Source organism: Fictibacillus gelatini DSM 15865, assembly GCF_000430745.1.
In the GTDB taxonomy this organism is placed as follows: Bacteria; Bacillota; Bacilli; order Bacillales; family Fictibacillaceae; genus Fictibacillus_A; species Fictibacillus_A gelatini.
This window is the reverse complement of sequence record NZ_KE387229.1, coordinates 57,672-115,342: the sequence shown is the minus strand read 5'-3', so window position 1 is coordinate 115,342 and position 57,671 is coordinate 57,672. Positions and strand designations below refer to the sequence as shown.

General features: G+C 42.2%; 54 protein-coding genes and 2 pseudogenes (2 of these 56 cut by a window edge). 34 read left to right on the top strand and 22 right to left on the bottom strand.

Annotation, left to right across the window (positions count from 1 at the left end):
- On the top strand, positions 1-51 hold the 3' portion of the coding sequence (locus tag H538_RS0118730; protein WP_026678872.1) for a glycine C-acetyltransferase. 1,140 nt of this gene lie to the left of the window's left edge; only the last 51 of its 1,191 coding nucleotides appear in the window; its start codon lies off the left edge, out of view; the stop codon is at positions 49-51.
- 20 nt (positions 52-71) lie between these two features.
- Positions 72-1,034, top strand: a complete 963-nt coding sequence (locus tag H538_RS0118725; RefSeq protein WP_026678871.1) for an L-threonine 3-dehydrogenase — start codon at positions 72-74, stop codon at positions 1,032-1,034.
- Between the two features lie 16 nt (positions 1,035-1,050).
- Here the strand turns inward: H538_RS0118725 and H538_RS0118720 are convergent, their stop codons facing one another.
- Both H538_RS0118720 and H538_RS0118715 read right to left on the bottom strand, forming a co-directional pair.
- Complete coding sequence (locus tag H538_RS0118720) at positions 1,051-1,857, bottom strand: alpha/beta hydrolase family protein (protein WP_026678870.1); 807 nt, start codon at positions 1,855-1,857, stop codon at positions 1,051-1,053.
- A gap of 22 nt (positions 1,858-1,879) precedes the next feature.
- A complete protein-coding gene (locus H538_RS0118715) occupies positions 1,880-2,167 on the bottom strand; it encodes a hypothetical protein (RefSeq protein WP_026678869.1) in 288 nt (95 codons plus the stop codon).
- A gap of 149 nt (positions 2,168-2,316) precedes the next feature.
- Here H538_RS0118715 and H538_RS0118710 point away from each other — a divergent pair, with 149 nt between their 5' ends.
- A complete protein-coding gene (locus H538_RS0118710; protein ID WP_026678868.1) occupies positions 2,317-3,420 on the top strand; it encodes a PRK06851 family protein in 1,104 nt (367 codons plus the stop codon).
- Between the two features lie 67 nt (positions 3,421-3,487).
- Here the strand turns inward: H538_RS0118710 and pdxK are convergent, their stop codons facing one another.
- The 3 genes from pdxK to H538_RS0118695 all read right to left on the bottom strand — a co-directional run bounded on the left by pdxK (position 3,488) and on the right by H538_RS0118695 (position 6,868).
- Positions 3,488-4,312, bottom strand: coding sequence for a pyridoxine/pyridoxal/pyridoxamine kinase (gene pdxK, locus H538_RS0118705; protein ID WP_026678867.1), 825 nt, complete (start codon positions 4,310-4,312; stop codon positions 3,488-3,490).
- Positions 4,313-4,418: 106 nt separating this feature from the next.
- Positions 4,419-6,065, bottom strand: coding sequence for a M20/M25/M40 family metallo-hydrolase (locus H538_RS0118700; RefSeq protein ID WP_035351566.1), 1,647 nt, complete (start codon positions 6,063-6,065; stop codon positions 4,419-4,421).
- A 62-nt stretch (positions 6,066-6,127) separates the two neighbouring features.
- On the bottom strand, positions 6,128-6,868 hold the full coding sequence (locus tag H538_RS0118695; protein ID WP_026678865.1) for an IclR family transcriptional regulator: 741 nt from the start codon (positions 6,866-6,868) through the stop codon (positions 6,128-6,130).
- Positions 6,869-7,089: 221 nt separating this feature from the next.
- Between H538_RS0118695 and H538_RS0118690 the strand changes: the two genes are divergently transcribed.
- The 12 genes from H538_RS0118690 (at position 7,090) to H538_RS24445 (ending at position 18,838) form a co-directional block, all read left to right on the top strand.
- A complete protein-coding gene (locus H538_RS0118690) occupies positions 7,090-7,851 on the top strand; it encodes a dimethylarginine dimethylaminohydrolase family protein (RefSeq protein WP_026678864.1) in 762 nt (253 codons plus the stop codon).
- Positions 7,852-7,874: 23 nt separating this feature from the next.
- Positions 7,875-8,750 carry a dimethylarginine dimethylaminohydrolase family protein gene (locus H538_RS0118685; protein ID WP_026678863.1) on the top strand — a complete coding sequence of 292 codons (876 nt, stop codon included), beginning with the start codon at positions 7,875-7,877 and terminating at the stop codon, positions 8,748-8,750.
- Positions 8,751-8,862: 112 nt separating this feature from the next.
- Positions 8,863-10,206 (top strand): amino acid permease, encoded by a 1,344-nt coding sequence (locus tag H538_RS24450; RefSeq protein ID WP_154658033.1) that lies wholly within the window; start codon positions 8,863-8,865, stop codon positions 10,204-10,206.
- 274 nt (positions 10,207-10,480) lie between these two features.
- A complete protein-coding gene (locus tag H538_RS0118675; RefSeq protein WP_026678862.1) occupies positions 10,481-12,520 on the top strand; it encodes an ABC transporter permease in 2,040 nt (679 codons plus the stop codon).
- Positions 12,517-13,386 carry an ATP-binding cassette domain-containing protein gene (locus H538_RS0118670; RefSeq protein ID WP_026678861.1) on the top strand — a complete coding sequence of 290 codons (870 nt, stop codon included), beginning with the start codon at positions 12,517-12,519 and terminating at the stop codon, positions 13,384-13,386. Before H538_RS0118675 ends, H538_RS0118670 begins: the two co-directional genes overlap by 4 nt.
- Positions 13,379-14,029 (top strand): hypothetical protein, encoded by a 651-nt coding sequence (locus H538_RS0118665; RefSeq protein WP_026678860.1) that lies wholly within the window; start codon positions 13,379-13,381, stop codon positions 14,027-14,029. Before H538_RS0118670 ends, H538_RS0118665 begins: the two co-directional genes overlap by 8 nt.
- A gap of 141 nt (positions 14,030-14,170) precedes the next feature.
- Positions 14,171-14,740 carry a DUF2087 domain-containing protein gene (locus tag H538_RS0118660; protein WP_026678859.1) on the top strand — a complete coding sequence of 190 codons (570 nt, stop codon included), beginning with the start codon at positions 14,171-14,173 and terminating at the stop codon, positions 14,738-14,740.
- 267 nt (positions 14,741-15,007) lie between these two features.
- On the top strand, positions 15,008-15,502 hold the full coding sequence (locus H538_RS0118655) for a Crp/Fnr family transcriptional regulator (protein WP_026678858.1): 495 nt from the start codon (positions 15,008-15,010) through the stop codon (positions 15,500-15,502).
- 212 nt (positions 15,503-15,714) lie between these two features.
- Positions 15,715-16,443, top strand: a complete 729-nt coding sequence (locus H538_RS0118650; RefSeq protein WP_026678857.1) for an amino acid ABC transporter ATP-binding protein — start codon at positions 15,715-15,717, stop codon at positions 16,441-16,443.
- A gap of 22 nt (positions 16,444-16,465) precedes the next feature.
- Positions 16,466-17,266: an ABC transporter substrate-binding protein gene (locus tag H538_RS0118645; RefSeq protein ID WP_026678856.1), complete on the top strand. Its 801-nt coding sequence runs from the start codon at positions 16,466-16,468 to the stop codon at positions 17,264-17,266.
- A gap of 64 nt (positions 17,267-17,330) precedes the next feature.
- Entirely contained in the window at positions 17,331-17,981 is a 651-nt protein-coding gene (locus H538_RS0118640) for an amino acid ABC transporter permease (protein WP_035351561.1), read from the top strand.
- 125 nt (positions 17,982-18,106) lie between these two features.
- Entirely contained in the window at positions 18,107-18,838 is a 732-nt protein-coding gene (locus H538_RS24445; protein WP_051291566.1) for an amino acid ABC transporter permease, read from the top strand.
- Between the two features lie 30 nt (positions 18,839-18,868).
- Here H538_RS24445 and H538_RS0118630 read toward each other — a convergent pair whose 3' ends face one another.
- A complete protein-coding gene (locus tag H538_RS0118630; RefSeq protein WP_026678854.1) occupies positions 18,869-19,561 on the bottom strand; it encodes a queuosine precursor transporter in 693 nt (230 codons plus the stop codon).
- Positions 19,562-20,068: 507 nt separating this feature from the next.
- Between H538_RS0118630 and H538_RS0118625 the strand changes: the two genes are divergently transcribed.
- On the top strand, positions 20,069-20,479 hold the full coding sequence (locus H538_RS0118625; RefSeq protein WP_026678853.1) for a hypothetical protein: 411 nt from the start codon (positions 20,069-20,071) through the stop codon (positions 20,477-20,479).
- 664 nt (positions 20,480-21,143) lie between these two features.
- Here H538_RS0118625 and ald read toward each other — a convergent pair.
- Together ald and H538_RS0118610 are read right to left on the bottom strand one after the other, a co-directional pair.
- Positions 21,144-22,268 (bottom strand): alanine dehydrogenase, encoded by a 1,125-nt coding sequence (gene ald, locus H538_RS0118615; RefSeq protein ID WP_026678851.1) that lies wholly within the window; start codon positions 22,266-22,268, stop codon positions 21,144-21,146.
- Positions 22,269-22,404: 136 nt separating this feature from the next.
- Positions 22,405-23,658 carry a PucR family transcriptional regulator gene (locus H538_RS0118610; RefSeq protein WP_026678850.1) on the bottom strand — a complete coding sequence of 418 codons (1,254 nt, stop codon included), beginning with the start codon at positions 23,656-23,658 and terminating at the stop codon, positions 22,405-22,407.
- A 237-nt stretch (positions 23,659-23,895) separates the two neighbouring features.
- On the opposite strand from H538_RS0118610, the gene brnQ reads away from it, so the two are divergent.
- Positions 23,896-25,230: a branched-chain amino acid transport system II carrier protein gene (brnQ, locus tag H538_RS0118605; RefSeq protein ID WP_026678849.1), complete on the top strand. Its 1,335-nt coding sequence runs from the start codon at positions 23,896-23,898 to the stop codon at positions 25,228-25,230.
- Positions 25,231-25,296: 66 nt separating this feature from the next.
- Here brnQ and H538_RS0118600 read toward each other — a convergent pair whose 3' ends face one another.
- Positions 25,297-25,965, bottom strand: a complete 669-nt coding sequence (locus tag H538_RS0118600) for an MgtC/SapB family protein (protein WP_026678848.1) — start codon at positions 25,963-25,965, stop codon at positions 25,297-25,299.
- 221 nt (positions 25,966-26,186) lie between these two features.
- Between H538_RS0118600 and H538_RS0118595 the strand changes: the two genes are divergently transcribed.
- Together H538_RS0118595 and H538_RS0118590 are read left to right on the top strand one after the other, a co-directional pair.
- Positions 26,187-26,735 (top strand): DUF420 domain-containing protein, encoded by a 549-nt coding sequence (locus H538_RS0118595; RefSeq protein ID WP_026678847.1) that lies wholly within the window; start codon positions 26,187-26,189, stop codon positions 26,733-26,735.
- A 107-nt stretch (positions 26,736-26,842) separates the two neighbouring features.
- Entirely contained in the window at positions 26,843-27,082 is a 240-nt protein-coding gene (locus H538_RS0118590) for a hypothetical protein (RefSeq protein ID WP_026678846.1), read from the top strand.
- Between the two features lie 16 nt (positions 27,083-27,098).
- Here the strand turns inward: H538_RS0118590 and H538_RS0118585 are convergent, their stop codons facing one another.
- Entirely contained in the window at positions 27,099-27,560 is a 462-nt protein-coding gene (locus H538_RS0118585) for an Lrp/AsnC family transcriptional regulator (RefSeq protein ID WP_026678845.1), read from the bottom strand.
- Between the two features lie 138 nt (positions 27,561-27,698).
- On the opposite strand from H538_RS0118585, the gene H538_RS0118580 reads away from it, so the two are divergent.
- Positions 27,699-28,106: a carboxymuconolactone decarboxylase family protein gene (locus H538_RS0118580; protein WP_026678844.1), complete on the top strand. Its 408-nt coding sequence runs from the start codon at positions 27,699-27,701 to the stop codon at positions 28,104-28,106.
- Positions 28,107-28,350: 244 nt separating this feature from the next.
- Here the strand turns inward: H538_RS0118580 and H538_RS24440 are convergent.
- A pseudogene (locus H538_RS24440) lies at positions 28,351-28,972 on the bottom strand (NAD(P)-dependent oxidoreductase).
- 159 nt (positions 28,973-29,131) lie between these two features.
- On the opposite strand from H538_RS24440, the gene H538_RS0118565 reads away from it, so the two are divergent.
- Positions 29,132-29,587, top strand: coding sequence for a GNAT family N-acetyltransferase (locus H538_RS0118565; protein ID WP_026678843.1), 456 nt, complete (start codon positions 29,132-29,134; stop codon positions 29,585-29,587).
- A 74-nt stretch (positions 29,588-29,661) separates the two neighbouring features.
- On the opposite strand, the gene H538_RS0118560 is transcribed toward H538_RS0118565, so the two are convergent.
- Positions 29,662-30,330: a response regulator transcription factor gene (locus H538_RS0118560; RefSeq protein WP_026678842.1), complete on the bottom strand. Its 669-nt coding sequence runs from the start codon at positions 30,328-30,330 to the stop codon at positions 29,662-29,664.
- A gap of 18 nt (positions 30,331-30,348) precedes the next feature.
- Complete coding sequence (locus H538_RS0118555) at positions 30,349-31,683, bottom strand: sensor histidine kinase (protein ID WP_026678841.1); 1,335 nt, start codon at positions 31,681-31,683, stop codon at positions 30,349-30,351.
- A 303-nt stretch (positions 31,684-31,986) separates the two neighbouring features.
- Between H538_RS0118555 and H538_RS24435 the strand changes: the two genes are divergently transcribed.
- The 5 genes from H538_RS24435 to H538_RS24430 all read left to right on the top strand — a co-directional run bounded on the left by H538_RS24435 (position 31,987) and on the right by H538_RS24430 (position 38,102).
- Positions 31,987-32,298, top strand: a complete 312-nt coding sequence (locus H538_RS24435) for a DUF4306 domain-containing protein (protein WP_245595272.1) — start codon at positions 31,987-31,989, stop codon at positions 32,296-32,298.
- 19 nt (positions 32,299-32,317) lie between these two features.
- On the top strand, positions 32,318-32,752 hold the full coding sequence (locus H538_RS0118545; RefSeq protein ID WP_026678840.1) for a hypothetical protein: 435 nt from the start codon (positions 32,318-32,320) through the stop codon (positions 32,750-32,752).
- Positions 32,753-32,834: 82 nt separating this feature from the next.
- Complete coding sequence (locus H538_RS0118540; RefSeq protein WP_051291572.1) at positions 32,835-33,038, top strand: YiaA/YiaB family inner membrane protein; 204 nt, start codon at positions 32,835-32,837, stop codon at positions 33,036-33,038.
- A 260-nt stretch (positions 33,039-33,298) separates the two neighbouring features.
- Complete coding sequence (locus H538_RS0118535) at positions 33,299-33,571, top strand: hypothetical protein (RefSeq protein ID WP_026678838.1); 273 nt, start codon at positions 33,299-33,301, stop codon at positions 33,569-33,571.
- 193 nt (positions 33,572-33,764) lie between these two features.
- Positions 33,765-38,102 (top strand): pullulanase X25 domain-containing protein, encoded by a 4,338-nt coding sequence (locus H538_RS24430; RefSeq protein ID WP_051291564.1) that lies wholly within the window; start codon positions 33,765-33,767, stop codon positions 38,100-38,102.
- A 128-nt stretch (positions 38,103-38,230) separates the two neighbouring features.
- On the opposite strand, the gene H538_RS0118525 is transcribed toward H538_RS24430, so the two are convergent.
- The 3 genes from H538_RS0118525 to H538_RS0118515 are packed head-to-tail and all read right to left on the bottom strand — an operon-like array spanning position 38,231 to position 40,682.
- Positions 38,231-39,619, bottom strand: coding sequence for a hypothetical protein (locus H538_RS0118525; protein WP_026678837.1), 1,389 nt, complete (start codon positions 39,617-39,619; stop codon positions 38,231-38,233).
- A 19-nt stretch (positions 39,620-39,638) separates the two neighbouring features.
- Positions 39,639-40,052: a DUF6114 domain-containing protein gene (locus tag H538_RS24425; protein WP_051291563.1), complete on the bottom strand. Its 414-nt coding sequence runs from the start codon at positions 40,050-40,052 to the stop codon at positions 39,639-39,641.
- A gap of 27 nt (positions 40,053-40,079) precedes the next feature.
- Positions 40,080-40,682, bottom strand: coding sequence for a DUF6230 family protein (locus tag H538_RS0118515; RefSeq protein ID WP_051291562.1), 603 nt, complete (start codon positions 40,680-40,682; stop codon positions 40,080-40,082).
- A gap of 428 nt (positions 40,683-41,110) precedes the next feature.
- On the opposite strand from H538_RS0118515, the gene H538_RS0118510 reads away from it, so the two are divergent.
- From H538_RS0118510 to H538_RS0118470, 8 genes are all read left to right on the top strand, one after another.
- Positions 41,111-41,983: an NAD(P)-dependent oxidoreductase gene (locus H538_RS0118510; RefSeq protein WP_026678835.1), complete on the top strand. Its 873-nt coding sequence runs from the start codon at positions 41,111-41,113 to the stop codon at positions 41,981-41,983.
- 127 nt (positions 41,984-42,110) lie between these two features.
- Positions 42,111-43,451: a glycosyltransferase gene (locus tag H538_RS0118505; protein WP_026678834.1), complete on the top strand. Its 1,341-nt coding sequence runs from the start codon at positions 42,111-42,113 to the stop codon at positions 43,449-43,451.
- Positions 43,444-44,775: a flippase gene (locus H538_RS0118500; protein WP_026678833.1), complete on the top strand. Its 1,332-nt coding sequence runs from the start codon at positions 43,444-43,446 to the stop codon at positions 44,773-44,775. The genes H538_RS0118505 and H538_RS0118500 overlap by 8 nt, the downstream gene beginning before the upstream one ends.
- A 196-nt stretch (positions 44,776-44,971) precedes the next feature.
- Positions 44,972-46,120 carry a glycosyltransferase family 4 protein gene (locus H538_RS0118495; RefSeq protein WP_026678832.1) on the top strand — a complete coding sequence of 383 codons (1,149 nt, stop codon included), beginning with the start codon at positions 44,972-44,974 and terminating at the stop codon, positions 46,118-46,120.
- A 69-nt stretch (positions 46,121-46,189) separates the two neighbouring features.
- Entirely contained in the window at positions 46,190-47,302 is a 1,113-nt protein-coding gene (locus tag H538_RS0118490; protein WP_026678831.1) for a DegT/DnrJ/EryC1/StrS family aminotransferase, read from the top strand.
- Positions 47,303-47,322: 20 nt separating this feature from the next.
- On the top strand, positions 47,323-48,027 hold the full coding sequence (locus H538_RS0118485) for an N-acetyltransferase (RefSeq protein ID WP_081412723.1): 705 nt from the start codon (positions 47,323-47,325) through the stop codon (positions 48,025-48,027).
- A gap of 84 nt (positions 48,028-48,111) precedes the next feature.
- On the top strand, positions 48,112-49,602 hold the full coding sequence (locus tag H538_RS0118475) for an O-antigen ligase family protein (RefSeq protein ID WP_026678829.1): 1,491 nt from the start codon (positions 48,112-48,114) through the stop codon (positions 49,600-49,602).
- Complete coding sequence (locus H538_RS0118470) at positions 49,559-50,287, top strand: Wzz/FepE/Etk N-terminal domain-containing protein (protein WP_154658032.1); 729 nt, start codon at positions 49,559-49,561, stop codon at positions 50,285-50,287. Before H538_RS0118475 ends, H538_RS0118470 begins: the two co-directional genes overlap by 44 nt.
- 473 nt (positions 50,288-50,760) lie before the next feature.
- Here H538_RS0118470 and galU read toward each other — a convergent pair.
- The 6 genes and pseudogenes from galU to H538_RS0118435 form a co-directional block, all read right to left on the bottom strand.
- Positions 50,761-51,636 (bottom strand): annotated as a pseudogene (gene galU / locus H538_RS24420) (UTP--glucose-1-phosphate uridylyltransferase GalU).
- A gap of 44 nt (positions 51,637-51,680) precedes the next feature.
- Positions 51,681-52,781, bottom strand: coding sequence for a glycosyltransferase family 4 protein (locus tag H538_RS24415; protein ID WP_051291560.1), 1,101 nt, complete (start codon positions 52,779-52,781; stop codon positions 51,681-51,683).
- A gap of 33 nt (positions 52,782-52,814) precedes the next feature.
- Complete coding sequence (locus H538_RS24410) at positions 52,815-54,074, bottom strand: glycosyltransferase family 4 protein (RefSeq protein WP_035351557.1); 1,260 nt, start codon at positions 54,072-54,074, stop codon at positions 52,815-52,817.
- Between the two features lie 34 nt (positions 54,075-54,108).
- Positions 54,109-55,434, bottom strand: coding sequence for a nucleotide sugar dehydrogenase (locus tag H538_RS0118450; RefSeq protein ID WP_026678827.1), 1,326 nt, complete (start codon positions 55,432-55,434; stop codon positions 54,109-54,111).
- Positions 55,431-56,465, bottom strand: coding sequence for a Gfo/Idh/MocA family protein (locus tag H538_RS0118445; protein ID WP_035351554.1), 1,035 nt, complete (start codon positions 56,463-56,465; stop codon positions 55,431-55,433). Before H538_RS0118445 ends, H538_RS0118450 begins: the two co-directional genes overlap by 4 nt.
- Before the next feature lie 462 nt (positions 56,466-56,927).
- Positions 56,928-57,671, bottom strand: the end of a protein-coding gene (locus H538_RS0118435) for a hypothetical protein (RefSeq protein ID WP_026678825.1). 852 nt of this gene lie beyond the right edge of the window; 744 of the gene's 1,596 nt are visible here — the last part of the coding sequence; its start codon lies off the right edge, out of view — the gene reads right to left on this strand; it ends in the stop codon at positions 56,928-56,930.

The following is a 57,671-nucleotide window of genomic DNA, read 5'->3' as shown; positions in this document are numbered from 1 at the left end:
CAGGCATTATCGATTTATGAAAAGATCGGAAAAGAAATGGGAATTATTTAGAGACGTTTGGAGGAGCCATTATGAAAAAAATCTTTGTCACCGGAGCGTTAGGCCAAATTGGCTCGGAACTTGTGATGAAATTGCGCGACATTTACGGGTATGACAATGTGATTGCATCAGATATTCGAAAGACAGACAGCGATGTGGTTCATTCAGGTCCATTTGAAATGGTAGACGTCACAGATTCGAAAGCCATTTTTGATATAGCGAAAAAATATGAAGTGGACACGATCATGCATTTAGCGGCATTGCTCTCGGCCACCGCTGAGAAAAAACCGCTTCTTGCCTGGAATTTAAATATGGGCGGCCTCATTAATGCGTTAGAAGTGGCACGGGAATTGAAATGCCAATTCTTTACGCCGAGCTCCATCGGGGCATTCGGTCCAACAACGCCTAAAAACAATACACCGCAAGACACCATTCAACGACCGACAACGATGTATGGTGTTAACAAAGTAGCAGGGGAATTACTGTGTGATTACTATTATGAAAAATTCGGCGTGGACACACGCGGGGTGCGCTTTCCTGGCTTGATCTCCTATGTGGCGCCTCCAGGCGGCGGAACGACGGATTATGCGGTTGAAATTTACTATGAAGCGATTAAAAGTGGCAAATACACCTCTTATATTGCACCGGACACGTATATGGACATGATGTATATGCCGGATGCGTTAAAGGCCATTATTACGTTAATGGAGGCAGATTCTTCAAGATTGAAGCATCGAAATGCCTTTAACATCACAGCCATGAGCTTTGAACCTGAGGAACTTGCCGCGGCCATCCGCAAGCATATTCCAGACTTCACAATTGATTATGACGTTGATCCTGTAAGGCAGGCAATTGCCGAAAGCTGGCCGAATTTTATCGACGCAACGGCGGCAAAAGAAGAGTGGGGCTTTGAAGCTGATTATGATTTAGTGAGAATGACGAAAGATATGCTTGAAAAGTTAAGCCAAAAACTACTTTCTAAAGAAATTCAATAATGTAAAAGAAGACAACTCACGCACTTTGAGTTGTCTTCTTTTTTTCATCCAACAACCACTCTTTTGTTATGTGAAAAAGTTGATCTCTGCTTTCCCGGGATAGAAAAGTATGGTTGGCGCCGTAAATCGTTTTATGTTCGGATTGGCCCATTTTCCGCTTTTCGAATTGCTCTTTATAAAGAAAGCTATAATCGACAGGAATGACATCATCTTCATCTCCGTGAGCGATGAGTACATCCCCTTTAAATTGTTGCGCTTCTTGTAAAGGGTGAAAAGCTGATAAAGAATGGAAATAACCATAAGAAAATGGATAGCCTAAATAATCGACAGGTTGAAAGCGGGATTGCCCATATGCCCTCTTGCCTACAATTCGGACAATATCCGTAAAAGGAAAGGCGACCGCTGACCATAAAATCAGCCGTTGAATCCGAGAATCCCGGGCAGCTGTGAGCAACGCGACAGCTCCGCCCAGGCTATGGCCCAGCAGCGTGATTCGATCGCAGTCAACCGAATGAATGGTTTCTGCATAATTAAGCACATCCCCCGTTTGCCGGATCAGGCTATCCAGTCCGCCTTCTCCATAATCACCGCTGCTTTCTCCGCAGCCTCCATAATCGAAGCGAAGAACAAAAAAACCTAGTGAAGATAGCTCACGTGCAGCATGGACAAATAATCGGTGCTCTCCGATTCGATTTCCGACAAAGCCATGACAAATAATAACAAGCGGGCCCCGGCCATTTATAAAATGTTGCTGATTCGAGGGATCATGCAACGTTGCAGCAAGTGTAAGCCCATTACTTTGAATCGCCAAATTCTTTTCCAAATCGGTCTCCCCTTCCTTATTGTTAAGTGAGATGGACGCCATCCTGGAATTTTTCTGTAAGTCTTTCAATCGCCTTGATTTCATAATCGTTTCTTGAGTCATACGCATCATCCAGACGGTCGGACAATTTTTGAATTAAATAGTCAGTCTCTTCTCGGCTCAAATGATAAGGCAAATAAGGGTACGGATTGCTTAACTTTTTGAAAAGAGAAAGGATCACTTTTTTGTCATGCTCCAACGTTGTTACGTTTTGTAAGGATGAAAGGTAATTGCAAAGAAAAGAACGCTCCCTTAATGTAATAAAACCCATTAAAATCACCCCTCATTTTTAATTTATACTAATCCTACCACTTTAATCGGAATTAGAAAAGAGAATTTTGAAATTTTTTTAGCCCATTCACGTGAACGCCCATTTGGGCATATGCTGGTTTGTGAAGAATCGTAGAAGGAAGTGAGACGATGGCGGGCAAAATCAAAAATTATTTTGCGGGCGGAAATACGGCCAGAGGATTTTATAATTTGTTTGATTCGAATTTGCAAGGGCTTGAGCGCCTGTTTATTCTAAAAGGCGGTCCAGGGACGGGGAAATCGACGTTAATGAAACATATCGGGGGCGAGTGGAGCGGAAAAGGCTTTGCGATTGAATATGTCCATTGCTCATCGGATAACGAGTCGATTGATGGCGTGATCATCCCGGCATTAAAGGTTGGAATTGTAGACGGCACTGCCCCTCATGTCATTGAACCGAAAGCACCGGGAGCCGTTGAGGAATATGTAAATTTAGGCGAAGCGTGGGATTCAGAAAAGTTAATGAAGCATAAAGATAAGATCCATAAGTGCTGTGGCGAAATAAGCAAGTCTTATGAAAATGCTTATGCCAGGTTTGCAGAAGCATTAAGCATTCATGATGAATGGGAAGAAATATATATTAACAACATCGATTTTTCAAAGCTGAATCAATTGACGGAAAAGCTGACCGACGCTTTATTTGGCAAACATAAGAAAAGTAAAGTGGCGGATAGACGCCATCGGTTTTTAGGAGCGGCAACGCCAAAAGGTGCGGTCGATTTCATCCCGAATTTAACAGAAGATGTTAAGAAAAGGTACTTTTTAAAAGGACGCCCGGGCTCGGGGAAATCAACGATGTTGAAAAAGCTGGCAGAGGAAGCCGAATCGAGAGGATTGGATGTGGAGATTTACCATTGCGGCTTTGACCCTCATAGTCTTGATATGGTAATCGTAAGGGAGCTCGGTTTTGCCATCTTTGACAGCACGGCTCCACATGAATATTTTCCAGATCGATCAACCGATGAGGTGATTGATTTGTATGAAGCAGCTATCGTTCCAGGAACAGATGAGAAATTTGCCGATCAGTTAAAAGAAATTTCAGGAAGGTATTCAGCCAAAATGAAAGAGGCCACCAGCTGGCTGCAAAACGCAAAAGCTTTGCACGATGAATTAGAGTCATTCTATATCAAAGCAATTAATTTTTCTAAAATTGATCAAATCAGAGATGAAATCAATGCCGAGATTGACAGAATGGCAGGAATCGCTTCAACATAAGAAACATTACAAAGGTAGGAGTTTTTTGCCTATAAATAAATGAAGTAGAGCATTCAGCTCTACTTCATTATATTTTTTGCGCCTCTTTTTCGTATTGACGGAAAGCCGCATGATTGGTTGGGCCGACGTATTCATTTAAGCGGAAAGAGTGGCGGATCGCTGCCGTAATGAATTGTTTAGCTGTTTGTATAGCTTCTTTTACCGGTTTTCCTTTTGCCAGCTCGGCCGTAATGGCTGCCGAATACGTACATCCTGCCCCGTGCGTATAGGTGGTATTGATTCGTTCAGATTCTAAAATATCGAATGTCTTTCCATCGTATAGCAAATCGATAGCACCTGCATGTTCTAACTTCGCGCCGCCTTTAATCAAGACGTATTTCGCCCCGAGCTCATGAATTTTGGCTGCTGCATCTTTCATATCGTCTACGGTTTTAATTGGCGCTTTTTTGCTGAGCTGGGCGGCTTCAAATAGATTTGGAGTGACAACGAGCGCCTTTGGCACAAGGACATCACGAAGGCAATCATTCGTTTCCGGATGAAGTGCTTCGTCTTGCCCTTTACATACCATTACTGGGTCGATAACGACGTTTTTCACTTCATGTTCTTCGATTTGTTTAGCGGCAACTTCAATGATATCGATTGCACCGAGCATTCCTGTTTTTAAGGCGTCAACGCCAACGGAAAAAATGGTTTCGAGCTGCGCTTCCAGCGTGCTTGCCGCAATCGGGAAGACATGATGGAACCAATTGTTTTTTGGGTCCATCGCAACAAGTGTTGTAATCGCTGTCATTCCATACACACCGCGTTCTTGGAACGTTTTTAAATCGGCTTGCAGACCGGCGCCTCCGCTTGAATCCGAACCTGCAATCGTTAATGCTTTTGGCATTGTCATAAAGCTTTTTCCCCCTTTTAATTTAGTATTTCTCGTTTTGCGAGCATTTGCTATAAAAATTATATCATATTGTCACAGGAATAATCGTTGGCAAGAACTGTGACAGTCACCCTGCTAAAGAAGATCTTTGATTCGCCGAGAAAAGCTTTTCGATGCAGACAGGCAACAAATCGAGCAATGTTTCAAAGGCGTAGTCTACATTTAACCGTTCATGACGCTGATGGGCATCTCTGCCAACAGGACCGAGATTGAGGACTGGAACGTTGAACTGTTCGAGATCATCAAGCGGCAATGAATAGCCGTTATTCCAGAGCGGCATGTTAGCGACTAGCGGATGCAATGTTTCTGCCGGATGCGCCAGGCCAACATAACTGAGATCGGAAATGCCGCCAAAGTAGTTTTGTTGTTTGAGTGTAACGCCGTGCTTCGCTATCGCATCATCCATCATTTCAGAGGATACCTGTTGAATGAGCGGATGGTTCCTTGAACAAACGGCAGGATAATACGGTGGAGCAAAGAAGAGAACGATCATCGGCGAAAGTTCCTTGCACAATATCGCAAGCTGATCAACCCGCTTAATCGTCGCATCCCGGTCATCTTTGCCGCTTTCATAACCTGAGATCGCATGAATCCGCTCCACTTCCTCTTTTCCATAGTTTTTAACAGCGTAATTTAACAATTCTTCATAGGTTAGCACATTAACGTTTAACTCCGGTGGTGTAAATGCATCCAGCTTAGCGAAACTCTCAGCATGAGCCGCATAAGATGACTTGATTTTTTCCGCAACAGAAAGAGCCGTTTGCCTGAGAGGTTCGACAATTTCCTCCATCGTTTTCTCGAATAAAAACAAGTTGAACAATGTCACCGCACGATGGGGAATTTGGACCGAGTAATCTTCCTTTAAATCGCGCTGGATGAGATTCGTTGGCGGAGGGGTAACATCGCCTTCTACCTTTTCGCAAAAATCGGTATTGAGTTCCAATTCGGCCGTTAGTAAAGACGCCATGAGATTGCCGTTTAATCCGGAAAACGGTTCGCCGACATGCGTTTCTTTTCCATAGCAAAGGAAGCCGGGAAGCACTTTCCCGATGGTCCCGGTATAAATATAATGGTTTTGATCACCGGGATACCGGGTGAACATCGGCTCGGAGTTTAATACCGTTATATACGTAAGATCGTTCTTTTTCGCAAAATCGTTTAGAAAAGGCACGGCGGCTCTCATGCCGATGGAATTGACTTCTTCATCCGGTACGGTTAAAAGCAGAAGGTTTCCATCAAATTTGCCGCTACACGCCTGTTCGATCATTGCCATATGCATGGCGAGCCCGCATTTCATATCCATCGTGCCACGGCCGAATAACCAGTTGCCTTCTTTTATTTCTCGCTGGACATCTGGAGGCAACTCTTCTTTGTTTTTATAAAACAGGTCGGTTAATTCCTTTGGCTTAAAAGCGAGTTCTTTCCACGCACCGTAATCTTCAACATCAACTACGTCAAAATGGCTGATAAGAATAATCGTATCTTTGACATCGGGCCGTTTTTTGACTAATGCCGCAACGAAATAACGGCCGTCACCGGTTGGCACTTTCTGGAGATGCTCTTCATGCTTTTGAAAATAAGGAAGCGCATGAAGCTCATTCACGACAAACCCGGGCAGGTCGATTTCCGCTTGAGAGCCGGTTATGCTAGGAATGCTGACAAGGTCACACAATAAGTCAATTAATTGTTCTTTTTTCGCCCACTTTTTTTCCATTGTGTTCACTCTCCTGTTTTTCTGTATTATGGAATCAGTTTCCGAATAATAGATAAAAAATTTTACGGCGTTTTGCCGACTTGTAGTGATATTTCTTCCGCTGCTTCGATGACTTTATCGATCAAGAACGATAAGCGCTCATCCGTAATGCTGTAGCTAAGAACGCCGATGCTTATAGCTCCCATCACTTTTTGGTCGAAACCGATAATAGGCGCGGCGATCGATGCGGTTCCTTCTGTTTTTTCACCATAGCTAACCGCATAACCTTTCTTTTGAACCTCCGATAGCTGCTCCGTTAATTCTTTCTTTTTTTTCTCGGAAATGAGGAGCTTGTCCATGATTCGTTTAGCGTCTATCGGGTTCATAAAGGCAAGCATCGTTTTATTTGCCGCCCCGATATTCATTGGGATCCGTTCTCCAAGGTTATCGGTCATCCGCACCTTTAGCGGACTGTCAACCCTTTCAATGATAATGGAATTTATCCCGCTCAACATGTTTAAATAGATGCTTTCTTGCACTTCCTGTGCCAGCTTCTCCATAACGGGCCTGGCGACGGACCTGAAGTCCATATTTTCAAGCAGCTTCAAACCGATCTCCATCCATGTTAGCCCAATTTTATATTGCTTCGTTTCGGGGACCTGGGCAACGAGGCCATAGTTTGTTAATGAACGAAGCAAGCGATGGACGGTGCTTAATGGAAGCTCGGCTTGTTCTGCGATTTCCGATATTGACCAATTGGGTTTATGATCGTCGGAAGTAAGAATGTGGATAATTTGCATTGCACGATCAATAGATTGAACCATTTGAAACCCCTTACAGTTTTCTGTCGTTTTGTCTAGTATTACTCATTTTATACCATGAATATGAGAATGATGGCAATAAGGCTAATGATTTTTCCGAAAAAAATAAATTTTCGAACAAATTCTTGACAATCCGGTTTGGGATGTTTTAAATTAAAAATAAATTTTTCATTATTCCGAAAGCGTTTTCATTATATGGAAAGATACAGGGGAGGAATTTTTATATGTTTAAACATGTTATCGTGCGACAACCGGGAAAAAGTTATGTGAATGGACTAACGACGTCGAATTTAGGAAAACCGGATTATGAAAAACTTCTTACACAGCATAAAGCTTATGTTGAGGCGCTAAAAAAATGCGGGGTTGAGGTCACCGAACTTGAAGCAGATGAGAACTATCCTGATTCTACATTTGTAGAGGATACGGCCGTTTTGACCGAGAAGTTTGCTGTCATTACGAATCCAGGAGCCGAAAGCCGCAACGGTGAAATCATTGACATGAAGGAAGTGATTAAAGACTTTTATCAAACGATCGAATCCATCCATTCCCCGGGTACCTTAGATGGAGGAGATGTCCTTCAAGTGGAAAACCATTTTTACATCGGCCTGTCGGATCGAACAAATGAGGAAGGGGCCAACCAGCTAAAACAGATTTTAGAAAAATACGGATATGGTGCAACGATCGTGCCGCTAAAGGAATTTTTCCATTTGAAAACAGGTATCGCTTATTTAGGCAACAATGACCTTGTACTGGCCGGTGAGTTTGTGGATAGCGAGCTTTTCCAATCGTTTAACCGCATTGTCGTAGAAAAAGAAGAGGAATACGCAGCAAACTGCATTCGTGTCAACGATTATGTCATTATTCCTAAAGGCTATGAAAATACGAAGAAAAAAATAGTGGATGCCGGCTATGATGTCATCGAATTAGAAATGTCCGAATTCCAAAAACAGGACGGAGGATTGAGCTGTCTTTCCTTACGATTTTAATACGCTGAAATAGGGGTGACATGATGAAGTACGGATGCCAATCGATGGTCGGGAAATTAGAAAGTGTTTTAATAAAACATCCGAAAAATGCCTTCATCAATCAGGACCATCTTCGTAAACATTGGGAAGAGTATCGCTATGTAAGTTGTCCCGATTATGATAAAGCGTTAGAAGAATATGAGAAGTTTGAACGCCTTTTAAAAGAACATGTTCCAAATGTCCATTACCTTCCGCGATCAGATGAAGCCGGGCTCGATTCCATTTACGCCCATGATTCCGTTAAACTCACGAAACAGGGAGCGATTCTCTTAAAGCCCGGGAAATGGTTGCGCCAGGGAGAACCAGGGGCGACGGAGGCCTATTTTTCGAAAATCGGGATCCCTATTCTTGGAGCGATAACCGGTGAAGGAAGAGTGGAAGGCGGAGATGTCGTCTGGCTTGATGAACGAACACTCGCTGTCGGGCGCGGGTATCGTACAAATGATGAAGGAATCCGTCAATTACGGGAGATAACAAAAGAATTAGTTGATGAGTTTATTGTCGTTCAGCTTCCGCACGGAAACGGACCTGACGAATGTTTGCATTTAATGTCGATCATTAGCCTGGTTGATCGTGATTTAGCTGTCGTCTATTCTGAATTGATGCCCGTTTCATTCAGAGAGCTATTAATGGAAAGAGGAATCAAGCTGATTGAAGTGCCGAAGAACGAATACGATACGTTAGGGTCCAATGTGCTTGCCCTTGCGCCAAGAAAGTGCTTAATGTTAACGGGCAATCGTGAAACGAAAAGCATGCTTGAAGCCGAGGGAGCAGAAGTATTCGAATATGAAGGAGAAGAAATTTCTTTGAAAGGGACAGGCGGCCCCACTTGTTTGACAAGCCCGCTATACCGCTTATAACAGACGGTTCACCTTTAGGCCGAATCTATTTTCCTGAAGGTGGATCCGTATAAATTATTTTATCTGAAGATTCCATCTATTTTTTCTATCCTTTTAAAGAGAGGGTTTTGTAATGGAACAGGAGAAGAATACCCAACTAAAACGGTCAATGAAAAGCAGGCATTTATTCATGTTGTCCCTCGGTGGGGTCATCGGAACAGGCTTATTTCTGAATGCCGGGCTTACCATTAATCAAGCTGGACCGGGCGGAGCGATTGTCGCGTTTTTAGCCGGCGGACTTCTTTTATACTTAGTCATGGTTTGTCTTGGTGAGTTATCGGTCTTCATGCCAGTCACCGGCTCTTTTCAGGAATATGCGACGAGATTCATCGGACCTGGCACTGGATTCATGCTCGGCTGGATGTATTGGATGTGTTCCGCCGTCACAGCCGGTGCAGAGTTTACGGCGGCTGGTGTGCTGATGAAACGGTGGTTTCCCCATACGCCTGTATGGATATGGTGCCTATTTTTTATCGTGTTGCTATTTTCGATCAATGCCTTGACGACGAAAGCGTTTGCCGAAGCGGAATATTGGTTTTCAGGGCTTAAAGTTCTTGCTGTTATTTTATTCATCATTATTGGTGGGGCCGCCGTTTTTGGCTTGATTCACATGGATGGGAAACCTGCTCCGTTTTTCTCTAATTTTACGAGCGGCGGAGGATTGTTTCCTAAAGGGTTTTCGATCGTATTTGTAACGATGATGAGCGTCGTATTTTCCTATCAAGGATCGGAGATTATCGGCATTGCCGCAGGCGAAAGCGATGATCCGGTGAAAAATATTCCGAAAGCGATTCGCAATGTCGTCTTTCGCATCCTCATTTTTTATGTCGCATCGGTTGTGATTCTTTCGGCCTTATTTCCGGCAAAAGACCTTGGCTTACTGAAAAGCCCGTTTGTGACGGTTTTTGACTCGGTAGGCATTCCATATGCGGCAGATATAATGAATGTTGTTATTTTAACAGCTGTACTTTCTGTAGGGAACTCCTGTCTTTATGCATCGACCCGGCTGCTCTGGGCACTGTCGAATAATCAAATGGCACACCCCGCTTTTGGTAAACTGACGAAACGCGGGATTCCACTGAATGCATTGTTCGTTTCCCTTGGGTTTTCGCTTCTTTCGCTACTGACAAGTGTCATTGCGGCAGATACGGTCTTTGTCTTTTTAATGTCCGTCTCAGGGATTGCGATTACAATCACCTGGATGGGAATCGCCCTGTCGCAGTTCAATTTCCGCAGGCAGTATATAAAAGAAGGCGGGAAACTGGAAAACCTGCAATATCGGGCGCCATTGTATCCATTTGTCCCGATCCTTTGCTTGATCATGTGCGCCGTCGTTTTGATCTACCCGCTTTTTGACCCGACGCAGCGCTCAGCCGTACTTTACGGACTTGGCTTTATGCTTTTGTGTTATCTTTAACTATATCCGGTATGGTAGGGTAAATAAAAAAACCTCGACCCTTCCGGATGTAAATAGCAACCTTGATGTAAAGGCAGGAGAACAATAGACTTCTAAGCAAAACAACCTTTTCAGTGAGTGAAAAGGTTGTTTTTTACTGTTGGATTACTAAATATTTTTACTAGAATTGTAAGGGGATTTTTGTCATGTTAAAATAATCTGGGTACATTTGGGAGTTCAAAGCATATTTTCCCTAATTCATTTTATTTTTGAATTTCCATAGGAGGAAATCTTTTTGAAAAGCTTATTTAATACGGTCTACATCACATGGTTACAATTTAAACGGCAGCCTTTGTTCTGGGTACTTCTTATTGGTTTTTTATCTTATGAATATCTTGCACTTACAGATATTCCATCACCTGGAGAAGTATTAACAGCTACCAGTTTTTTAGTGCAAGGAGGAATTCTTGCGTTTTTATTATTTGGCATTTTTGTTGTCCAGATTGAAGATACACATCAACTAGAAGATTTATTTCTTACTATTAAAGATGCGTCTCTAGTAAAATTGCTGGCAAAACTTCTATATGGGATTTTATTAGCTCTTTTTATTAGTTTTCTATTTTATCTTTTTTATGTGATTTACTATCTTTGTCGCGGGTACCCTTTCACTCATTTATTTTTCAGTGCGTTTTTATATTGTTTATTATACTTTGGGTTAACTTTTTTAATCAGCTACTTTATTGGGATGCTATTAGCACTGTTCATTAAAGGGAAAATGGTTTTTCCTGTATCGCTTGTTGTATGGGCATTGATTGGACCTGTCAATTACATTTTTTTAGGAGATCATTTGCAGCGGGTTTCTAAGTGGTTAAATTTAGGGGAACCAAACCCTACGGGATTATATGATCGATTATATGGATTATCGATTGATTGGTTTTATTGGCTTAAACATTTTGAATGGCTTGTTGTGATCAGTATTATTTTTGTTTTTTACTTGAATTACAGGCATCATCTTCTAAACAAAAAAACAACCTTGAGCTGTATTTTTGTATTAATGCTTTCATTTGGTTTGATTTCCTATGGGTTAAGTTTGAAATGGCAATTATATGCCTCCGGGATCAATGCAGATCGTCCACGGGAAGAGGCTGAAGCTCTCTATTATAGCAAGAAGCAGCCAGTTCTTGATCAAAAAAAGATACAAGTTACTACTTATAAAATTGACCTTAAGATCAAGAGATCATTAAGTGCCAGAGTGGAAATGGATGTTCAAAATAAAACTGGCAAAACAATTAAAATCCTCCCATTATCTTTATATCACGGTCTAAAAATAAAACGGGTTGAAGCCAATGGGAAAGCCGTAAAGTTTAGGCAACAAAATGATGCGGTTACCGTTTCTTTGAAAAAAGATTGGAAAAAAGGACAACCCCTTCAATTAATCTTTCAATACGAGGGAAACAGCTCTCCTTTGTTTTATGCTAATCAACGAGCTGTTTATTTGCCTTATTATTTTAACTGGCTGCCTTCTGTAAATGTAAAACCTGCTTTTCAAATGGATCGATATGGACGACTAGTTAGAAATAACCATCAAACCGATAATTTAACCCGTTATGTTTTGTCATATGAAGGGAGAAAACCACTTTATACAAATCTCACTAAAAGAAACAATGGGAAATGGGAAGGAAAATCATTTACCGGTTTAACGCTCCTCTCAGGGGAACTACAATCGAAACGCGTTGGAAGTACAGAATTGATTTTTCCAGGTGATACAAAAGGACTAAATTATAATGAATTCAAATCCGCAACCGAAAATGTTATGAAAGCAACCGCAAATGATTTGAACATTAAAAATGTGGACTATCCAGACAAAATCATGATGATACCGATTCTTTCTATTGCGGACAGCTCAATGGAAGAAGTCATGTGGTATTCTCCTGATACGCTTATTCTTGGGAATCCATCAAATTCCTGGTTAATTGATATTCCAGCCTACTATACGTACTGGATAGTTCCTGCTTTAACATGGAAATATGAAAATATTAAAGTTGAGGATAGAGATTATTTACATGCCTTTGATTTAATGTATTCCTATATTTACAATAAGAAAAATCATATTAAAGATGATGGAGACTTCATAGAGTGGTTCAATAAAGTTCCTGGTAATGGATCAAAACAAGTGGTGCTTCATCAATTGTCTGAGTGGCTAAAAAGCAATAAAGGTATAAAAGAAAAAACTCAATTTTGCAAGCAGTGGTACTACTTATTACACTCAGGAAACGACTCATGGGATCAGTTAGAAAAGCTATTAAATACATACAGGAAAGGTGGAAAACAGTGACGGCTTTAGTAATAGATGATGTTGTAAAGAAGTTTGGAGGAAAATTAGTATTAGACCGTATTTCCCTTCAAATTAAAGGGACGTTTGGACTTCTTGGGCCTAATGGTGCGGGGAAAACTACTCTTATGCGGATGATTTCGACACTCGAGAGTCCTGATCAAGGGAAGATTCAATATGGTGATCTAACCTGGGAAAGGGTTCACGACGTTAAGAAACAATTAGGTTATCTCCCCCAGCATTTTTCTATCTATAAATCACTTAATGTAGAAGAAGTCATGAATCATTTTGCTGTTTTAAAAGGGGTTACAGAAAAGGAGAAGAGAAAGGAAGTAATTAATCGGATATTAGAATCTGTAAATTTAACAGATCAGAAATATAAAAAAGTAAAAAACCTTTCTGGAGGTATGCTTCGTAGATTGGGGATCGCTCAGGCTTTAATCGGGGATCCCAAAATCATCATTGTTGACGAGCCGACAGCGGGCCTGGATATAGAGGAACGTGTTCGCTTTTGCAGACTGTTAAGGAGTTTAGCTGAAGGCCGAATTATAATAATATCGACACACATTGTTGAAGATTTGGAATCTACTTGTGACAATATTGCGATTATTAAAAAAGGGAAAGTCTTACAAACGGGAACAAGAAAAGAACTGGCGGAAATCACAGAAGGGAAAGTTTGGGAAATAGAAATACCTTTTGATACTCCTGTACCAATCGTAGAAGAGAATATTATTTCAACAAAACAACTAAGCAATCGCTACTTAATTCGATTTTTCTCGGAAAGCCGCTTACCTGATGCACGGGAAGTCCAAACGACCCTTGAAGACACATATCTTTATGTGACGAGGAAAAACCTTTCATATGTTTAAAAAGATTGATTTTTCTTTTGAAATTAAAGCGATCGGTTATGCATTTTACTTTTCGTTTTTGCCCTTCCTTTTCTTTGTTTTCCAGTTTTTATTTGGGGAAAAGGAACTTTCTTTTATTCTTTTAAAGCAAATGGAGTTTCTTATTGTTCCTTTTTCCGCTTGGTGGATCATTTTCCTTTACCATGATTATTTTGAAGAAGGGGGATCTGACCTCCTTTATAGTTATCCTCTTAAAGCGGAAGAACATGGGCTCTTGAGAATAGGTGTTTTTTCCGCATTATATGAAATATTGATCGCAATTTGCTGTATGTTCCTTATCGTTCGCTTCCCGGATGCTAATTTTTTTGTTTTATTTATCCAATATGCGGCAGAGTCTTTGCTGTATATATCAATTGGATTTGTCATTATCCTTTTGACGAAAAAAGTAATGGTTCCCATTTTGATGATTGTAGCCTATGTATCGACAGAATTTTTGACTGAAGGGAGTATAATCCCTGTTTTCCATATTATGTCATTCAATACAGAACCGTTGTCCTTTGATCAAATTATCTTTTCCGTCCTTTTAAATGGTTGCATATCCGTTATTTTATTTGTATTTGGACATCTTTATTTGCGGAAGAAAACGAACCTACGTTTGTTTTAGAACCGCAAATATGATATAAAGCAATTTATCGGAAAGAGAGCGAAACGAGATTCGCTCTCTTTTTTGTCTTTACAAAATGGGAAAATTATGGAATTATATAAATAACTAATTAAATGAATATCTAATTAGAAGGAGGCAGTTATGCAGCTTGATCGGTTAGTTCAGTTTCATAAAGCGTTGGGGGACGTGACGCGGATTCGGATATTGGCATTGTTGAAAAACGGTCCCTTGCACGGCCAGGCGCTTGCCGGAAAACTAGGGGTAAAGCCGCCGACCATCACGCATCACATTTCTAAGCTAAGGGATGCCGGTTTAATTTATGAACGAAGAGATAAAAACACGATTTACTTTTACTTGGATGAAAAAAAGCTGAAGCAAAATGCAGAGGCCATTTTAAAGATCGGGGTGGAGGCCGTTATGCCAGTGAACAAAAAAGAAAACGAGAAATATAGTGTGCTTAACAACTTCTTTGCCGCGGACGGTACATTGAAGCAAATCCCTTCCATGCGAAAAAAACGGCTCATTGTGCTTGAGCATATCGTGAAAGGATTGATTCCGGGAAAACAATATGCGGAAAAAGAAATCAATGAATACATTAAACGTTTCCATGAAGACTACGCTACCATTAGAAGAGAATTTATCGCCAACCATTACATGTTCAGGGAAAATGGAATTTACGAGCTTAACCCGCCGGAGTTGTGGGGGAAATAAAGGCAGTGATAGATGAGTACTGCGATTTTTTCTCAAATCTAATTAGATAATTGTCACCAAATAAATGAAGAATAGTTTTTGTAATGAATTCCGATTATTTATAATTATCCTATAAATTGTTTCGCCTCGCAATAATTGTTGTTGTACTCTTTTCCTTTTACCTTTCTTAGGTAATCCACCAGAAAAAGTCTGGTTTCGAACATGATATAATAGAACTAAGGTACGGTGTTTTCCGTTGCCACATAAGTAAAAGAGGGTGGCATAGTTTTGTTTTTGCATAAACGAGAGGTTTTGTTCAGGCAAGGGGAACAAGGACCGCTTTATTTGTTGAAAAGCGGGTTATTAAAAGTTGAGAAAGTACATGAAGATGGCTCGAAGTCATTGCTGAATTTAATCGTCCCGGGGGAAATCATTCCCCATCATTCACTTATTAGCCCGAAAGAATACAACGGTACGGCCGTAGCGCTAATGACATCAGAAGTTGAAATGATTCAGGATGCAGAATGGTATAGCGAATTGGCGGCCAATCCTGAAAAATACAGGGATGTTGCGCTAATTTTGCAAACGAAATTGCGAATGATGCAACAGCGGATTGATCAGCTCACAACCGTTGCACCGATAGACAAAGTTCAGCAATTGCAAAAATGGTTTGAACATTATTTCCCGGGCGTAAAAATTAACGAAGTATTAACCCAGGAAGAGATCGGTCAATTTATCGGGTTAAGAAGAGAGACGGTTAACCGGGTATTACGCCAACTATAGAAGACACTTAGTAAAAAGGATCTACAAAAAGTAGGTCTTTTTTACTATTTTGTTAAATTTCCAGAAGATTTAGAAGGGATTTTGTGAAGATGTATCTAATTATAAGTAATGTGAAAATTCCTAAGAGTTAATGAAATCTGTTATTTTGCTCGGGTGGAAACTGAATAATGGCGTTCAAGATTTTTGTATAGATCGCATTAGGGGGGGTTGGATTGATTTCATTTCAACAAGTCAATAAACATTACGGTGACTTCCACGTCTTAAAAAATATTAATCTAGAGGTACAACAGGGGGAAGTCGTTGTTATTGTCGGTCCTTCGGGTTCCGGGAAAAGCACTTTGCTTCGCTGCATTAACCGCCTGGAGACGATATCCGATGGCAAGCTTGTTGTTAACGGAATAACCGTTAATGAGAAAAAAACAAACATTAACGAGCTTCGTAAAAACATCGGCATGGTCTTCCAGCATTTTAATCTTTACCCGCATAAAACGGTTTTGCAAAACATTACGCTTGCTCCGATTAAAGTGTTAGGCGTGGAAAAAAGCGAAGCGGAGAAAACAGCGATGTATTATTTGGAAAAAGTAGGAATACCGGATAAGGCATATTCCTTTCCTTCCCAGCTTTCGGGCGGCCAGCAGCAGCGGGTGGCAATTGCCCGTGGACTGGCGATGAAACCGAAGCTAATGCTGTTTGATGAACCAACGTCGGCACTCGATCCGGAAATGATCGGCGAGGTGCTCGATGTCATGAAGTCGCTTGCTGAAGAAGGCATGACGATGGTCGTTGTAACACATGAAATGGGGTTTGCCCGCGAAGTAGCCAATCGCATCGTTTTTATGGACGAGGGGCAAATTGTCGAAGAAGGAAGCCCGAAGGAATTTTTCGCAAATCCAAAAGCGGAGAGGGCTAAATTGTTTTTAAGCAGAGTATTAAACCATTAGATCAAAAGGGGGAAAATATCGGATGAAACAATTTAAAAAGTGGTTTGTATTTGCAATGGTTTTAACATTGGTTATGGCCTTATTGGCAGGATGTGGAGGAGATAAGAAAGAAAAGTCCGGCGGAAGCGCAATAGATAAAATAAAAAAACGTGGCAAATTAGTTGTCGGTGTAAAATACGATACAAATTTATTCGGTTATAAAGACCCTAAAACAGGTGACATAACAGGTCTGGATATTGATATTGCAAAAGCGCTGGCAAAGAAATTACTTGGTGACGAAAAGAAAATTGAGCTAAAAGAAGTAACTTCAAAAACACGGATCCCAATGTTAAATAATGGGGATATTGATATGATTATTGCAACAATGACTATCTCGGAAGAGCGTAAAAAAGAAGTGGATTTCTCGGATGTCTACTTTAAAGCCGGTCAATCGCTTCTTGTGAAAAAAGGAAGCCCGATAAAAGGGGTTAACGATTTAAAAGGCAAAAAAGTATTGGCAGTTAAAGGATCGACATCAGTTGTTAACATTAAAGAAAAAGCCCCGGATGCTGAAGTACTGGAATTTGAAAACTATGCTGAAGCGTTTACTGCTTTAAAAGCTGGCAAGGGTGATGCCTTAACCACTGACAACTCCATTCTTTATGGAATGGCAGCGCAGGATCCAAATTATGAGCTTGTTGGTGGAACGTTCACTGATGAACCATACGGAATCGCAATTAAAAAAGGAGATAAAAAGACGGTCAAATACGTCAATGATTTCCTTAAGGAATTAAAAGATAGCGGGGAACTGCAAAAGATTAAAGACAAATGGATTAAAGAGTAATGAAGAGAAGGAGGATGGGTTAATACTTGCCATCCTCTTATTTTGAAATTAAGGAGGTAGTTAAATGGACTTCTCCATACTAACAGACAATTTTGATACGTATATGACGGGGTTTTTTAATACAATAAAAATCAGTCTCATTGGTTTAGTTTGCAGTTTTATATTAGGTGCAATCGTTGCGGTATTCCGCATCGCACCTCTGCGTATTTTAAATTTTATCGGGGCATGCTTTGTTGAATTTATAAGAAATATTCCCTTAATCTTGATCGCCTTCTTCTTTTACAACGGCCTTGTTGCTTTTCATATTAACTTGAGCGGGTTTGTAGCTGGTACTATGGCCCTGACAATTTATACTGCCTCTTTTATTGCTGAAGCCATTAGAGCTGGAATCCAATCAGTGGATAAAGGCCAAATGGAAGCAGCGCGTTCATCGGGGCTTACATATATACAAACAATGGGTTATATAATTTTGCCGCAAGCGATTAAAATTGTCATTCCTCCACTGGGGAATCAATTTCTGAACCTCGTAAAAAACTCATCAATTCTAGGAGTCTTTGCTGGTCTTGACTTGATGTACTATGCTGATTCCATTCATGAAAAAACGTTTGATACATTCAATACGTATATTTTCGTCGGAGTATTTTATTTAGTTTTAACCATACCCCTCAGTCTATTGGTCGGTTATCTTGAACGCAGATTGGCAAAAACAGAGTAGGAAAAAGCGGCTCATCAATAGGCGGAATGCTATTGTTCACTAAATAGAAATAACTTTTCATCGTTGGTTTGTCCGAAATGCTCCCGGTAATAGGCCGCTGGAGCCAGACAGGAGAGTGATCAAATATGGATTTTATCGGCGCTTACACACCAGGTAATCTCTCTTATTTGTTAAAAGGATTGTTGGTGACACTGGAAGTAGCTGTAATATCGATTGTTTTAAGCTTTATTATCGGAAGTCTTTTAGGGGTTTTACGATACGCAAAAATTCCACTACTTTCAAAAGTCATTGCTGTACTCGTAGAAACAATTCGCAACCTCCCATTGTTATTGATTCTCTTTTTTACGTTTTTTGCTTTGCCCGAAGTTGGAATCAAGCTTGAAATCGTTACGGCGGCAATCGCTGGACTTACATTGTTTGAGTCTGCCATGATTGCTGAAATCGTGCGGGGAGGCTTAGTTTCAATAGGAAAAGGACAAATAGAAGCAGGCCGGTCTTCTGGTTTAAGCTATACTCAAACAATGTGGCATATTATCCTGCCTCAAGCGTTAAAACGTATGATTCCGCCACTTGTCAGTCAATTTATTTCATTATTGAAAGATACATCGCTGGCGGTCGTCATTACCTTGCCAGAACTGCTCCATAATGCAAGAGGTATTTATAATGGCGGCAATTATAAAATTGTTTTCCCGATCCTTTTATTAACGGCGATTATTTATTTTTTGATTAACTACTCATTATCCCTTTTAGCAAGGGCACTTGAAAAACGTCTTGATACTGATCGAAAGCAAGGAACTGGACTGCGCAAGATCCGTCAAAATCAGAAGCAATCAAGGCCAATTCCCGAAAGTTTTTAACTAAGATTGGAATACAAAAAGTGAAGCCCATTACGCTTCACTTTTTTCTTCTTTAAATTTAAAGCTTCTTGCCCAATAAATAAATGGGGTCGATGCGGCAGAAATGATGAATTTTAACAAATAGGTTGTGATTAATATATCGAACCAGACGTTCCACGGATGAACGCCAGCAAAAGCGATCGTGCAAAAAACGAGTGTATCCACCATCTGGCTGATCAATGTGCTCCCATTGTTGCGGATCCAGAGCTGATTGTACCCCGGGAACATTTTTTTAAGCATCGAGTATAGCCGGACATCTAAAAATTGGCTGACAAAATAGGCAGTAAGGCTTCCTAATGCAATTCTCGGGACAAGGCCAAAAATGGTTTGAAGCGACTCCTGGGCAATATCTGTTGCTTCAGGTTTAAAGACTAGCGCCATTTGCATGATGATCGTCATCATAATGAGGGTGAAAAAGCCAAACCAGACGGCCTTTTTCGCTTCTTTTTGCCCGTACTTTTCGTTCAGAAGATCCGAACATAAGTAGATCGTCGCATAGGCCGTATTGCCAAGTGTCATTACGAAACCGAACATTTCAATCGTTTTTGCGACCTGAATGTTAGCCAATATCGTCATGGCGCCGATCCAGGCATAGAGCCCTGTCTTGCCAAATAAACGGTAACATAGGATAAACAACAAAAAATTAACGAGGACAAAGACGACCCCGAATGAAAAATTAAACATAAGAACCTCCTAGTTTTGATAACGCGGGAGTTTTCGAACCGCTATGTGCGTATGCAATTATAGCAATTTTTCATGATCAGGAAAATAAGGGATTAACGCAACAGGATTTCCCGTTTTTCGCAAAAAGAGGACGCCCTGTTAAAGAAAAAGGTTCAAAGACGCCGGATTCGAACCGTGATTCAAAATTACAAGAGCCTGGCTGCTAAATTCGTAATTCATGCCAGACAGAGGCGATTAAAAATAGGAGCGGGAAATCGGTGGACTTCATCTTTTCAAAGAATTTATCAAGCTTTTTCAATTTGAATAAAGCAAATCGATAAGTAATAAATAATTTTATAACAAATTAGCCTTGATTTGACTAAACATTAGCCATGGATTCAGGATATTTTTTATACGCCCTATTTATTTCCAAAATAGAAAGTTTATAATATCAGGTTTAGGTATTTATGGCCAATATTACCGAATGCAAAAATTAAAGAAATGTATTAATCATATGGAGGAATCATTTTGAGATTCTTGTTAGCTTTTATTAGCTCGTTTTTTAGCTTGATCGTAAGTATAATTATTGTGATGTTATTTTTCAATCTAATTGGGAGAGCAAATCATACACTGGATGACTTTTACACATATACTTTTTCCTATACAATGTTTGGAGTTCCTCTCTCTTTACTGGGTTGCATTATAGGTGAGATGTTTTATCGCAGAATTAGGAAAAAAAGTTATCTTGCTTTTGCTTTATTGGGCTGGGTGTATGGATTTATAATCTACTTACTTCTTACGAATGGAATGATTACAGATACAGTAGAAATTACATCCGCAATTGGGATCGGGATTTTTGGCGCAATTGGATCATTGGTGTTTTATAAAGTACGTAAATCAAATATTACACTAAGGTTTCATGAACGAGAAGAAAAATAATTATTGATCTACGTTAACTTAAACATAATTATCCAATTTTCAAACCCTGAAGTCGGTTAATTCGAGCTGATTTTCGGGGGTTATTTTTTTTGACAAAATCAAAAGGTGATCGGGGAGATTGACTTATAATCAATTGAGAGATATTGAGAGAATGGTATACTTGCGTTTAACTTTAGCATCTCTTTATTTTGACCAGAACATTGCGTCATTAGTTCTAACAAACTCATCAAACCATTTGATATGGCTTTGGCAGCGATGATCCTTTACCTTTTGAAGATGGTCAATAAAGTCTTTGAAAAAGTGCTTTTTTATTTTTAAAAATTCGATAAATAATCGATTCCTTTTTCTTTTTTTTGTCTCGTTAGCATAAATAAAAACCCCCAAAAATGACTAATTTTATAGAAAATAACGGTTGAATTATCCTAAATTTAGTATGTTTTGGCAATGATGAAAAAACCCCTCTTTGAAGGGGATCGACTCCTAACTTTATTAATTCAGCCAATTTTAACGATAATTCAGCCAAAACGGGGCATAATTCAGCCGATTTTAGCATTAATTCAGCCGATTTAAGAAATAATTCAGCGAATGAATAAATCAAGTGCACCTACGTGTTTTTGCCCATTTGAAAAGCTGCCGATTTCTTTCTCGACAGCTTGCTTCTCCACTATAGTGCTTTTTCAATGGCTTCATCAACAGTAACATAGTCGTAGCCAAGGTCTCTTGCGACGGCTTCGTAAGTGACGTAACCGCCTGCCGTGTTGACGCCTAACTTCAATGCTGCGTTTTCGGCGATCGCTTTCTTTACGCCTTTGTTTGCAATTTGCAATGCATATGGAACGGTTACGTTGGTCAATGCCATCGTTGATGTACGTGGAACCGCACCAGGCATATTTGCAACCGCATAATGGACAACGCCGTGTTTTACATAAGTAGGGTTGTCATGTGTCGTCACATGGTCAGACGTTTCAATAATTCCACCCTGGTCAATGGCAACGTCAACAACAACAGAGCCCGGTTTCATTGATTTAATCATTTCTTCCGTTACAAGTTTAGGCGCTTTTGCCCCTGGAATTAATACGGCACCGATGACAAGGTCGGATTCCGCAACGGCTTCCGCAATGTTCAGATGACTGGACATTAACGTTTGTACACTGTTTCCGAAAATATCGTCCAATTGACGGAGACGGTCTGCGCTTAAGTCGATAATCGTCACGTCTGCGCCTAAACCTGCAGCGACTTTTGCCGCATTCGTACCAACGACACCGCCGCCAATAATCGTTACTTTTCCGCGTTTTACACCCGGCACTCCACCAAGAAGAATTCCTTTTCCGCCATGCGGCTGTTCAAGGAATTGCGCTCCAATCTGTGCAGCCATACGGCCAGCCACTTCACTCATCGGTGTAAGTAATGGAAGAGTTCGATTATGTTCCACCGTTTCATAGGCGATGCCGATTACCCCTTTTTCAGTTAAAGCACGGGTAAGTTCTGGCTCTGCTGCAAGGTGTAAATAAGTGAAAAGAATGAGACCCGGACGGAAATAGTCATATTCCGCTGGAAGTGGTTCCTTCACCTTCATGATCATATCCGCTTTGGCCCATACATCGCTTGCCGCATCGATCATTTGGGCACCGGCTGCTTGATAGTCTTCATTCGTAAATCCGCTTCCAACACCGGCATTTGTTTCGATTAATACGTCATGCCCCGCATTTTTTAGTGCAACGACACCAGCAGGCGTAATTGCTACACGATTTTCGTTATTTTTAATTTCCTTAGGGATACCAACGATCATTTGTAAAAACCTCCTAAATCCATCAAAATTTGTTTGATGGCGCTTTCAATTATTCCTTGTTCTATTAGTATAGTCTTTTTTCTTGACTTTATCTTTGTTAGGAAAAGAGAAATTAAAAAAGAGCATTTGTGAATTTTCACAAATGCTCTTTAAAAAAAAGACGCTGGATTTTTAAGTCGATAAACAGCATAATTTTTTGATTCGGGTCTTTTAAGTCAATCGCCCCGATTTCAGAAATCCGTTTTAAGCGGTACGTCAACGTATTTAAGTGAACATGGAGCGCTTTCGCCGCTTCGTGAGCATTCATATCATGATTTAAAAAGGTTTCCAAGGTTTCATATAAATTTGTTTTATGCAGGCGGTCATAGTCGTAAAGCTTTTTCAAGGAATGATTGAAATAGCCGCTTGCCTGCTGTTTTTTATAGATGGAATCAAGAAATTGGTAAATACCGAGTTCATTGTAGCCAAAAATGGCGGATGTCTCATTGGCGAACTTGCTTTTTATCGAAAGAACGGTTAAGGCTTCCTTATAGCTTTTTTCTGTTTGCATGTATGAAGAATAAATACTTCCGTAGCCCGCTGTAATGCCAGTTGCCTGAAAACGCTCTTTCATTTGCGAGATAAATGATTCGATAAACGATTGGATGTAGGCCGCGGGTTTGGCATCTTCTTTCGGACTTGTAAGCAGAATGACTTGATTCCCATCAACAGCTGATAACTGTGCTTTTACACTTTGATTGACGGTTGTAATGTAAGAAATCTTTTTTTCGAATTCCGAATTAATTTCTTCGGGAAATTGAAAAATTAAAACCGTTAATGGAGTTGATGGAAGAATAGATAAACGATGGAGTTTATCAATGATCCATTCTTCTGATTCAACATGGCCAGTTAAAAGCTTCCAGAAAAATTCCTGGCTTCCCTCTTGCTTCCTCTTAGTGCCAGTTTGTAACTGCAGCAAGTGGCTTTTGGCGGCCTTTGCCGCCTTCTTCAGCAACTCAAAGTCGCTTTCGGTTAAATGTTTGTTCATTTCAAGTACCCAGATGTAACCGAGTACTTCCGAGTCCTTTCGAATGGAAACTGCGACCCGGTTTCCGAGTCCGACCTTTTCAATCGATGAGGCACGAACGGGTTCATCACTTTCCTGCAATTTAGGGATAACGCCATCTTTCCACAAGCTGTTGATCACCTTTTCGGGCACGCGTCTTCCAATAATGGTGGCAATTCGGGCTGGATCGGTATCTCCTTCATGCGTACTATAGGAAAGAAGGCGGTGATTGCTGTCTTCAATCGTGACAGGGCAATTTAAGACATCGCTGATTTTATCCGCAAGTGTCTCCAGATTTTCAAATGTTCCACGAAAGGGATCATAGCCTTGAGGCGCATCATTCATTTATGACTCTCCTGTTCTTTTATCTTTAATACTATGATAACGCGAATCGAAGGATTTATATAGTCACTCACACAGTAATTTTTAAGAAAGATCATGTGAACACTTTATTATCTTTCAATTCTGAATTCATTAAGTAGTCTAGATTTATATGAGAAAACCTGTTAAAATGCGAATATTATTTTTGAATTTTCCTATTGTCATGACAGCGAAGAGAAATATCATCTAAGGAGAATAGATATGAGCACCTTTTCAAAAAAAGACTTGATTTTTGTCAGTTTAATGCTTTTTTCCATGTTTTTTGGAGCCGGGAACCTTATTTTTCCCGCCTTTTTAGGGCAATCGGCTGGAGAACATCTCTTTCTATCGATAACCGGCTTTATCATATCCGCGGTCGGCCTTCCGATCCTCGGCGTTATCGCGATAGCGAAAGCCGGCAGTTTTCAAACGCTCTGTGCCCGGGTTCATCCGCTTTTTGCTTTTATTTTTCCACTCATTATTTATATTTCTATTGGACCGGCTTTAGCGATCCCCCGCGCGGGAAGTCTTGCTTTTGAAATGGGCATGAGCCCGTTTTTGCCCGAAAAATGGGCACACCATCCATTGCTATTGTTTGTCTATTCCGTTCTGTTTTTCGGAATTGTGTTTTGGTTAAGTTTATCGCCGTCGAAACTTGTCGACCGCTTTGGCAAATTATTGACACCCATTGTTCTGCTCTTAATTCTTACGATTTTCGTTAAAAGCCTCGTTTCTCCAATGGGCACATTTGGAGCGCCGAAAGGAAATTATGCAACAAACCCGGCTTTTCAAGGATTTTTAGACGGGTATTTGACGATGGACGCACTTGCAGCACTGGCTTTCGGGATCATTGTCGCTAACACATTGCGGGCAAAAGGCGTTCAACATAGCCAGAAATTATCGGGTTATATGATGGTTTCCGGATTAGGGGCAGGTCTGTTGCTTACGATTATTTATGTCATTTTAGGTTTTTTAGGTGCATCCAGCGCTTCTTTAGGAAAAGCAGAAAACGGTGCGCAAATTTTAACGAACGTTGCCCATTATTTATTTGGCGGGTTCGGAACGCTTCTCTTAGGCATCGTATTTACTCTTGCTTGCCTCTGCGTGTCGATCGGGCTGGTCACTTCCTGTAGTCAATATTTCGAAAAAATACTGCCGCGGGTTTCGTATAAATGGTGGGTCACGATGATTTGTATGATCAGCTTATTCCTTACGAATTTAGGTTTGACGGAAATTTTGAAAGTATCGGTACCCGTTCTTGGAGCGATTTATCCGGTGGCGATTGTGCTCATTATCCTTGCTCTTATTCATCCATATATAAAAAGAAGCCACGCGGTTTATGGGACGACCGTTATCTTCGTTGCCGCGTTTAGTGTGATCGACACGGTCAACAAAACGTTTTTTGGAAATGCGTTGGGAAAGGTTTTCGAAAAACTGCCGCTCTATTCAGAAGGTGTCGGTTGGATCATTCCGGGAGCAGTTGGGTTCATTATAGGATTTGTTATGTTTATATTGAAAAAAGAGAATGGTGAATCTGAAAAAGTGAATGTAGCTTAAAGGTTTAGGGGCTGTCTAGAAAGTGAGTTGGAAAACGACTTTCTAAAGGCAGCACCTTTTTTTATATTACTCCACCCGTGCGGAAGTAACTCCGGGAAGCGCCCGGACGACCTCAAGGATATCCATTGATTTTTTTGAAGAAGCGGGAACTTTTAGGATGAGTTCTAAAACAATGTCCGACCTCTCTGAATCGCCGTGTGGCAATTCAATTTGATAGGAGGCTATTTTGATTTTCTCGTCTGCTAAATGGTTAAGGACATTCCGTATCGTTTTTGGCCGATCTTCTAGAAAAAGGCGCAATCTTAGCGGCTCTGGCAAAAAGAACGTTAAGCCTTTGTCAAGAAGTTCAAGCCCGAAAAATACTAAAATCGTAGCACTAATCCCGACCCAATACATGCCAGCCCCGATCGTCAACCCGATTCCTGACGTAGCCCACAATCCTGCCGCCGTTGTCAGTCCCCTTACATTTTGCCGCTGAACAATGATCGTCCCCGCGCCTAAAAAACCGATCCCGCTCACAACTTGTGCAGCAACCCGGCTCGGGTCGAGAGAAATATGGTCATTGATTAAATCGAAAAAGCCATATTTAGATACAACCATGATTAAGGCGCTTCCGACCGCAACGAGAAAATGGGTTCGAAGCCCGGCTTCTTTCAAGCGGCTTTTGCGCTCAAATCCGATAATCGCTCCTAATACTCCTGCAATAACGAGACGAAGAATCAATTCATAAGCCAATGGAGATCACCCCTTTTTTATGTATGTATGAAGATTTTTCAGACTTATGTTTTAAAAGTGATTGTAACATAAACAACGATTCCGGGTTTAAATATTTTATATATATTTAGTTTTGCACATTCAACGTTTATTCAGCCAACTTGTTTCATCGTTTCGTCACTTTTGATTTCATTGCTTGAATGTTACAATGGGAGAAGAAATGAATGTAAGGGAGAGTAGTTATGAGTGACAACCGTTCGGTAAATGGAAAAAATTACACGGCTCTCGTCATTGGGCTATCCATTGTAATAAATGTTTTTATTCTTATTTTGTTTTTCTCGCCGTTAGGGTACAAAGGAAAAGTCGATTTTGATTTGACTTTGCTTCCAAGGTTAAATGCCATTTTTAATAGTTTTACATTTGTGTTTTTACTTGCCGCTTTATATTCGATCAAGAAAAAAAATATTAAAGTGCACCGAAACTTTATTTTTGCGGCATTTATAACAACTGCGCTGTTTTTTATTTCGTACGTCACTTACCACTTCTTATCCGCGGAAACAACGCATTACGGCGGCGAAGGGTTTTTGAAGTACCTTTACTTTTTTATACTGACGACGCACAGTGTTTTAGCTGCACTTATTGTTCCGCTGGCGCTTTTTTCCCTCATCTGGGGATTAACGATGCAAGTAGAAAAACACCGGAAAATCGTGCGCTGGACGATGCCAATCTGGTTATATGTTGCCTTAACAGGTCCCATTGTTTATTTGATGATTTCGCCTTATTACAAATAATAGGTTAGAGGATATTCATATCGATTGAATATCCTTTTTTTGAAGCTGAATATCGTTTGGAACTTTTGGGAAAGTTGAATATCAATGAATGGATTAGGGGGCAAATCATGAAGGATACAAATGAAAATGGAGTGGTAGCCTATATTCAAAGCCACACATCCTACGATGAAGCGACGATCCGAAACGTGCTTAAGGAAGAGAGCAAGTATCTTGAAAATCAACATACAGATGTTGATATGGATGTATTAATCGATCACTTGATGCGGAAAACGAATCAGACGGAGCTTGCGGTAGATGACATTCTCGAGTGGGAGCTGCGATATTATGAACAACAAAAGAGCCAGTGATCTGCTAAGTTGCAGGTCATTGGCTCTTTTCGGTCTGCAAGAACTCATCCATCGATAATTGGACGTCGACTTCGGAGAGAACGATATGGGAAACCGTCGTCGCATAAGCGGAAATGGAATTGATAAAATCTTCTAGTTCGGCCAATGAAGGGACCGATATTTTGACAATATAACAAAGGCTTCCCGTCACCCGGTAGCAAAAGCAACTTCTGGGGTAGCGCCGGATAAAGTCTTGAAATCGTTGATATTCCCCGTTTTTCATCGTCACTTCCAAAATGCAATCCAACGCCAAACCAGCTTTTTGATTGTTGATTTTTATCGTATAACCTTCAATAATCCCTTCGCTTTCCAGTTTGCGCACGCGTTCGGCGACAGAAGGAGGAGAAAGGTTGACCCGTTTAGCAAGCTCCCTGATCGACAATCTGCCGTCCATATAGAGTTCGCCCAGAATATTTCGGTCAATATCATCTATTTTCATATGGAAATAACCGTCCTTAAATTAAGTTTCATTTATAAAGGATAAATGGAAAACACATTTCATATGGAATTCAATTTTTGTATTTACTATTTTATAATTAAAGCTGTCAATAATCAATACCTTTAAAAGGAGGCTAACATGCCAAGAGTTTCTTTTTCTTTAAACGGCGGGAGCCCATTTCAAAAATTAATGGGCCATGTCCCGCCGATACTTCAAAAGTGGAATGATTTAAGCGACCATTTAAGCGGGAACGGGCAATTAAGTGCTGAACTAAAAGAACAAGTCCGGCGAACGCTCGCCTTTGGCAATGGGTGCGAATATTGCATGGCCAAAGGAAAGCCAGCCCGTGTACAGGAAGATGAGAGAACCAGTTTGGCGGTCGCATTTGCGAATATTTTTCTCGACCATCGCGATTCTATCGATGACAAGATATTTGCAACATTAAGGCAATCGTTTTCCGAAAGCGAAATTGTGGAGCTTTGTGCTTTTATTTGTTTCACCACTGCATCGCAGCAATTTGGCGCCATGATGAATTTACAGCCTTGACTGAATACAATCCGTTTTTTAAAAAAAAGTGAGGTTAAGTAATGTATAGTATTACCCGATAACACTGCTTTTTTTGACCGACCGAAAAGGATTTCATCAAGAGGTATACAAGGATGAAGCGGTGTACACCATTTCCATTGTCAGCCTGCAGGAGTTTGCAAAAGTAACAAAGACGGAATGGATTCTAAAAGCAAGTATAGCCTAACACGAAGAAAGCTCTGGCAATTGGATAAGCCAGAGCTTTTTAATAAGCAATGCCCACGCGGGATTTGTTGTATGCCGTGTCCATTAATTGAGCATATGCAAAATTGGCGACATCATCGACATTGATTTTTTTTGCCGCCTTCCGGAAGAAAGTCTTTTTCTACACGGTAGTGCCCCATCGCTTCCCCATCAGGCAAATAGGTGGGGCATACAATCGTCCAGTCAAGGCCGGATGATTGGAGCGCCTCATAAACGTTAAAATGTTCTTTAGCGGCACGAGTTAAAGAGCGTCTTGATTCACTTGTTTCATAGCGCAGTTTATCAGGTTCGCCGCGGCTTTGCAGGATCCTTGCAGTCCCGATAGCCACGATTCGTTTTATTCCTTTTTCTTTCATGGTAGTAATGATATGGTGTATACTGTCAGAAAGAGCCGTGCCGCCGTCCGTACTTAATGCACTGATCACCATGTCACACCCGTCGATGGCGCGGCGAATGTCTTTTTCATTTACAACATTGCCTTGAAAAATGCTCAGGTGTTCGTTTTTGATCTCCAATTGAGCAGGAGAGCGGACCAGGGCATGAACTTGGTGTCCATCGCTCAACGCGTTTTCTACGATTTTTTGGCCAACCCGGCCAGTTGCACCAAGTATAAGAATATTCAAGTAGCTTACCTCCGAATCAATGATTTATGATTTTACTATACGTTTTGTTCAATATCATTTCCAGTAAGGAGGAACTGCAATGGATGTACGTTACCCGATTGGACGGGAAGCAGCAGCCATCAAATTACGTCGCTTCGCAAGCGGATGGGGTGGTAACAGGTGATACAGCCAATTGACATTAAAGACCCAGCCATTGCGCAACAGGTGCTTGAGGTACAAATCCCGTCTTATCAAGTGGAGGCGGAATTAATCGGCTTTTTCGGCATTCCTCAGCTGCGTGACACAACCCGGTCCCTTATGAATTGCCCGGAAGATTTCTACGGGTATTTTATTGAAGGAAACTTAGCCGGGGCTATTTCATTTGTGAAAAAAGATGGTGTAGTAGATATTCACCGCCTGATTGTCCATCCTGATTATTTCCGCAGGGGCATCGGGAGAAGTTTAGTCCAATATGTCCTGGATTTCGATAAGGACATCAAAAAGTATATTGTAAGCACAGGGGCAAAGAATATTCCAGCGAAAAATTTATACAAGAAGCTCGGATTTGTGGAAATAGGAGAACAAGAAGTGGCTCCCGGGGTGTTGATTACGCAGTTTGAGAAAATGGCAGTATAAGCCGGAACCGGCCGTTCGCCGGTTCTGGCTGCTCCCGCTTTGAAACAAAATGGCTTTAGCCATTTTGTTAGGGGCTACATGCTTTCTTCTTTAAACACTCCCATATCCCTTAACTTTTTAGCGGCATTTTTGCTGCTTTTTTCCCCTAATTTCTTTAATGCATTTCCGACGTGAACTTTAATGGTCCGGAGGGAAACGACCATCTGTTTGGCAATGGATCTCTGGGTCACTCCTTCGCTGATCATCTCCATTATCTTTAATTCAGTCGAAGTTAGCATATCCCGGATTTCTTTTACTTGATTTTGTTGTTCCAGTTGTTTTAAGCGCCTGAACTCCTCCCGTATTTGTTCGGCAACAGAAGCGCTGATCGGGGATTCCTTTTTAAAGGCCGAACGAATGGTATCGGGTATTTTCTCGAAGTCCGATTTGGCCAGGTAGTCTGTTGCTCCTGCCCGAAATGCGTCAAATATTATGTCTTTCTCCTTATGGGAAGTGAGCATAATGACTCTGGCTGAACACATTTTGCACACTTCGGACGTAAGCCAGATCCCTTCCGTCTCACCGGCAAGGGAGATGTCCATTAAAATGACGTCAAATTCCTCATTTTTAAGAAGCTCGAGCGCTTCATCACATGTTTGAGCCTGGGAAATGACTTTGATGTCAGGCTCCCTTGATAAAAAGTCAACCAGCCCTCTTAACCAATCTTTATCATCTTCAACAATTAACAATTTGATTTGACTCATACCCTTTCAACCTGCCTACTATAAGGGAAACTGCAAACTAATCGTTGTGCCCTTCCCTTGTTCACTTTGAATATTGATTGATCCTTTATGTTTTTTCATCACTTGATAAGCGTACGCAAGCCCTAAGCCAAAATTGCTCTCGCTCTTCGTCTTCGTCGTGAAAAACGGCTTCATGACCTGCTTCATATATTTTTTTTCGATCCCGACACCCGAATCCTTTATTTCCGCTACAGCGTGCTTATTCGTTTTGTATAAGCTGACGGTTAACTCTCCGCCGTCTGGCATCGCTTCAATCGCGTTTAATAATAGATTGTTAAATACTTCTGTTACCTGGGTGCGGTCACAATAAAGATCGAAGTTGCCGTCATATAATGTATGTACTTTAATTCGATCCAGACTGGGGCGAAATTGGGCGAGTAAATTTTCCAGTATGACAGCCAGATCATGCCTCTCTTTTTTTAATGCGAGGTCCCGCGTTTGATTTCGTACGTGCTGGATCACGTCCTGGACGTGTTCGGATGTGGATAAAATTACCCGAATGTCCTCTAGCAGCTCTTCTTGCCCCGTTTCCATTGCAAATCTTTCAATTTTTTTTCCGAATAACCGCATTTTACCGACATCATTTTTAATCGCGTGATTTAAGATGGCCGTTCCTGATGTAATGGCATGAATGGAGTAATCGAGCTCTCTTTTTTCAATGAAAAACTGAATGCCTAGAAACCCGTATTTAAACATGCCGATTAAACATATTAAAACAGCAAATGACACAAACCACGTATTGTGCCGCCACATGCCTTCTAACCCGAAATTAGGCAGTACGTAATTCATGATTGAGCAAAGTATAACCGCCGGGACAACTGCTAAACTTGTAATCTGATGATTGCGGCGCAGAAAAAAGTTGTCTTCCTTTTTGCTCAAAATAAGGTAAGATCCGAAAGCAATGTAGGGGGCAACCCAGAATAGTGCGAGTTTAAAGTTAATTGGATAAAACGGCCGCTCGAAAAGTAAGGTTGCAAGTATTGGACAAAGAAGCACAAATGGAAGGACATTCCTTATTTTCCTCGTGATAAACGCCGGGTTATAAAAAATGGCAAATAAAATGAATGTATATGGAAGGCCGTAATATTGCATTAAAGAAGCGGCGGTTCCTATATTATCAACGACGGTTAGAGTGCCGGGAGCAATCCCCTTTTTTGCCGCTAATGGAAGTATATATTTGGTAATGACGACGGATAAGGCACCGGACCCACCGCAGAAAGCGACAAAGGCGAGGAAAACCCTTGTAGGGCTCCGATTTGCTGTTAAAAGCAAAATCCCTCCAATTGTCCAGAGCATAATTAGCACAAATAACATAAATTAACTTTCACTCCAAGCAAATAAAATACTTCTAAGCAATTACTAGTATGTAAAAAACGTCATGATTTTCCTTATGATAGATTTTACCACATAATTTGAAACACAAATCTCCATTACGGGCAAAACATAAATTTTTTATCAACAAAATTCGACAAAATCGGGAAAAACCGCCAATATTAAGGCATTTCGGCAGGGGGTACTAGAAAAAGATAGTACTTTTTTTTTTCGCTCATTTCCTTACAATCATAGGTAAGATACGAAATACCAGATGAGCGGCGGAGGTGCCCGAACTTGAAACGGATGTTTGCTTGCATCATTCTGTTCCCTTTATTCGTATACAGCGCGATCACACTTTCATGGATGGACAGCTATTTGATGTACGTCGGGAATTGGAAAGACCAACTTATCTTTACTCCCAAGACCATTACAGATACGAATCAAATTTATGAAATTGATAAATTGCTTTACGCCTTTAGAGTTGAACCGTTACCCACGGCCATTTGTATTTTATCATTTCTTGCCCTTCTCGTGATGGGAATTAGCGAAATCGTTCGCTTGAGTAAAAAACACCGAAAAAAGGGCTATGACAAACATTATTTTAAAGTCTATTAAACGTGGGAGGAGTGGTGCATTGAAGAAAAAATTCATTTTTCCGCTATTGATGTTATGTATTGTTTTAGCCGGAGGATTAGCCGTTTTAGGCTGCACAATTAATTATAAAAATTATTGGGTAATACAGAAAGAAAAGTACGATGAGGCAGCTGATATGATCGATCGATTTCCGGAAAAAGCCGCGCAACAGCCGAATGTCAAAGGGTATTCTGTTTATACCATTTCAGAAGGCAGGAAGATGCTAGCGATAGCAGTAGGGGGTGAGTACAAAGGTCATAAAGTTGAATTGGAAAGGTTTTCCGCAAGAGGGGATACCACTCATATTACGATCAAAATAAAAAAAGGGAAGACGACAGAAGCAAACCCCGTCATTTTAATTGGTGTCAATAAATTGCACAAAAAGATTGTTGTAGAAGACACTAGCGGAACAAGATATAAAAAGATCTACTGGTAATCCAACAAAAAATAGAGCTATTTTGATAAGGAGTTGTGTGCAGGTGACAAAGAATAGAAGAAGAAATACTGCCGCATTTACAATGTTGGCCTGGTCAGGATTAATTGCTTTTACATCGCTCATGCTTATTGGGCTTTATACGTTAGATGAACCATTAATGGTGAAAGGATACTACTTAATGGGACTAGTCGGTGTGATCGTTTCTTCATTTACTGTGGCAAAAGTAGTTCGTGACAATCAAGAAGACGACGAGGGGCTTCAAAAGTTTTATAAAGAAGTTGAGTAAGCCATGGGGGCAGATGGATGCTCCCTTCAATTCTTTTCAGCCTGTTGAATTAGCACTATAGGAGGGAAGAGGTTATTAATAACAAGCATTTTATTTTCATCAGTATGATAAGTTTTACAGTATCCTTCACCTATTCTATACTCGGTTTAGATTTTGGACTGGCTTTCAACCATTTCAACACCTATCGGGATAGTTTAATAGGGCTAACCATTATAACGCTAGCCATATTAACGATATGCTCTTTTAAAACAAAGGGCAATTTGAAGTGGGTACCGATTTCGATACTTTCATTTTCTTCCCTGCTTACAGCAACAGTAGCCGCATCTTCGGTCGTCAAAAAGTACGTTCTATTGGCTTTCTTAAGCTATTATATTTTATTTGCATTCTCTATTGTCATATTTGTTGCCAGCTTTAAGCGGATCGAAGGCCGCTTGAAATTAGTCCCTATTCTGTTTTCTTTATTATCGATCATGTTGACGCTTTATGTCGTCTTTATGAACGCATTATGGAGCTATTCTAAGACGTTCATTTAAAATAAGAGAACAGCCCGCTCGATGATGGTCATCCTGCGGGTTGAAATTTTTTCTATCCTTTTTCAGAAATGTAGATTAAATAGGAAGACGGCCCTATTTTTCTAGAGTAAAGGATATGCAATAATGAAAAAAACAGTATGGTATCTCTTAATGCAAACGATTTCATAAAGATTTTTTGAAAGGGGAGTAACGAGTGAAAAGAAGGGCGATACGGCAAGTCTCTATTATTCTATTTTTAACACTTATTTTGCAAACGTTTGCACAAACGATCGATCAAAAAAATGCAAAGGCAGCGGATCGGAAAGTGACACTGGTTGGGGACTTGCAAAATGAACTTGGAGGATCCGGGGAGTGGAATCCATCCGACCCGAAAACCACCATGGCACTTTCCGAAGATGGATTATATAAATTATCCGGAACATTGCCAGCAGGGACGTATGAATATAAAATTGTAATAAACGGTTCATGGGATGAAAACTATGGAGAGAGAGGAGAACGAAATGGGGCCAACTATAAATTGACATTAAAAAAGAAAACATCCGTCACCTTTGTTTATAATGATTCCACTCATATTGCCACGGTTTCTATACCTCTGTCTGATCATGAGCTGCCGCGCATCGCCGGTGATATTCAGCCTGCGATTGGAGCCGGAAGCAACTGGTCACCGGCCGAATCAACCGCCATTTTAAAGGACGATGATAAAGACAATCTGTACACGTATACGACAGAGGTGCCAAAAGGATCGTACGAATTTAAAATTGTCCTTGGTTCAAGCTGGGACAACCCTTCTTACCCTTCAAACAACATGAAGCTCAATGTCCTCGAAAAGAAGAAGATCACTTTTTTTTACAACCACGATACTCACGACGTATATACCGATTATGATGCCGGGAAGCCGGATGGCGTTATCCAAAAAAACAAACTTTATCACAATACATGGGATAACTTGTATCGTTCGCCATTTGGCGCAGTAAAAGCCGGGGGTTCTGTAAAACTTCGGCTTCAGGCACAAAAGGGGGACCTAACCGGGGTAAGTGTTGTTTTAAAAAATTATACGACCGGAAACACAACAACTTCATCAATGAAAAATATCGGTTGGACGGAGCTGAAAGGGGAAAAGGCGGAATTTTGGGAAGCGACGGTTAAACTGAAAGAAAAAGGCGTTTACGGCTACAAGTTCATTGCCCGTGACGGTACCCAATTGGAAGAGTACGGCGAGGATGCGAAAGAAGGAAAATCCGGGCTTCCTGCTGACAGCAATGCGCCCTTTTTTCAGCTGACCGTATATGATCCTTCTTATCAAACACCAGACTGGATGAAGAGTGCGGTCGTTTATCAAATCTTCCCGGATCGTTTTTTTAATGGTGATAAAAAGAATGATACAGCCAAGCAGACGGCCAGGGGCAATGATCCGGTTGAACATCGGAAATGGGGTTCCCTTCCCGATAATCCGCGTTTAAAAGATGCTGAAGGCTATGACGGTGACGGCATCTGGAGCAATGACTTTTTCGGCGGCGATATCGAAGGAATACGGGAGAAGCTCGATTACATTCAATCGCTCGGCGTCAATACGCTCTATCTAAACCCAATCGCTGAAGCGTCATCCAATCATAAATATGACGCAACAGATTACAAAACGATTGACCCGATGTTCGCTTCACCGAAGGAATTTCAGGCGTTTGTCAACGAACTGAAAAAGCGGAAGATGCAACTTATTTTAGATGGAGTATTTAACCATGTCGGAGACGATTCGATTTATTTTGACCGCTATGGTAAATACAAAACAGTCGGGGCGTATGAATATTGGTCCCGTATTTACGACCTTGTTAATAAAGGAGTCAGTGAAAAAGAGGCGAAACAACGGGTTGAACAGCAGCTGAAAAAAGAAGGGCAGGTATTTAGCCCTTATGGATTCCAAAATTGGTTCAATATTGAAAATAAAAAGGAAAACGGTATCTATAAATATCAAGGCTGGTGGGGTTATGACTCATTGCCGGAAATCAAGTCAATTCCGGGCAAAAAAGTCGATCATGATTCGGAACTGAACAATGAAGCATTTGCCAACTATATCATGTACGACAAAAATTCCGTTGCGAAAAGCTGGCTCAAACGGGGAGCGTCTGGATGGCGCCTTGATGTCGCGAATGAAGTCGACCCTGATTTCTGGCGCGAGTTCCGTAAAGAGCTGAAGAAAGACAAGAAAAAGGATCCGCTCATCCTGGGGGAAATATGGGATGATGCGTCCCAATATTTCCTGGGAGATCTCTATGATTCTGTCATGAATTACCGTTTCCGCGGAGCTGTTATCGACTACTTGAAAAATGGGAATGCCGAAGGGGCGGTGGAGCAACTCAACGCCATTTATGAAGATTACCCGCCAGAAGCTTTCCATGCATTGATGAATTTGGTCGGATCACATGACACACCGAGGGCTTCCTTTGTTTTAGGGAATGGAACAGACTCTGTTGAGCGGGCAGAGCAGGACAAAAACTTTGACTATGAGCTCGGGATTAAACGCCTGAAGCTTGCGGCGATCATCCAAATGGGCTACCCCGGTGCGCCGGCCATTTATTATGGCGATGAAGCGGGGGTAACGGGGTCCAAAGACCCGGATAACCGCAGGACGTACCCGTGGGGGAAAGAAAATAAAGAGCTGATCCGGCATTATCAAACGATCGGAAGTGTGAGAAACGAGTACAGGGGACTTTTTTCCTCTGGCGAACTTCATCACCTTTATGCGGACGGGGATGTTTTTGCCTATGCCCGGAGAGATCAAAAGAATGTCGCGATCATCGTCACGAATCGGGGGGCGGAAGCGAAAACGATTGAACTGGATGTGAAGGATCTTTTAGTGAATCAAGTGCAGCTTATCGATCAGCTTGATCAAAAATATAACGTTACCGTAAAAGAAGGAAAGCTAAATATCACGATCCCGGCTATGGAAGGACGCATGCTCGTCACGGCTCCGGGGCAATCGCTTGAGCGGCCGAAAGCCGTCTCCCGCATCATGGTAAAAGAAGGAAGCCATTCCATTACGCTCGCATGGGATCAAAAAAACAGAGTCCGCTATAACATTTACGAAACGACGATCAGCGGCGGTTTATATAAAAAGATCGCAACGACGAAACGGCCTTATATTAAGATTGACAGCCTTGATAATGGACGGAGATATTATTTTGCCGTTACTGCCGTTGATCATTACGGCAACGAATCCGCAAAAACGGAGTCAAAAGAGGCGATACCGCATAGTAAGCTTATGAAAGGAAGCTATGCGATTAAAAACGTGACAAAATTGGCGGATGGCACGATTGATTTATCAAAAAGCCAGACGGTAGACGGGGAAATTTTTATTGAAAATGTAACGAATGAAGGCAAAGCCCAGGGATTACTAACAAAGCTTGAAGTAAAAGAACCGGGTAAGAGCGGGTGGTCGATATACGATGCGGAGTATGTGGGGCAAAAGCAAAACGCAAACGTGTTTCAAAGCGAGTTTTTGCCAGTTCAATCAGGGAAATATGAATACCGCTATGCCATTTCGACGGATCTCGGACGAAGCTGGGCAAGAAGCCCTTCCCAATACGTGGCTTATACGAAAGGAATAGATCGGGAACCTCCAGCAAAAAGCATGACATTAAAACAGCCGCAAGTAGAATCCGGTCAGGTGAATCTATCATGGACGGTTGAAGAAGCTAACCACCCGTATATGGCAGAGATTATCCGGAACGGCCATGTCGTTGAACGGCTGTTTGACCGGGCAAAAACGACATATAAGGATGATACGGTCACAAATGGCATCACGTACAGCTATGAAATCCGCTTGTATGAGCAATACGGCAATTTCGTTACATCGAACAAAGTGAGCATAACACCGGACTTACGGTTGGTCAAAGTGACGTTTCAAGTAAACGCGCCTGATTATACGCCGCAAAGCGCCAAACTGACGATACCAGGCAGCAAAAACGGCTGGAATACCGGTGCATGGGAAATGACGCGAAACGGCGCGGTAACGAATGATTTTGAATATACGGTCGAAGCACAGGAAGGAGAAGTGCTCACTTACAAATATGTAAAAGACGGATCGTGGGATCATGAAGGACTTGCGGATCATACGCCATCCAACCCGGCTGATGATGATGTAAGCTATTACGGCTATGGCGCCCCGGGAACGGATTTGCAAATCGTGGTTAAAAATGAAGGAAATCATCAAATGGCCATACACGATAAAATTCTTCACTGGATTGACGAGCCGGCTGTCATTACATCTCATTCGGATGGGCAAACCGTCTCTTCTGACTCAATAACGTTAAAAGGTACTGCCATTAAAGGCGGTGTCCTGACGATAAATGGCGAACGGGTCGCCATCAATAATGACATGACATTCTCCCACACCCTTTCCTTAAAAGATGGGGAAAACAACATTCAAATTCATATTGAACCGTCAGAAGAAAGCAAAACAGCCATTTTTAAAAATGACGCTGGCGCGATCGCGAAAAGCACCAAAACATTGAACTGGACGATTATAAAAAAATAGAAATCCTCCCCCGGAGCGGGGAGGATTTTCTCAGAGTGTGGAGAACCTACATTAATTCAACCAATTGTAAAGATAATTCAACGAAAATTGATCGTAATTCAACAGATTTGAGATATAATTCAACGAATTTAAATTAAATGGAGTAAATCTCGTACGGGCTCTAACAGTGGATGAAGCAATCCGCTATCCAGCTTTTTTAAAAGATTGGCAGTGTCGTCTTTATTTTTCTTTTCCTGCTGCGCAAGTGCCTCGCGTTTTTTCTCATTTTCATGGATGGTTTTCTTCACATTATCCAGTTTGTCATAGAGGGTCTTTAGCTTCTCAACGTTTTTCCGGTTAGATTGAAGTACTTTATCCATTTGTTTCACTTGTTTTTTTAGTAGCCCAAGCTGTTTTACCTCTTGTTCTAATGATTGCTTCACCTTTTTTTGATCTTCGGCTAATTGTTCCAGTTTCTTTCTCAGATCGTTAACCGTTGATGGTAATAAAAATAGGGAATCTACTCTTCTCGTTGTCTCATCTAACGTCTTGTTTATACCAGTCATTTTATCCAACGTCGCCGTCATGTCCTTTCTGAGGGATTCAGTTTTCTTGCTGAGATCGGCTATTTCTTTCAGCCAATTGTTTATCGTCTCTTGATCTAAGCCTCCTTTTGTTGGATCCGGCAATGCATCGCCAGGATTGCTTCCTCCTCCTGAATCAGGCTTAGATTCTGAATCGCCGGCATCTCCTGTGTCAGGCACAGTTCCTGAATGGCTGGAATGGCCAACATCTCCTGTTTCTGACCCTTTTCCAGATTCACCATCTATACCACCTTTATCCGGTTTTGAACTGCCATCCTTTTGTTGATCATTATCGTTAGAAGAACTCTTTTTTGAACGATGGCCTTCTTTAGATGGTTCCTTTTCATCAGATGGACAAAATAAAGGAAGCGATTCTTTTTTCTTTTTATCTGAAGAGTTGAATGAATCACCATTCATTAAACCGCGTAATACAGAATTGGTCGGCGGCTTCTCAATTGAAGCACTTTTGTTCGTAGTCACCAGCGAAAGTTGGCTCATATCTAACGTTTCAGCATGCATCGAGTGGCCGACGAGCGTTACATTTTCCAGCCCGACACCCGGGATGCTTTTACCAAGTTGGATACATGCCCCGTCAAATTGAAAACCGGTTGCATCAACGGACATTTGATGTGCATGGACGGGTTGACTTGAATGAATCGTAATGGTCATCGGTCCGTTTGGCGTGTTGATTTGTTTCACCATCGTCATATCGTAAATCGTAGCATTCTTATAGTTAAAACGAATCATCAACTGTTTTTTATGATGGGAAGTTTCGCCGGAAACGATCTTCGGAGCGAGCAGGTCACCTTCGATTCGGCCCGCTTTAATGATAAATCCTTCGGTAGGATCAGACGCTGCAAAGCCCGTTTTTACAGGAAAACTTACAAATGCTACGAGCCAACAAATGCATAAAACTAGTGATCCTAATTTTTGATAAGCTTTTTTTACCTTCATGCCATCACTCACTTTTTTCTTATGACGTTTTTCTCCTTTCTTTCTGTATCGCCGTTTTCTTTAAATCTTCACTTACACTTTGAGGAGTCCAGGCAAAGCAAAGTGCGCCACCAATTATTCCAAACACCGTACCAAGTAGTAAGCCTCCTAATGCTCCGATGAGTGACAAAACGGACAGGAAGATCGCGGCAATTCCGATAAATGTCTTGAGTGGCCTTGAGAAAAAAGCGAGAATGCCTAAGATGAGCAATAAACCGCCAAAAATGAAGCCGATAAAGGCAAATGTGCCGGGTAAAAAGGCAATAGGTGCCATGCTTACCGGAATCCACGTTACAAGACAGCCCGCCAGGCAAATGAATAACGCTCCCCAAAATGGGCGAGACTGGCGCCACGATTTAAATGAACCCATGTTCCCTGCATGTTCCCCTTTCATTTTGTCCCTCCTCATTCCTTACATCTTTTACTTTTTAATTCGCTCAACAGAAAGCTTCATGCCATTTAAGGTTACTGTATTTTGAAACAAGTAATCGGTCTTTAATGTGGCGTTTTTTAAGACGATGCCATCGGCCCCTTGAGTGAACTGTTTTTGCCAGTCATCGCTAAAATGTTCAGCTATCGCCATTTTATTAAAGGTAGCATCTCCGTTAAGCGAACGTGCATCCTGGATTAATCCTGTGATCTTTACAGGCTTGGAAGCGGTAACGGTGATCCGGACCCACTGCCCGTCTGTGACCTGTAACTCTTTCGTAATTTTAAGACCATAAACCGTCAATTCTTTAATCTCGTTACGTCCCATTGGTATGGATTTGTTCTGGCTATTCTCTCCAAGTTTTGGATAGAAGGTGTAACCGTTTCCTTCAAGCTTGTCAAAGCTGACCGTGAAATCGCCGAATCCCGTAATAGGGACGGCGTAGGCTACCCCTGAAACGCCAAGGAAACTGACGAGCAAGCCAAGGAAAAGAAACCCTGAGGCGAGCGCCATCCAAAATTTCTTTTTGTTCGTTCTCCCTGTTGCACGTTCTTGTTGAGAGAAAATCGTTACAGACGCTTTTTCAAGTTCCATACGGTTGATTCGCTCCTCTCGTTTTAAAAAAAATTTTTTTCAACCAACACAACGGGCTGTTTTTGCCGTGTTGTCCCTCCTTAGCAATATGATAGCGTTTCCAATTGAGCCGGCTAGAAATGATGCTCCATTTTCGCTCATACCGCTAGCGGTATAAGCGTTTCTGCGATTATTGTCAGAATAGTATTGCTATTTTAGCAAACTTTATAAAATCCAACAATAACCCGTTATAGTCCATAAAATAAGTGGGAATTTTAATAGTCCGCGAAAACCCTGGCCCTTAAAAAGAATAGTAAAATAGTATGGAATGAAAAATAAGTCGAAAGTTGGATGAATTTCAACACGGAAAACCTCATCATTCACTGAAAAATAATAAAATTTGAAGTAAGATAAGAATACGTAAGGATGTTGTGAGAGGAAGTGGATGAATGAGAGAGAATACAATCATCGGTTTTATTGGAACGGGTGTAATGGGAAAAAGCATGGCGCTCAATTTGCTAAAAGCGGGCTATCCGGTGCATATTTTTACCCGGACGCGTGCTAAAGCAGAAGATTTGCTCATAAACGGGGCAACATGGGAAGAGTCCCCGAAGTCGCTTGCGGAAAAGGCGAACGTGATCATCACCATGGTTGGCTATCCGTCTGACGTTGAAGAAGTGTATTTCGGTGAAGAGGGCATTTTTGCCGGGGCAAAACCGGGGACGTATGTCATTGATGCGACGACTTCGAGCCCGAAACTCGCTAAAAAGATTGCGGAGCGGGCAAAGGAATTGAAGATGCATGCGCTTGATGCCCCGGTTTCTGGCGGCGATGTCGGTGCCAGAGAAGCAAGGCTCTCCATTATGGTTGGCGGCGAAGAGGAAGCATTTAATGAAATGCTGCCGATTTTTAAAACATTAGGGACGAATATTGTGCTTCAAGGAGAAGCCGGGGCAGGGCAGCATACGAAAATGTGCAATCAAATCGCAATCGCCTCAGGGATGATCGGGGTATGTGAGGCGCTCCTTTATGCGGAGAAAGCAGGGCTTGATCCAAATACGGTACTAAAAAGCATTGAGACGGGAGCGGCCGGAAGCTGGTCATTGTCAAACTATGTACCGAGGATCATCAACGGTGATTTCAGCCCTGGCTTTTATGTGAAGCATTTTATAAAAGACATGAAGATCGCGCTTGAATCCGCGGAAGAAATGGGGCTGCAGGTCCCGGGCTTAAGCCTTGCGAAGCAGCTATACGAAGAGCTTGCCCAAATGGGCGAAGAAAATAGCGGGACCCAGGCACTGTACAAACGATTAAAGCAATGATAAGAAAAGGCGCCTATCCATTCATTGGATAGGTGCCTTTTTCTATTTAAAGCGAAATCCGGCTAAGATGTTCTCTTTACAATGAATTTACATTCGCTTTATTTCCACTTAATACTGAAGGCGTATCATGAAACCCTGCAAAACGAATACTGGTTTTGGACTTTTGCAGAAAAAGGAGCAATATGTCAAAAAGGCGGGTGGAAAAATGGTCTCCTCTAATAGGAACAAAATCATACTCCTTACCAATCGATATCCCTTTTTTCCCGGTGAGCAATTTTTAGAGACGGAAATGAAATATATTGCCAATTTATTTGAAGAAATTCATATTATTCCAGCTAACGGAAGTGGTAAGAGAAGAGATGTGCCAAAACAAACCCGGATTCATTCAATCTCCGGGGAATCATCAAAGGCAAAAAAGCATATTGGCCGTCTATTCACTGTTATGTTTGACGGACAGGCAAGAAGATGGTTCATGAAGGATGCAAAAAGGGCTATAAAAATGGGTCCGAAAGCTTTATTGATTTTAATCAACTGGCTTGGACATGCCGTGCGTATTCGAAAATACATTGAAAAACAGTGGCTAAAGAATAACGGGGATGCTGAGGAATGCTTGTTTTATTCGTATTGGCTAACGCCTTCAGCGGTAGCGCTGGCGATGATTAAAGAAAACTATAAGCATATACAGGTCGTTTCGCGTGCCCATCGCGGCGACTTATACGAAGCGGACCACGTTCCGCCTTATTTGCCGCTGCAGCGCGAAACGATTCGGCATCTTGATTCCGTCCATCCGATATCTGCCGATGCGAAACGTTACTTACTGAAGAACTACAGTGAGGTGAATGAAAAGTTTTACATTAGCCGCCTGGGCACGGAAAGCCCTCAATTTATGGCAAGAAGTTCACAGGACGGAACTTTCCGGGTTGTCACCTGTTCATTTATGAAGCCTGTCAAAAGACTTCATTTATTGATCGAAGGATTGAAATATTCAAAACGAAAGATTCATTGGACCCATATTGGCGATGGAGATTTGCGGACTGAGATAGAAGAAAAGGCAAAAAAAGAGCTTCCGCCAAATGTGAGCGTTGAGTTTAAAGGCCAGCTCGATAATCGGCAAGTGTATGAATTTTACAAAAGCCATCCGGTTGACGTTTTTATCAATGTCAGCTCAAGCGAAGGGATCCCAGTTACGATCATGGAGGCGTTTAGCGTGGGAATTCCAGTGATCGCTACAAATGTTGGAGGCGTAAAAGAAGTGGTCAATGAACATACGGGCATTTTGCTTGATCCAAATGTATCGCCAGAGCGGCTAAATGAGTGTATCGAAACGTTTATCGGATTGCCGGAAGAAGAGAAGAAAAAGTATCGCCTAAATGCCTATAAAATGTGGCGGGAACGCTATAACGCCGAGCAGAATTACAACACCTTTTTTAGGAATTTAAAACGATGGGATTTTCGTTCACATGGGTGATAACCGAAGCTTTTTACAAAATAGTTTTCTGACGTTTACAAGGCAGATTGCCAATATTGCCATCGGTGTTTTGCTCTTAGTTGTCCTCGCCCGCATTCTTGGGCCGGGGAGACAGGGGAAATATTCACTGATCACATTGCTTCCGACGGTTCTATTGACTTTCCTTACTCTCGGGATCAATACATCGACGATTTATTATGTCAGCAAAGGCGAAGTCGAGTTAAATACGGTTTATAATAACAACATTTTGAGCGGCCTTTTTCTCAGTTTCATCAGTATGATGGTTGGCGCTGTTGTCATCTACTTTTTTTCCGACCATTTTTTTAACCAAACGCCGCACGTGCTGCTCTATTTTTGCTTGCTTTCATTGCCGTTCATGTTCTTGCGGGAATTTTTCCAAACCGTTTTTCAAGGGCTGCAAGATTTTAAACTGTACAACACGGCGATGGTGATCAATCAATTTTCCATCCTTGCGTCCATTGTGCTATTTACGCTTGTGTTAGGGTGGGGGCTTGTAGGAGCGATTTCGGCGTTTATTTCCGGGAACCTCATTACGGTTATGTTCATGATCCGGGCGCTGAAAAAGCAGCATAAGTTGAAGGCAAGATTACACTCATTTTCTTTCGCTTACTTTAAAAAATCCGTGAAATATGGATTGAAAGTACACATTAGCAATTTTGCGAGCTTTCTCAATTATCGAATCGTCATTTTTTTGATCGGATATTTCATGGTCGACAGTGCCGTCGGGATCTATGTGACGGCGATGAATATCGGGGAGCGCCTGACCATTTTTGCGGCGTCGTTTTCGAATGTGCTGTATCCGAAAGTCGCATCCTGTGAGTCGGAAGAAGAACGGAACCGGCTAACATCGGTCGTCAGCAGAAACATTTTGGCCCTATCGGTTTCATTGGCCATCATCGGCGCGCTCGTCGCAAAGGATTTGATCGTTTATTTATTTGGCGGGGAATACAGGGAGAGTGCTGGTTTGTTGCAAATCATGCTCCCCGGCATTGCCTTTTTGTCGGTTGAAAAAATTCTATCAAATGATATTGCGGGAAGAGGGAAGCCGGAGCTTAACATGTATCTTTCCATTTTCAACGTTGGATTCAATTTCATATTGAATGTTTTTCTCATCCCGAAACATGGATTGGCCGGGGCGGCGCTGGCTGCCACGATAACGTATTTTGTCAGCTTCATATGCAAAGCGTTCATGTTCCGCATAGTGACAAAAGAGCCGTTTCATCGTTTTCTTCTCATAAAAAAAGAAGACATCCGATTGTACAAACGGGCGGCTATGAAGGTAAAACTGAGGCGCCATGCCTGAGGTAAAGCGATGCGGCACTTTTCTAACAAAGATGAAAGGACCGGTTTCTTCATATTCCGTTTACAATCTCTTAACGTAACCTTTACCGTCCAGAAGCTTGAAATATTGTATGGTGGAACTATAGATAGAAGTTTAAAAATAAACCGTTTTTCTTACGTACACTAACGATTGAATCAAAGGTTGTGAAACATAATTTATGAAAATTTGTCATTTAACTTCTGTCCACCCCGCTGATGACATCAGAATATTTGTCAAAGAATGTTGTTCCCTCCGTAAAGCCGGACATGATGTAACGCTCGTGGCGACAAATACGGAAAGCTGCATCCGCAATGGCGTAAAAGTGGCCGGGGCCAGGTCAAACGCGAATAACCGGCTCGTGCGCATGATCAAGGCCTCCTGGGCTGTCTATAAAGAGGGATTGGCCCAGGGCGCCGATATTTATCATTTCCACGATCCCGAGTTGATCGGAATCGGGCTCTTGCTTAAATGGAAAGGAAAAAAAGTCATTTATGACGTGCATGAAGACGTTCCTGAGCAAGTGTTGTCCAAACAGTGGATTCCAAAGCCGCTCCGGAAATGGGTTTCATCTTTTGTAAAAACCATTGAAAGATTTGCTTCCAGGCGCTTTGATGCCGTCGTTGCGGCGACGCCAACGATTGGTGAAAGGTTTCAAACCTATAATCCAAATACGGTAATCATTCATAATTTCCCGATTTTACAAGAGTTGCTAAAGGAGAAAAGCGTTTTAGAAACGAACGGCCAGGATCGGAGGCATTTCATATATATTGGCGGAATTACCTATTTGCGCGGCATCAAGCAAATGGTGGAGGCAATGGACGTTCTTAACCGCCGGAGCGAAGAGAAGCTTGTTCTTGCGGGCAACTTCAGCCCGGAGCCATTGAAAGATGAAGTGAAAGAATTGCCAGGCTGGCGATTTGTGGACGATAAAGGCTGGCTGGATAGAGAAGCCGTCGTGGAACAGCTAGCGAAGGCGCGCGCCGGGCTTGTGCTGCTTCATCCCGAGCCAAGATATATGGTGTCGTACCCGATTAAGCTCTTTGAATATATGGCGGCGGGAATTCCATCCATCGCCTCGAATTTTCCGTTATGGCGCGAATTTGTCGAAGGGAATCAATGTGGGATTTGCGTAAATCCTTTACATCCTGAAGAGATTGCGAAGGCGATGAAATGGCTTATCGACCACCCCGAAGAGGCAAGGCGAATGGGGGAAAACGGAAGGAAGGCTGTAATTGAAAAGTACAATTGGGAAAAAGAAAGCGAGGAACTCGTCCGTTTGTATGAATCGCTTCATCTCCCAAACGAAGCGGTTTTGGACATAAGTTAAAGCAATTAAACGATTTGAAAAAATATCCAAAAAAGGTGGCAATAAGAAATGGAAAACGCGATGATGCAAATGAATGTACCGATGCTTGATCTAACCGAACAATACGCAAGCCTTAAACAAGAGATCAATCAAACGCTCGAGGAGATTATTTCCGGCTCCCGATTTATTTTAGGCAGCCATGTTAAACAACTTGAAGAAGACATTGCAACGTTCAGCAATGTTCACTATGGTATAGGGGTTGCCAGCGGAAGCGACGCTTTGCATATTTCTTTGTTGGCATGCGGGATCCAGCCTGGCGATGAAGTCATTGTGCCTTCGTTTACGTTCTTCGCGACGGCAGGGGCAGTGGCGCGGGCAGGGGCCATTCCGGTGTTTGTTGACATTGACCCAAAAACGTACAATATCGATCCTGAAAAAGTAAAGGAAGCGATCACAGATAAAACCGCGGCCATCATACCGGTTCATTTGTATGGCCAGATGGCGGATATGGATCCGATTGTGGAGCTTGCGAGAAAGCATCATTTGGCCATTATCGAAGACGCCGCACAGGCCATTGGCTCAGCATATAAAGGGAAAAGCCCCGGGGAACTGGGAACGGCGGCATGCTACAGCTTTTTCCCGACAAAAAACCTCGGTGCATACGGGGACGGCGGCATGATCGTCACAAAAGACGAAGAAATCGCCGAGACGGCAAAGGTCATCCGCGTGCATGGAAGCAAGCCGAAGTATTATCACCATATTCTCGGGCTAAATAGCCGTTTAGACGAATTGCAGGCTGGCGTTTTGAATGTGAAATTCCGGTATTTAAAGAGATGGAATGAATTGCGCACGGAAAAGGCCGGCATCTATACATCCCTTTTCTCCGATTACTTGAAAGAGGGTGTTGTTACGCCATATGTTGAAGCGCACAATGAACACGTGTTTCATCAATATACGATTCGGGCCGAGCGCAGAAATGAGCTGCAGCAATTTTTAAAGGAGCGGGGCGTCAGCACAATGGTTTACTATCCTCAGCCGCTCCACTTGCAGCCTGTTTTTCACGAGTTGGGCTATCAGCCAGGCGATTTGCCAGAAGCAGAAAGGGCGGCACGGGAAGCTCTCTCATTGCCGATGTTTCCGGAATTGACATTGGAACAGCAAGAATATGTCGTGGAGCAAATTGCTTCATTTTACAACAAATAGAGGGGGCTACGAAATTGACAGTGCAACTAGGGCAAAATGTTGTTATCAGAACGGATGTTACATTTGGCGACAATGTCATCATCGGCCATAATGTCGTCATCTATGATGGGGTTTCCATCGGCGAAAACTGCGTCATCCAGGACAATGCCGTGATCGGAAAGCAGCCGTTGAGGGCAAAAAATTCGGCGCTGCCTGAATTAAAAACACTTCCCCCGGCGAAAATCGGTTCAGGGGTGACAATTGGCACATCTTCTATCATTTATGCAGGTGCTGTGATCGAAAACGATTGTTTTATAGCCGATCTCGCGACGATCAGGGAGCGGGTGGCTATAGGCCATCAAACGATCGTTGGCCGCGGGGTTGCAGTCGAAAATGATTGCGTGATCGGAAAGAAATGCAAGCTCGAGACGAATTGCTACATCACGGCATACTCAGAACTTGAAGATTTTGTTTTCGTCGCTCCGGGTGTCGTGACAACCAATGATAATTTCATGGCAAGATCGAAAGAACGATTTGATCATTTCAAAGGGATTACGGTTAAACAGGGCGGCAGGATTGGGGCAAATGCCACGATTTTGCCGGGTAAAGTGATTGGGGAGGATGGAGCCGTTGCCGCCGGGAGCGTCGTGACAAAGGACGTTCTCAAGGAAGAAATTGTGGCGGGCTGTCCGGCCAAAAAGCTGAGGGAAGTCCCTCAAAACCAGCTGTTGAGAAATCAAGAATGACCCGGATTGATATGGCCGCCCTGAAGAAAATGAGGGCGGCGGCCTCCTTCAACGGGGAAGTTGTGGAAAGGGGCATATGAAATAATGTTTAACCTTTGGACCCTCATCCAGTCTAAGTTTGTTCAAATCATACTAGCAGTCTGTTTTTCATTGTTTGCAGGAACCATTCTTACAAGCCATCTTCCATTTCAATCGGCAAAGCTTATGGCGGGGCTCTCCGTGATCTATCTGGTGGTCTTAATCGGCGTATGGCACCTTAGAAAACAGATCGCCTCACTATCATTGCCAGCGTTCTTGCTCTATTTGTTAATCATCAGCTCTTTTTTGGGGGCGGCCGTTCTTAACATTCAAGTAGGGCCAATCAGTCTATTTCCCTATCGAATGATCTATCTCATGCTGCTGTTTGTGACGGCCATTTTCATCGCGCAAAATAGAATCCAACTGGACTTTCGGCGGGTAAAGGTAAAACCGGCATTGCTTTTTCATCTTTTTTGGGTGGTATATGCCATTGCATCGCTAAGTTGGTCACGTTCGCTTAAAATGGGGGCCCTGTCCATTATTTTCCTGGGGATTGGAATTTCCCTTATCTTTTTTATCGTTTTCTTTTTTCAAGAACAGAGCCATTTTCGGCATCTGTTTTATATATGGATTGGCATGTTTCTCCTGCTTGTTGCGATTGGCCTTTGGAATCATGTCACCCATCTCTATTTGCCGGTTTCGAGAATGAAGATGGCCCCGGCTGATCAACATGGCATCCCGACAGCCGTATTTGTTAATGAAAATGATTTTGCGAGTTTCATAGCGGTTAGTTTTTTTCTGCTGCTTTCTTTTGTCCACCGGGCAAAGCATCTCGCGTTTAGATGGATAGGAGCCGTTTTCCTTATCTTATCATTGTATATTCTTCTCTTGACGTCATCGAGAGCCAATTTTATCGCAGTTTGCCTTGGGATGGGCTTTTGGTTTTTATTTTTGGCAAGCCGAAGGGCGAAAGTCGGGCTGATGGTCATTGGTTTGGCGGGAGGTGTTCTCCTATCGGCCATCTATACAGAAAAAGTGCTGGAGTTCATTCATTTTGCCAAACAGATCGTCGATAGTTTAATGATTGGCCCAGCGAAAGAAAATGCATCTGTTGACATTCGCTCCAACTTGATCAAAAATGGCTTGCTGTTTTTTCAACAAAGCTTCGGGTTTGGAATTGGACCCGGAAATGCAGAGTTTTACATGGGGCACTTTGGCAAATATCCGACAGCTGGAATTGTCAATGTCCATAATTGGTGGGTCGAAATATTGGTCAACTATGGGATGGCGGTTTTTGTTGGCTATATTTTGCTATATGCCTGGATTATTTGCCGGCTCATTTTTATATTCAAGCAGGCAAGAGGCTGTGACCGAATGATCAGCGAAGGCCTGATCGGCGGCATGATCGCATTTTCCCTTTCATGCATCAGCCCGAGCTCACAAATTGCCCTAAATTATTTATGGCTATTGTTCGCATTTGCGATTGGATTTATCAATTATTGGAGAATAAAACATGAAGGAGTCGTCTATGGACAGCGAATTGAAAAACTCGATTAATAGAATAATGGGGCGATTGCGGAAGTATTTCCTTCTCTTTTTATTGGTCCCAGTTTTAACGACGGTGGTTGCCTATTTCACAGCAGTCATGTCTTCCTCTTCGTATGAGGCAACGGCCAAAATATCGCTTGGCCAATTTGATAATTCTTCCTACAATACAGTGGCTAAAGCAAAGCAGTTAATCACAAGCAAGGAGTTTCTTTCCGACATTGATGGATTAGACAAAAAAACGGATGGACTCAAAGACAACTTGGACATTTTGCAAGAGTCAGACACGATTATGACCGTTTCATTGACAGATGGAAACCAATCGAATGCTAAAAGGATGTTAAGGCAAATTGTCGATGCATTTTTGCAAAAAAGCGATTCTGAAAAAGACAAGTGGACCGCCTTGTTGCAGCAAAAAATAAACCAGGTTAAGAATTTGAATGTTTCAAGCGACGAGGGGAAAGTCAACCGGGAAAAATTGTTGTTTGAATTACAATCCAGTTTGTATAAAGTGAAACCTGCGGAAATCATTGATCAGCCAACGATCGTTCCTTTAAAGGCAAATCCTTTGCATCAAGCGGCATTAGGATTACTGATCGGAATAATGCTTAGCGCCACGCTCTTATTGCTACCGGAGATTTTCAGGGAGCGCCATGAAAATAAGGAAGTCGGCGGAATTATGACTTCAATTGAATAAAATTCGAAAAGTCCATTCCAAAAGGATGGACTTTTTCTAGTGCCCCTTCTAAAAAAGTGAGCATCCTTATTTTAAGAACACCTTGTTAGATCTGCGAAATGAGGAAAAACGGTCACGAATCGTTACATCATTTAAACTGGTTTCGTTCTCGGACAATAAGTGCTCTTATTTAGACAATAAATCATCCGGTTTAGACAATAAAATTTTACTTTTGGACAATAAGCGAAAAAACTACTCATTTTATTGTCCGACACAGGCCATTTATTGTCCGATGGAATCGATTTATTATCGGAAATCCACTGTTTATTGTCCAAATGCCCTGAAATTAGCACTACTACTGAAGAAGTTTGATCCTGTTTTTTGCTTTCATCTTCTTATCTTTTTTACAGGTGAAAATTGATTCTTGAAAATAAGATCTTTCTTAGCTGAAGGGGCTTCGGGTCCCCGGGTTTTTTAATGGAGATCTAGCATTTCTAAAGAAGTGTCGGTTGATGGACGGTTTCCTTTAGATAGGAGAACAGCTTATCTTTCAGTTCATCGCGTTTCAAGGCAAAGTCGATGGAAGCTTGCAAGATCCGAACTTATCACCAACATCATAACGATTGCCCTCGATGATGTACGAATAAACGTCTTCATTTTCCAATAAAGTGTCGATCGCATCGGTTAGCTGAATTTACCCTTCCGCATCCTGCCTTCCGTTTTCCAATATGGCGAAGATTTGCGGGCTCAATATGTAGCGCCCGATAATGGCCTGATTAGATGGCGCTTTTTCAATGGATGGTTTTTCGATAAGCCCATTAATTTTATATAAATCTTCAGATTTCCGGGAGGGGGCAACGATCCCATATTTGCTGACGTCTTGTAAGGGCACTTCTTTTACGCCAAGGATCGTAGACCGGACATTATTGAACTGGTCTATCATTTGCTTTAGCGCGACACGCGGCTGTCGATAATGTCGTCTCCAAGAAGGACGGCAAATGGCTCATCCCCAATGAATTTTTTTGCGCACCAAACGGCATGGCCAGGGCCTAAAGGCTCCTTTTGGCGGACATAATGAATGTCAACCATGTTGGATATATTCTCAACGATTTGAAGGAGCTCCATTTTCCTGTTTTTTTCAAGCAATAGCTCCAATTCCACGGATTTGTCAAAATGGTCCTCAATCGCCCGCTTGTTCCGTCCGGTAACGATGATAATATCTTCAATTCCCGATTTCACTGCTTCTTCTATAATATATTGAATCGTCGGTTTATCTACGATCGGCAGCATTTTTTTGGCTGGGCTTTCGTTGCAGGGAAAAAGCGGGTGCCAAGCCCCGCTGCCGGAATAACTGCTTTTTTATCAACAATGCTCACTCCTCTATGGTCATTCTTTCAAATGGGAAGCAGCTTCATCACTTGTTGCTATAGTTTCTGTTTTTCGTTTCATTTAAGGAAGCCGTTATTCCGGATATCTTTTTATAAAGCGATAATACCGGTCTGTATTTATGATGGACGAGGCCAATCAGCTCGGCAATGACTTCGGCCATAAGTAGGAGGCTGAACGTGATGGCAATTCCGCCCCAGAGGGTGCTTGCCTCAAAAAGGCAGGCGGAAATGCTGAAGAGCAGGCTGAGCATATAAATGATGCATACCGTGGCTTTGTGGGACAATCCCAGGCTCATTAAGCGGTGGTGCAAATGCCCTTTATCCGGAGAGGAGATGGGCTTTTTATGGGCGATCCTCCTAAGAATAGCGCATGTTGTATCAAAAACCGGCACGCCCAAAATGATGATCGGAACGACAAAGCTAAACAGTGTGACACTTTTATAAAGGCCGAGCAACGATAAAACGGAAATGGAATACCCCAGGAATAAAGATCCCGTATCTCCCATGAAAATTTTCGCCGGATTGAAGTTGTAAAAGAGAAACCCTGACGTAGAACCAATCAATAAAAGAGCCATTGTCAAAATCATCACATGTCCGTGAGTCCCTGCCATAAATGCGATCGTACCGATAACGATGACCGATACTCCGGCGGCCAGCCCGTCAAGTCCATCAATCAGGTTGATCGAATTCGTAATCGCGACAATCCATACTACGGAGGCGATAAAAGCGAAAGCGCCGAGGTCGATTTTTCCGACAAATGGGATGGCCAGGATGTCAATCGTCAATCCGGACTTCGCTACAATCATCCCTGCGCCGATTTGCCCAATGAGTTTCGCTTTTGGCGATAAACCGATTTTATCGTCTGCCATTCCTATCGCAAGGATGATGATCGCTCCTACAATGATTCCCGTCATTTCCTCCTGATAGAGGCCAGAAATGAAATAGCCGACGACTACGCCCGAAAAGATCCCAAGCCCACCCCAGCGGGGCATAATTTGCTTGTGCACCTTCCGCTCGTTCGGCTGATCGGTCGCTTTAAAAAAATGCGCCAATTGAATGATGAATGGTGTAACCACGAGAACCGTCAAAAAAGAAGCAATCGTTGCTGCAATTAATTGGGTGTTCATGTTAACTCCTTGTTTTTCGGGGCTTTGCAATCGTCATTGAACAGCCCCGTTTTCCATGCGTTTCGGAACATATTGTTGATCTTCCAACGTGCAAATAGCCAGGAATTCTTCCGCAAGCCGCTCTATGTCATGATGCTTTTTAACATAGCGAAAGCTTGAGGCGGCGATTTCCAGTTGCTCTTGTGCTGATAAAGACAGCAATTTCTTTAGCCCTTCCGCAAACGCCTTTTCATCCTCAGGCGGCACGGTGATCCCGGCCCCCGCTCTTTCTACGATGTTGTTATACACCTCTCCCGCAAAAAGGATCGGTTTCCCAATAAGTAAATAATCATTTAACTTATTTAAACTAATTCCATATTTGTAAAGTGGTGTATCGAGCATGGACACCATCAGTACATCAGCGAGATTCAGTGTCGGCATGACTTCTTGTTTCGGTATGCCGTCGAAAAAATAGACGTTTTGAAATTCGCTTGCAAGCGTTTTTAAATTCGGCTTTTCAGGACCTTCCCCAATCAAGACATAAGCGACTTCCTCAGGATCTGTCCATTTTGCGCTTTTTACAATTGTTTCAAGAGAGTTGGCCATTCCGTGGGACCCGACATACATCGCCACTTTTCCGTGCTTCTCCTTGATTTTGCCGATGGCGGCAGCAAGCGAAGTTTCCTTTTCTTTTTCAAAAATGCGGCCCATCTGTATTCCGTTTGGGATGACGTGGATGATCCTTTCATCCACGCCGAGGCTTTTAATATAATTAGCCGCTCCCGGAAGCGTAACGATGATTCGTTCGGCCCGCTTGCATACAAATTTTTCAATTGTCCCAAATAGAAGGACCGCGGGGTGCCTCTCAGACATTTGGCCTAAATCAATCAATGTTCGCGGCCATAGATCTCGTATTTCAACAATGTAAGTCGCTCGCTTCCACTTGCTGAGGAAATAGGCGGCAAGGCAGGCGAACAGGTGGACGGAAGATCCGACAATCGCATCCGGCTTTTCCTTCATCCGCATCCCCCTATAAAGCGCCATGAAAAAGTAACTTGCCATATTTAAAATGCGCTTTACGCCGTTTCCTTTATAGGGAAGAGTCCAGACCCATTCAAATTCAACGCCATTGACGTTTTCGCTGTAATTTTTTCTTGCCTTATTCCGCCAGACAAATTTATAGGCTAAAAAGCTGCTGGCAAAGATCCGTAAACGATGCCCTCTTTTCACAAGCTGATGGGCGATATCATAATGTCTCGTAATCCCTGTTTCTGATGGTTTCAATGCAACATGGTTCAATATCCAAATGTTCAAATGGCCTCACTCCAAGTCCGAGACAATAGTTTGATTAAAGCAAATGATAGTTTTTAATTTTCGTTGCCAATCCTTTAAACGCATTTCTCGTGTCGAACAACGTGGTTGTATGTTCGGCAATCATTTCATAGTCGAAATTCGAATGGTCCGTTGTTAAAATGACAAGGTCAGCATTCTCAAGTAGCTCTTTAGAAAGCGGCACTGTCCGAACCATATCTCCTTTATATTTGAAAGAAGCGACATATGGGTCAACAACCGTCCACTCGGAACCTGACTGATCAAGCTGTTCAATAATCGGAAGCACCGGTGATTCGCGCATATCATCAATGTCTTTTTTGTAGGCAACACCGAGTAATACCACCTTTGCGCCTTTTAGTGCTTTTTGCTCCTGGTTTAAAATTCTCATACAGCGGTCAATGACGAAGTCGGCCATGCTGTTGTTGATTTCCCCTGCCGTTTCAATCAAACGTGTATGATAGTGGTATTCTCTCGCTTTCCATGTTAAGTAAAACGGATCAATCGGGATGCAGTGTCCGCCAAGACCCGGCCCCGGATAAAACGCCATGAATCCGTATGGCTTTGTTGACGCCGCCTCAATCACTTCCCAAACGTTGAGGTTCATTTTATGGCATAAAATCGCCATCTCGTTGGCGAGTCCAATATTGATGTTGCGGAACGTGTTTTCCAATATTTTTTCCATTTCAGCGACAGCCGGGCTCGATACTTCATGAATGTCGCTTTCAAGAACCGCCTTATATAATGCAGCGGCAATTTTGGTGCATTCCGGTGTAACGCCGCCGACGACTTTTGGCGTGTTTTTCGTATTGTAGATTTTATTTCCCGGGTCAACCCGCTCCGGGGAATAGGCGATGAATATATCCCTCCCGCACTTCAGGCCGCTTGATTCAATGATCGGCAAGAGCAGTTCTTCGGTCGTTCCCGGATAGGTGGTGCTTTCCAGTACGATAAGCATCCCTTTGTGGACATATTTGGCAATTTCTTTTGCCGAATTTTCAACATAGGAAGTGTCAGGCTGATAATACGTATCAAGCGGAGTTGGAACACAGATCGCAACAGTGTCGACTTCGCGAATGAAGGAATAGTCGGTCGTTGCCGTGATTCGTCCGGCTAGAGCCAGTTCGGCGAGTTCTTCATCAACGACATCGCCAATGTAGTTCACTCCTTCGTTCACCATATTGACGCGGCTTTCCTGAATGTCGAAGCCGATCACTTTAAAGCCAGCTTTTGCTTTTTCCACAGCGAGCGGAAGGCCAACGTATCCAAGGCCAACGACACCAATAACTGCTTCTTTCGTTTCAATTTTTTCGAGCAACGTTGTTTCATTTAGAACTTCTATCATCGTGGAACCTCCTCGTATGTTAGCTTGAAAGGTTGATTCGTTTCGGCTGATTTATACATTGCAAGGACAAGTTCCAATGCCCTCTTCCCGTCAGTTCCTGTTACGGCAGGCTGCCGGTCTTCTTTGATCGCCTGAATCATGTCTTCGATCAAGCATTGATGTCCTGGCTTGCCATAAGGATCCTTTTCAATTTGGCTGACGAAACGGTCGACTTCCTCACGATTCATGCCTTTCACGTCCCAGTGTTCGATGTGTATGGCAGACGGGCCGCCGATCTTGATCGTTCCGTTTTCCGCAAAGATGCTCAGTGATTCTTCGAAATTGCGTGGATAAACGGTGGTTGCTGTTTCGATGACGCCAAGCGCCCCGTTGGCAAATTTAACGAGACCTGTGCATACATCCTCTGCTTCAATGTTTCGCAATCTCGTTGCACTCATGCTAAACACCTCTTGAACTCCACCCATCATCCACAGCATGAGGTCAAGGTTGTGAATGGCCTGGTTCATCAATACTCCGCCATCAAGTGATTTCGTTCCGCGCCATGGCGCCTGGTCATAATAACTCTGGTTTCGATTCCAGCGGACAGTCGCATTCACATGGCTTATTTTTCCGAGCTTCCCGCTTTCGACAATTTTTTTCAGCTCCATCATCGCTGGACGAAAGCGGTTCGGGTGGATGACTGCAAGTTTGACGCTGTTTTCTTCACAGGCGCGGATGATTTGGTCGGTATCTTCAAGCGATAACGCGATCGGTTTTTCAACGATGATATGTTTTTTTGCTTTTGCTGCGCGGACGGCAAGAGCCGCATGGAAACCGCTTGGCGTACAAATATTGATCACATCAATGGCCGGATCATCCAACAATTCGTTGAAATGAATATAGGTTTCTGCATTATATCGATCACGGTAATAGTCCATATGGAAAGGCACGGTATCACATACGGCTGTCAGTTTAGCATCTGGAATTTGTTCAATCGCTTCAGCATGCTTTTTAGCAATATGGCCGCAGCCAACAATCGCGAAATGGATCATGATCAAAACTCCTTTATTTTGTTTCTGACATCTTCATATTCACCTTAACGTATTTACAGGCTCTGCGCGGTTAAGTCTCGGTAAAGTGTTTGTAAAGCGAATGTGAAGAAATATGAAGGAATGTAAAGGCGGATTCAAAAGGAAAGACCTCCTTTCGTGGAATAGGAGGTCTTTCTTGATCTATCAAGTAAATAAAACGTAAAGCACGCCAAAGAGTAGCCAGACGGGTGTGCACATGGCGACACCCCATAGTAAGCCGATCATTACATCACAATTTTCGTTAACGTCCATGCTAGCCTCTCCCCTTTTCGAAGGATTCACTACGGGTAACGATGTTGATTTAAGTTCATGATAAGCTTTAACTATTAAGCCAGATTGATTGGTTTATGAAGATACTGTAAATGTAATGTAATGATTACGAACAATGAAACACCGATATCCGGGATAAGGATATCGGTGTTTTTAATAAACATACGGTCCGATCAGGAACATGACGATCAATACGTCCACTCCAATAAAGTAAGCCACTTTACTGAATAAGCCCCATTCGGCTCCTTTTCCGGCTTTTACTATCGCCAGCGAGAGAAGGCCGATGAAGAGCGGGATGAGATAATGGCTTCCGGCAAAGGTGAGATAGGGCGGCGCGAACGTTTCAAACCGTGCATTAAACAGTTTTTGAATGACATACAATTGGGTGGCGAGATAAAGCGCGATCGCTGTTATTTTCACCCACAGTTTATCATCTTCAATTTCATTGATTTTCACTACATACAAAATGACAAGGAACAGGGCCGGCGGAATAATCCAGACAAAGGCATTCGTCATGACGATAAACGAAACGAGAATAGAGGAAAAAGCATCAATGATGCTATTTTCAAAGTCCGCCTTCGCCATCTTTTGGCTTTCCGCTATTACCTGCTTGTTTTGGCTTGCCCCATAAAGAGTAAATTGATCCCCGCGATTGTTATTCAGCCAAATCACCGTTTTCTTATTTAAATGCATGGCATATTGCGACATTCCGGGTGTCGTGCTGATCCGGGCAGCTACCCATTTCCCTTCTTCTTTTTCCGCTTTATAAACATTAATTGCCTCTTTTTTATGATTAATCGGCCCTGTTGCAGAGAAAAGTAAGGTCGGATCATTCCCCTCAAATGAGACCCTTATATTGTCGGGATTTTCAATCGTCCGCCCGTTTTCTTTATCGCT

Excerpts from the sequence above, each read along its gene's own strand:
- H538_RS24435 (WP_245595272.1), top strand. The coding sequence starts at position 31,987 with ATGTTTGCTTGCATCATTCTGTTCCCTTTATTCGTATACAGCGCGATC.
- pdxK (WP_026678867.1), bottom strand. The coding sequence starts at position 4,312 with ATGACAATGCCAAAAGCATTAACGATTGCAGGTTCGGATTCAAGCGGA.
- H538_RS0118595 (WP_026678847.1), top strand. The coding sequence starts at position 26,187 with ATGAGTGACAACCGTTCGGTAAATGGAAAAAATTACACGGCTCTCGTC.
- H538_RS0118495 (WP_026678832.1), top strand. The coding sequence starts at position 44,972 with ATGAAAATTTGTCATTTAACTTCTGTCCACCCCGCTGATGACATCAGA.
- H538_RS0118700 (WP_035351566.1), bottom strand. The coding sequence starts at position 6,065 with ATGGAAAAAAAGTGGGCGAAAAAAGAACAATTAATTGACTTATTGTGT.
- H538_RS0118715 (WP_026678869.1), bottom strand. The coding sequence starts at position 2,167 with ATGGGTTTTATTACATTAAGGGAGCGTTCTTTTCTTTGCAATTACCTT.
- H538_RS0118725 (WP_026678871.1), top strand. The coding sequence starts at position 72 with ATGAAAAAAATCTTTGTCACCGGAGCGTTAGGCCAAATTGGCTCGGAA.
- H538_RS0118450 (WP_026678827.1), bottom strand. The coding sequence starts at position 55,434 with ATGATAGAAGTTCTAAATGAAACAACGTTGCTCGAAAAAATTGAAACG.
- H538_RS0118560 (WP_026678842.1), bottom strand. The coding sequence starts at position 30,330 with ATGAGTCAAATCAAATTGTTAATTGTTGAAGATGATAAAGATTGGTTA.
- ald (WP_026678851.1), bottom strand. The coding sequence starts at position 22,268 with ATGATCGTTGGTATCCCTAAGGAAATTAAAAATAACGAAAATCGTGTA.
- H538_RS0118475 (WP_026678829.1), top strand. The coding sequence starts at position 48,112 with ATGTTTAACCTTTGGACCCTCATCCAGTCTAAGTTTGTTCAAATCATA.
- H538_RS0118445 (WP_035351554.1), bottom strand. The coding sequence starts at position 56,465 with ATGATCCATTTCGCGATTGTTGGCTGCGGCCATATTGCTAAAAAGCAT.
- H538_RS0118590 (WP_026678846.1), top strand. The coding sequence starts at position 26,843 with ATGAAGGATACAAATGAAAATGGAGTGGTAGCCTATATTCAAAGCCAC.
- H538_RS0118660 (WP_026678859.1), top strand. The coding sequence starts at position 14,171 with ATGCAGCTTGATCGGTTAGTTCAGTTTCATAAAGCGTTGGGGGACGTG.
- H538_RS24425 (WP_051291563.1), bottom strand. The coding sequence starts at position 40,052 with ATGAAAGGGGAACATGCAGGGAACATGGGTTCATTTAAATCGTGGCGC.
- H538_RS0118630 (WP_026678854.1), bottom strand. The coding sequence starts at position 19,561 with ATGTTTAATTTTTCATTCGGGGTCGTCTTTGTCCTCGTTAATTTTTTG.
- H538_RS24415 (WP_051291560.1), bottom strand. The coding sequence starts at position 52,781 with ATGAACACCCAATTAATTGCAGCAACGATTGCTTCTTTTTTGACGGTT.
- H538_RS0118665 (WP_026678860.1), top strand. The coding sequence starts at position 13,379 with ATGTTTAAAAAGATTGATTTTTCTTTTGAAATTAAAGCGATCGGTTAT.
- H538_RS0118525 (WP_026678837.1), bottom strand. The coding sequence starts at position 39,619 with ATGAAGGTAAAAAAAGCTTATCAAAAATTAGGATCACTAGTTTTATGC.
- H538_RS0118695 (WP_026678865.1), bottom strand. The coding sequence starts at position 6,868 with ATGGTTCAATCTATTGATCGTGCAATGCAAATTATCCACATTCTTACT.
- H538_RS0118610 (WP_026678850.1), bottom strand. The coding sequence starts at position 23,658 with ATGAATGATGCGCCTCAAGGCTATGATCCCTTTCGTGGAACATTTGAA.
- H538_RS0118555 (WP_026678841.1), bottom strand. The coding sequence starts at position 31,683 with ATGTTATTTGTGCTAATTATGCTCTGGACAATTGGAGGGATTTTGCTT.
- H538_RS0118540 (WP_051291572.1), top strand. The coding sequence starts at position 32,835 with ATGTTGGCCTGGTCAGGATTAATTGCTTTTACATCGCTCATGCTTATT.
- H538_RS0118505 (WP_026678834.1), top strand. The coding sequence starts at position 42,111 with ATGAAACCCTGCAAAACGAATACTGGTTTTGGACTTTTGCAGAAAAAG.
- H538_RS0118515 (WP_051291562.1), bottom strand. The coding sequence starts at position 40,682 with ATGGAACTTGAAAAAGCGTCTGTAACGATTTTCTCTCAACAAGAACGT.
- H538_RS0118585 (WP_026678845.1), bottom strand. The coding sequence starts at position 27,560 with ATGAAAATAGATGATATTGACCGAAATATTCTGGGCGAACTCTATATG.
- H538_RS0118685 (WP_026678863.1), top strand. The coding sequence starts at position 7,875 with ATGAAGTACGGATGCCAATCGATGGTCGGGAAATTAGAAAGTGTTTTA.
- H538_RS0118470 (WP_154658032.1), top strand. The coding sequence starts at position 49,559 with ATGAAGGAGTCGTCTATGGACAGCGAATTGAAAAACTCGATTAATAGA.
- H538_RS0118500 (WP_026678833.1), top strand. The coding sequence starts at position 43,444 with ATGGGTGATAACCGAAGCTTTTTACAAAATAGTTTTCTGACGTTTACA.
- brnQ (WP_026678849.1), top strand. The coding sequence starts at position 23,896 with ATGAGCACCTTTTCAAAAAAAGACTTGATTTTTGTCAGTTTAATGCTT.
- H538_RS0118690 (WP_026678864.1), top strand. The coding sequence starts at position 7,090 with ATGTTTAAACATGTTATCGTGCGACAACCGGGAAAAAGTTATGTGAAT.
- H538_RS0118510 (WP_026678835.1), top strand. The coding sequence starts at position 41,111 with ATGAGAGAGAATACAATCATCGGTTTTATTGGAACGGGTGTAATGGGA.
- H538_RS0118580 (WP_026678844.1), top strand. The coding sequence starts at position 27,699 with ATGCCAAGAGTTTCTTTTTCTTTAAACGGCGGGAGCCCATTTCAAAAA.
- H538_RS0118490 (WP_026678831.1), top strand. The coding sequence starts at position 46,190 with ATGAATGTACCGATGCTTGATCTAACCGAACAATACGCAAGCCTTAAA.
- H538_RS0118640 (WP_035351561.1), top strand. The coding sequence starts at position 17,331 with ATGGACTTCTCCATACTAACAGACAATTTTGATACGTATATGACGGGG.
- H538_RS0118645 (WP_026678856.1), top strand. The coding sequence starts at position 16,466 with ATGAAACAATTTAAAAAGTGGTTTGTATTTGCAATGGTTTTAACATTG.
- H538_RS24445 (WP_051291566.1), top strand. The coding sequence starts at position 18,107 with ATGGATTTTATCGGCGCTTACACACCAGGTAATCTCTCTTATTTGTTA.
- H538_RS0118710 (WP_026678868.1), top strand. The coding sequence starts at position 2,317 with ATGGCGGGCAAAATCAAAAATTATTTTGCGGGCGGAAATACGGCCAGA.
- H538_RS24450 (WP_154658033.1), top strand. The coding sequence starts at position 8,863 with ATGGAACAGGAGAAGAATACCCAACTAAAACGGTCAATGAAAAGCAGG.